Source organism: Streptomyces sp. TSRI0281, from assembly GCF_001905125.1.
Lineage (GTDB): Bacteria > Actinomycetota > Actinomycetes > Streptomycetales > Streptomycetaceae > Streptomyces.
Map to the genome: position 1 here is coordinate 1 of NZ_LWLE01000017.1, position 57,671 is coordinate 57,671.

Annotated in this window: 40 protein-coding genes and 2 rRNA genes (1 of these 42 running past the window's edge); 16 read left to right on the plus strand and 26 right to left on the minus strand. The window is 70.6% G+C overall.

The window, feature by feature from the left end; all coding sequences use genetic code 11:
• Positions 1-22: 22 nt before the first annotated feature.
• Both A6A29_RS23045 and A6A29_RS23050 read right to left on the minus strand, forming a co-directional pair.
• Positions 23-3,147: ribosomal RNA gene (locus tag A6A29_RS23045) — 23S ribosomal RNA — on the minus strand.
• 305 nt (positions 3,148-3,452) lie between these two features.
• A 16S ribosomal RNA gene (locus tag A6A29_RS23050) occupies positions 3,453-4,978 on the minus strand.
• The 16S and 23S rRNA genes sit together here, the layout of an rRNA operon.
• A 690-nt stretch (positions 4,979-5,668) precedes the next feature.
• On the opposite strand from A6A29_RS23050, the gene A6A29_RS23060 reads away from it, so the two are divergent.
• Positions 5,669-6,118, plus strand: a complete 450-nt coding sequence (locus tag A6A29_RS23060; RefSeq protein WP_073722483.1) for a PTS sugar transporter subunit IIA — start codon at positions 5,669-5,671, stop codon at positions 6,116-6,118.
• A gap of 75 nt (positions 6,119-6,193) precedes the next feature.
• Positions 6,194-7,864, plus strand: coding sequence for a phosphoenolpyruvate--protein phosphotransferase (ptsP, locus tag A6A29_RS23065; protein WP_073722485.1), 1,671 nt, complete (start codon positions 6,194-6,196; stop codon positions 7,862-7,864).
• A 108-nt stretch (positions 7,865-7,972) separates the two neighbouring features.
• Here the strand turns inward: ptsP and A6A29_RS23070 are convergent, their stop codons facing one another.
• Together A6A29_RS23070 and A6A29_RS23075 are read right to left on the minus strand one after the other, a co-directional pair.
• Positions 7,973-8,875 carry a hypothetical protein gene (locus A6A29_RS23070; RefSeq protein WP_073722487.1) on the minus strand — a complete coding sequence of 301 codons (903 nt, stop codon included), beginning with the start codon at positions 8,873-8,875 and terminating at the stop codon, positions 7,973-7,975.
• A 64-nt stretch (positions 8,876-8,939) separates the two neighbouring features.
• The gene (locus A6A29_RS23075) at positions 8,940-10,916 is read right to left on the minus strand and encodes an acetoacetate--CoA ligase (RefSeq protein WP_073722489.1); all 1,977 of its coding nucleotides are present in this window, start codon (positions 10,914-10,916) and stop codon (positions 8,940-8,942) included.
• Positions 10,917-11,161: 245 nt separating this feature from the next.
• Here A6A29_RS23075 and A6A29_RS23080 point away from each other — a divergent pair, with 245 nt between their 5' ends.
• Positions 11,162-13,531, plus strand: a complete 2,370-nt coding sequence (locus A6A29_RS23080) for a glycoside hydrolase family 31 protein (RefSeq protein ID WP_073722558.1) — start codon at positions 11,162-11,164, stop codon at positions 13,529-13,531.
• Here A6A29_RS23080 and A6A29_RS23085 read toward each other — a convergent pair.
• On the minus strand, positions 13,522-14,082 hold the full coding sequence (locus A6A29_RS23085; protein WP_073722491.1) for an NUDIX domain-containing protein: 561 nt from the start codon (positions 14,080-14,082) through the stop codon (positions 13,522-13,524). The genes A6A29_RS23080 and A6A29_RS23085 overlap by 10 nt on opposite strands.
• Before the next feature lie 60 nt (positions 14,083-14,142).
• On the opposite strand from A6A29_RS23085, the gene A6A29_RS23090 reads away from it, so the two are divergent.
• Together A6A29_RS23090 and A6A29_RS23095 are read left to right on the plus strand one after the other, a co-directional pair.
• Positions 14,143-14,946, plus strand: a complete 804-nt coding sequence (locus A6A29_RS23090) for a M15 family metallopeptidase (RefSeq protein WP_073722493.1) — start codon at positions 14,143-14,145, stop codon at positions 14,944-14,946.
• Between the two features lie 128 nt (positions 14,947-15,074).
• Positions 15,075-15,422, plus strand: a complete 348-nt coding sequence (locus tag A6A29_RS23095; RefSeq protein WP_073722495.1) for a DUF962 domain-containing protein — start codon at positions 15,075-15,077, stop codon at positions 15,420-15,422.
• Between the two features lie 133 nt (positions 15,423-15,555).
• Here A6A29_RS23095 and A6A29_RS23100 read toward each other — a convergent pair whose 3' ends face one another.
• From A6A29_RS23100 to A6A29_RS23115, 4 genes are read right to left on the minus strand one after another with little or no spacing between them, the layout of a single operon-like run.
• Positions 15,556-16,161: a GTP-binding protein gene (locus A6A29_RS23100; protein ID WP_073722497.1), complete on the minus strand. Its 606-nt coding sequence runs from the start codon at positions 16,159-16,161 to the stop codon at positions 15,556-15,558.
• Positions 16,142-16,579, minus strand: coding sequence for a DUF742 domain-containing protein (locus A6A29_RS23105; protein ID WP_073722559.1), 438 nt, complete (start codon positions 16,577-16,579; stop codon positions 16,142-16,144). Before A6A29_RS23105 ends, A6A29_RS23100 begins: the two co-directional genes overlap by 20 nt.
• A 9-nt stretch (positions 16,580-16,588) precedes the next feature.
• On the minus strand, positions 16,589-17,032 hold the full coding sequence (locus tag A6A29_RS23110; protein WP_073722499.1) for a roadblock/LC7 domain-containing protein: 444 nt from the start codon (positions 17,030-17,032) through the stop codon (positions 16,589-16,591).
• On the minus strand, positions 17,029-19,872 hold the full coding sequence (locus A6A29_RS23115; RefSeq protein ID WP_073722501.1) for a sensor histidine kinase: 2,844 nt from the start codon (positions 19,870-19,872) through the stop codon (positions 17,029-17,031). Before A6A29_RS23115 ends, A6A29_RS23110 begins: the two co-directional genes overlap by 4 nt.
• 622 nt (positions 19,873-20,494) lie before the next feature.
• Here A6A29_RS23115 and A6A29_RS23120 point away from each other — a divergent pair.
• The gene (locus tag A6A29_RS23120) at positions 20,495-20,845 is read left to right on the plus strand and encodes a hypothetical protein (protein WP_338012892.1); all 351 of its coding nucleotides are present in this window, start codon (positions 20,495-20,497) and stop codon (positions 20,843-20,845) included.
• 106 nt (positions 20,846-20,951) lie between these two features.
• Here the strand turns inward: A6A29_RS23120 and A6A29_RS23125 are convergent, their stop codons facing one another.
• The 7 genes from A6A29_RS23125 to A6A29_RS23160 form a co-directional block, all read right to left on the minus strand.
• The gene (locus A6A29_RS23125; protein WP_073722505.1) at positions 20,952-25,760 is read right to left on the minus strand and encodes a hypothetical protein; all 4,809 of its coding nucleotides are present in this window, start codon (positions 25,758-25,760) and stop codon (positions 20,952-20,954) included.
• Between the two features lie 114 nt (positions 25,761-25,874).
• A complete protein-coding gene (locus tag A6A29_RS23130) occupies positions 25,875-26,804 on the minus strand; it encodes a hypothetical protein (RefSeq protein ID WP_073722507.1) in 930 nt (309 codons plus the stop codon).
• Between the two features lie 79 nt (positions 26,805-26,883).
• Entirely contained in the window at positions 26,884-28,410 is a 1,527-nt protein-coding gene (locus A6A29_RS23135) for a hypothetical protein (RefSeq protein WP_073722508.1), read from the minus strand.
• A gap of 203 nt (positions 28,411-28,613) precedes the next feature.
• Positions 28,614-32,321 (minus strand): hydantoinase B/oxoprolinase family protein, encoded by a 3,708-nt coding sequence (locus A6A29_RS23140; RefSeq protein ID WP_073722509.1) that lies wholly within the window; start codon positions 32,319-32,321, stop codon positions 28,614-28,616.
• Positions 32,322-32,471: 150 nt separating this feature from the next.
• A complete protein-coding gene (locus A6A29_RS23145) occupies positions 32,472-33,041 on the minus strand; it encodes a DUF4240 domain-containing protein (RefSeq protein ID WP_073722510.1) in 570 nt (189 codons plus the stop codon).
• Positions 33,042-33,176: 135 nt separating this feature from the next.
• Positions 33,177-34,595 carry a hypothetical protein gene (locus A6A29_RS23150; protein WP_073722511.1) on the minus strand — a complete coding sequence of 473 codons (1,419 nt, stop codon included), beginning with the start codon at positions 34,593-34,595 and terminating at the stop codon, positions 33,177-33,179.
• Positions 34,596-34,859: 264 nt separating this feature from the next.
• A complete protein-coding gene (locus A6A29_RS23160; protein WP_073722513.1) occupies positions 34,860-35,252 on the minus strand; it encodes an ankyrin repeat domain-containing protein in 393 nt (130 codons plus the stop codon).
• Between the two features lie 312 nt (positions 35,253-35,564).
• Between A6A29_RS23160 and A6A29_RS23165 the strand changes: the two genes are divergently transcribed.
• Together A6A29_RS23165 and A6A29_RS23170 are read left to right on the plus strand one after the other, a co-directional pair.
• Positions 35,565-35,759 (plus strand): hypothetical protein, encoded by a 195-nt coding sequence (locus A6A29_RS23165; protein ID WP_073722514.1) that lies wholly within the window; start codon positions 35,565-35,567, stop codon positions 35,757-35,759.
• 35 nt (positions 35,760-35,794) lie between these two features.
• A complete protein-coding gene (locus A6A29_RS23170; RefSeq protein WP_073722515.1) occupies positions 35,795-37,564 on the plus strand; it encodes a hypothetical protein in 1,770 nt (589 codons plus the stop codon).
• Between the two features lie 109 nt (positions 37,565-37,673).
• Here A6A29_RS23170 and A6A29_RS23175 read toward each other — a convergent pair whose 3' ends face one another.
• Positions 37,674-39,173: an SCO1417 family MocR-like transcription factor gene (locus tag A6A29_RS23175; protein ID WP_073722516.1), complete on the minus strand. Its 1,500-nt coding sequence runs from the start codon at positions 39,171-39,173 to the stop codon at positions 37,674-37,676.
• A 102-nt stretch (positions 39,174-39,275) separates the two neighbouring features.
• Between A6A29_RS23175 and yczE the strand changes: the two genes are divergently transcribed.
• From yczE to A6A29_RS23195, 4 genes are all read left to right on the plus strand, one after another.
• Positions 39,276-39,944 (plus strand): membrane protein YczE, encoded by a 669-nt coding sequence (gene yczE, locus A6A29_RS23180; protein WP_073722517.1) that lies wholly within the window; start codon positions 39,276-39,278, stop codon positions 39,942-39,944.
• Complete coding sequence (locus tag A6A29_RS23185; protein WP_073722518.1) at positions 39,941-40,705, plus strand: glycerophosphodiester phosphodiesterase family protein; 765 nt, start codon at positions 39,941-39,943, stop codon at positions 40,703-40,705. Before yczE ends, A6A29_RS23185 begins: the two co-directional genes overlap by 4 nt.
• 46 nt (positions 40,706-40,751) lie before the next feature.
• A complete protein-coding gene (locus A6A29_RS23190; RefSeq protein ID WP_073722519.1) occupies positions 40,752-42,125 on the plus strand; it encodes an MFS transporter in 1,374 nt (457 codons plus the stop codon).
• Positions 42,126-42,389: 264 nt separating this feature from the next.
• The gene (locus tag A6A29_RS23195; RefSeq protein ID WP_003959706.1) at positions 42,390-42,764 is read left to right on the plus strand and encodes an RNA polymerase-binding protein RbpA; all 375 of its coding nucleotides are present in this window, start codon (positions 42,390-42,392) and stop codon (positions 42,762-42,764) included.
• A 224-nt stretch (positions 42,765-42,988) separates the two neighbouring features.
• Here the strand turns inward: A6A29_RS23195 and fxsA are convergent, their stop codons facing one another.
• From fxsA to A6A29_RS23215, 4 genes are all read right to left on the minus strand, one after another.
• On the minus strand, positions 42,989-43,588 hold the full coding sequence (gene fxsA, locus A6A29_RS23200) for an FxsA family membrane protein (protein ID WP_073722520.1): 600 nt from the start codon (positions 43,586-43,588) through the stop codon (positions 42,989-42,991).
• A gap of 123 nt (positions 43,589-43,711) precedes the next feature.
• Complete coding sequence (locus A6A29_RS23205; RefSeq protein ID WP_073722521.1) at positions 43,712-44,479, minus strand: polyprenol monophosphomannose synthase; 768 nt, start codon at positions 44,477-44,479, stop codon at positions 43,712-43,714.
• 553 nt (positions 44,480-45,032) lie between these two features.
• Entirely contained in the window at positions 45,033-46,679 is a 1,647-nt protein-coding gene (locus tag A6A29_RS23210; RefSeq protein ID WP_073722522.1) for an amidohydrolase, read from the minus strand.
• 92 nt (positions 46,680-46,771) lie between these two features.
• A complete protein-coding gene (locus A6A29_RS23215) occupies positions 46,772-47,212 on the minus strand; it encodes an Lrp/AsnC family transcriptional regulator (protein ID WP_073722523.1) in 441 nt (146 codons plus the stop codon).
• Between the two features lie 202 nt (positions 47,213-47,414).
• Here A6A29_RS23215 and A6A29_RS23220 point away from each other — a divergent pair, with 202 nt between their 5' ends.
• Complete coding sequence (locus A6A29_RS23220; RefSeq protein ID WP_073722524.1) at positions 47,415-47,813, plus strand: hypothetical protein; 399 nt, start codon at positions 47,415-47,417, stop codon at positions 47,811-47,813.
• Between the two features lie 579 nt (positions 47,814-48,392).
• Here A6A29_RS23220 and A6A29_RS23230 read toward each other — a convergent pair.
• A complete protein-coding gene (locus A6A29_RS23230; RefSeq protein WP_073722526.1) occupies positions 48,393-49,565 on the minus strand; it encodes an acyl-CoA dehydrogenase family protein in 1,173 nt (390 codons plus the stop codon).
• A 406-nt stretch (positions 49,566-49,971) separates the two neighbouring features.
• On the opposite strand from A6A29_RS23230, the gene A6A29_RS23235 reads away from it, so the two are divergent.
• Complete coding sequence (locus A6A29_RS23235; protein WP_073722527.1) at positions 49,972-51,249, plus strand: glycoside hydrolase family 18 protein; 1,278 nt, start codon at positions 49,972-49,974, stop codon at positions 51,247-51,249.
• Between the two features lie 95 nt (positions 51,250-51,344).
• Here A6A29_RS23235 and A6A29_RS44205 read toward each other — a convergent pair whose 3' ends face one another.
• Complete coding sequence (locus tag A6A29_RS44205; protein ID WP_107468295.1) at positions 51,345-51,497, minus strand: SCO1431 family membrane protein; 153 nt, start codon at positions 51,495-51,497, stop codon at positions 51,345-51,347.
• A gap of 235 nt (positions 51,498-51,732) precedes the next feature.
• Entirely contained in the window at positions 51,733-53,112 is a 1,380-nt protein-coding gene (locus tag A6A29_RS23240) for a peptidase C39 family protein (RefSeq protein ID WP_073722528.1), read from the minus strand.
• A 186-nt stretch (positions 53,113-53,298) separates the two neighbouring features.
• Between A6A29_RS23240 and A6A29_RS23245 the strand changes: the two genes are divergently transcribed.
• Together A6A29_RS23245 and A6A29_RS23250 are read left to right on the plus strand one after the other, a co-directional pair.
• Complete coding sequence (locus tag A6A29_RS23245) at positions 53,299-53,910, plus strand: uridine kinase family protein (protein ID WP_073722529.1); 612 nt, start codon at positions 53,299-53,301, stop codon at positions 53,908-53,910.
• Between the two features lie 378 nt (positions 53,911-54,288).
• Entirely contained in the window at positions 54,289-56,178 is a 1,890-nt protein-coding gene (locus tag A6A29_RS23250) for an AAA family ATPase (RefSeq protein WP_241838618.1), read from the plus strand.
• Positions 56,179-56,254: 76 nt separating this feature from the next.
• Here A6A29_RS23250 and A6A29_RS23255 read toward each other — a convergent pair whose 3' ends face one another.
• A complete protein-coding gene (locus A6A29_RS23255; RefSeq protein ID WP_073722530.1) occupies positions 56,255-57,358 on the minus strand; it encodes a hemolysin family protein in 1,104 nt (367 codons plus the stop codon).
• Positions 57,355-57,671 carry the 3' portion of a hemolysin family protein gene (locus A6A29_RS23260; protein WP_073722531.1) on the minus strand. The gene runs 1,057 nt beyond the window's last position, so the window shows 317 of its 1,374 coding nt (coding positions 1,058-1,374); its start codon lies off the right edge, out of view — the gene reads right to left on this strand; the stop codon is at positions 57,355-57,357. The genes A6A29_RS23255 and A6A29_RS23260 overlap by 4 nt, the downstream gene beginning before the upstream one ends.

A 57,671-nucleotide genomic window follows, 5' to 3' on the forward strand; every position in this document is an offset into this window, starting at 1 on the left:
AACACAGTGGACGCGAGCAACTGAGGACAAGCCCTCGGCCTATTAGTACCAGTCAGCTCCACCCGTTACCAGGCTTCCACATCTGGCCTATCAACCCAGTCGTCTACTGGGAGCCTTAACCCTTCAAGAGGGTGGGAATACTCATCTCGAAGCAGGCTTCCCGCTTAGATGCTTTCAGCGGTTATCCTTTCCGAACGTAGCCAACCAGCCATGCCCTTGGCAGGACAACTGGCACACCAGAGGTTCGTCCGTCCCGGTCCTCTCGTACTAGGGACAGCCCTTCTCAATATTCCTGCGCGCGCAGCGGATAGGGACCGAACTGTCTCACGACGTTCTAAACCCAGCTCGCGTACCGCTTTAATGGGCGAACAGCCCAACCCTTGGGACCGACTCCAGCCCCAGGATGCGACGAGCCGACATCGAGGTGCCAAACCATCCCGTCGATATGGACTCTTGGGGAAGATCAGCCTGTTATCCCCGGGGTACCTTTTATCCGTTGAGCGACAGCGCTTCCACAAGCCACTGCCGGATCACTAGTCCCGACTTTCGTCCCTGCTCGACCCGTCGGTCTCACAGTCAAGCTCCCTTGTGCACTTACACTCAACACCTGATTGCCAACCAGGCTGAGGGAACCTTTGGGCGCCTCCGTTACTCTTTAGGAGGCAACCGCCCCAGTTAAACTACCCATCAGACACTGTCCCTGATCCGGATCACGGACCCAGGTTAGACATCCAGCACGACCAGAGTGGTATTTCAACGACGACTCCACAACCACTGGCGTGGCCGCTTCAAAGTCTCCCACCTATCCTACACAAGCCGAACCGAACACCAATATCAAACTATAGTAAAGGTCCCGGGGTCTTTCCGTCCTGCTGCGCGAAACGAGCATCTTTACTCGTAGTGCAATTTCACCGGGCCTATGGTTGAGACAGTCGAGAAGTCGTTACGCCATTCGTGCAGGTCGGAACTTACCCGACAAGGAATTTCGCTACCTTAGGATGGTTATAGTTACCACCGCCGTTTACTGGCGCTTAAGTTCTCAGCTTCGCACACCCGAAAGTGCACTAACCGGTCCCCTTAACGTTCCAGCACCGGGCAGGCGTCAGTCCGTATACATCGCCTTACGGCTTCGCACGGACCTGTGTTTTTAGTAAACAGTCGCTTCTCGCTGGTCTCTGCGGCCACCCCCAGCTCACCGAGTAAATCGGATCACCAGTGATGGCCCCCCTTCTCCCGAAGTTACGGGGGCATTTTGCCGAGTTCCTTAACCATAGTTCACCCGAACGCCTCGGTATTCTCTACCTGACTACCTGAGTCGGTTTAGGGTACGGGCCGCCATGAAACTCGCTAGAGGCTTTTCTCGACAGCATAGGATCATCCACTTCACCACAATCGGCTCGGCATCAGGTCTCACCCTTGATGTGTGACGGATTTACCTACCACACGGGCTACACCCTTACCCCGGGACTACCACCGCCCGGGCTGGACTACCTTCCTGCGTCACCCCATCGCTTACCTACTACAAGTCTGGTTCATCGGCTCCACCACTACCCTCAACTCCGAAGAGATCAGGCCGGCTTCACGGACTTAGCATCGCCTGATTCAGTACTGGGCGTTTCAAAGCGGGTACCGGAATATCAACCGGTTGTCCATCGACTACGCCTGTCGGCCTCGCCTTAGGTCCCGACTTACCCTGGGCAGATCAGCTTGACCCAGGAACCCTTAGTCAATCGGCGCACACGTTTCTCACGTGTGTATCGCTACTCATGCCTGCATTCTCACTCGTGAACCGTCCACAACTCGCTTCCGCGGCTGCTTCACCCGGCACACGACGCTCCCCTACCCATCCGTACTCCCGTTGGGGATATGTGTACGAATGACACGACTTCGGCGGTACGCTTGAGCCCCGCTACATTGTCGGCGCGGAATCACTTGACCAGTGAGCTATTACGCACTCTTTCAAGGGTGGCTGCTTCTAAGCCAACCTCCTGGTTGTCTCTGCGACTCCACATCCTTTCCCACTTAGCGTACGCTTAGGGGCCTTAGTCGATGCTCTGGGCTGTTTCCCTCTCGACCATGGAGCTTATCCCCCACAGTCTCACTGCCGTGCTCTCACTTACCGGCATTCGGAGTTTGGCTAAGGTCAGTAACCCGGTAGGGCCCATCGCCTATCCAGTGCTCTACCTCCGGCAAGAAACACACGACGCTGCACCTAAATGCATTTCGGGGAGAACCAGCTATCACGGAGTTTGATTGGCCTTTCACCCCTAACCACAGGTCATCCCCCAGGTTTTCAACCCTGGTGGGTTCGGTCCTCCACGAAGTCTTACCTCCGCTTCAACCTGCCCATGGCTAGATCACTCCGCTTCGGGTCTTGAGCGCGCTACTAAACCGCCCTATTCGGACTCGCTTTCGCTACGGCTTCCCCACACGGGTTAACCTCGCAACACACCGCAAACTCGCAGGCTCATTCTTCAAAAGGCACGCAGTCACGACTGCATGTGCAAGCACATACAGCGACGCTCCCACGGCTTGTAGGCACACGGTTTCAGGTACTATTTCACTCCGCTCCCGCGGTACTTTTCACCATTCCCTCACGGTACTATCCGCTATCGGTCACCAGGGAATATTTAGGCTTAGCGGGTGGTCCCGCCAGATTCACACGGGATTTCTCGGGCCCCGTGCTACTTGGGTGTCTCTTAAACGAGCCGTTGATGTTTCAGCTACGGGGGTCTTACCCTCTACGCCGGACCTTTCGCATGTCCTTCGCCTACATCAACGGTTTCTGACTCGTCTCACAGCCGGCAGACCATGAAAAAGAGATCCCACAACCCCGTATGCGCAACCCCTGCCGGGTATCACACGCATACGGTTTGGCCTCATCCAGTTTCGCTCGCCACTACTCCCGGAATCACGGTTGTTTTCTCTTCCTGAGGGTACTGAGATGTTTCACTTCCCCTCGTTCCCTCCACACTGCCTATGTGTTCAGCAGCGGGTGACAGCCCATGACGGCTGCCGGGTTTCCCCATTCGGAAACCCCCGGATCAAAGCTTGGTTGACAGCTCCCCGGGGACTATCGTGGCCTCCCACGTCCTTCATCGGTTCCTGGTGCCAAGGCATCCACCGTGCGCCCTTAAAAACTTGGCCACAGATGCTCGCGTCCACTGTGCAGTTCTCAAACAACGACCAGCCACCCATCACCCCACCCTTACAGGTGAGTTCACTGGGGCCGGCAACCGAAGGACAGACTCAAACGAGTCCGTACCCTCAGATACCCAACAGCGTGCCCGACCCGACCGATCACCCCTCACGTTCCACGCCGAAGCAGTACTAGTGAAAAACAACCTGTCGTGCCGAGTAGTCAACGTTCCACCCATGAGCAACCAGCACCGAACATTCGCCGGTGTACTGGCCTCTGACCAAACCGAAGCCTGGTAAGAAGTGCTCCTTAGAAAGGAGGTGATCCAGCCGCACCTTCCGGTACGGCTACCTTGTTACGACTTCGTCCCAATCGCCAGTCCCACCTTCGACAGCTCCCTCCCACAAGGGGTTGGGCCACCGGCTTCGGGTGTTACCGACTTTCGTGACGTGACGGGCGGTGTGTACAAGGCCCGGGAACGTATTCACCGCAGCAATGCTGATCTGCGATTACTAGCAACTCCGACTTCATGGGGTCGAGTTGCAGACCCCAATCCGAACTGAGACCGGCTTTTTGAGATTCGCTCCGCCTCGCGGCATCGCAGCTCATTGTACCGGCCATTGTAGCACGTGTGCAGCCCAAGACATAAGGGGCATGATGACTTGACGTCGTCCCCACCTTCCTCCGAGTTGACCCCGGCAGTCTCCTGTGAGTCCCCATCACCCCGAAGGGCATGCTGGCAACACAGAACAAGGGTTGCGCTCGTTGCGGGACTTAACCCAACATCTCACGACACGAGCTGACGACAGCCATGCACCACCTGTATACCGACCACAAGGGGGGCACCATCTCTGATGCTTTCCGGTATATGTCAAGCCTTGGTAAGGTTCTTCGCGTTGCGTCGAATTAAGCCACATGCTCCGCTGCTTGTGCGGGCCCCCGTCAATTCCTTTGAGTTTTAGCCTTGCGGCCGTACTCCCCAGGCGGGGAACTTAATGCGTTAGCTGCGGCACCGACGACGTGGAATGTCGCCAACACCTAGTTCCCAACGTTTACGGCGTGGACTACCAGGGTATCTAATCCTGTTCGCTCCCCACGCTTTCGCTCCTCAGCGTCAGTAATGGCCCAGAGATCCGCCTTCGCCACCGGTGTTCCTCCTGATATCTGCGCATTTCACCGCTACACCAGGAATTCCGATCTCCCCTACCACACTCTAGCTAGCCCGTATCGAATGCAGACCCGGGGTTAAGCCCCGGGCTTTCACATCCGACGTGACAAGCCGCCTACGAGCTCTTTACGCCCAATAATTCCGGACAACGCTTGCGCCCTACGTATTACCGCGGCTGCTGGCACGTAGTTAGCCGGCGCTTCTTCTGCAGGTACCGTCACTCTCGCTTCTTCCCTGCTGAAAGAGGTTTACAACCCGAAGGCCGTCATCCCTCACGCGGCGTCGCTGCATCAGGCTTTCGCCCATTGTGCAATATTCCCCACTGCTGCCTCCCGTAGGAGTCTGGGCCGTGTCTCAGTCCCAGTGTGGCCGGTCGCCCTCTCAGGCCGGCTACCCGTCGTCGCCTTGGTAGGCCATTACCCCACCAACAAGCTGATAGGCCGCGGGCTCATCCTTCACCGCCGGAGCTTTTAACCCCCGCCCATGCAGGCAGGAGTGTTATCCGGTATTAGACCCCGTTTCCAGGGCTTGTCCCAGAGTGAAGGGCAGATTGCCCACGTGTTACTCACCCGTTCGCCACTAATCCACCCCGAAAGGCTTCATCGTTCGACTTGCATGTGTTAAGCACGCCGCCAGCGTTCGTCCTGAGCCAGGATCAAACTCTCCGTGAATGTTTTCCCGTAATCGGGACACACATCACGAGAGCGGAACGACCGGTCGGAATAAGACCAGTCGTTCACAGCGTCCTCGCTGTGTAATTGCCCACCGGAACCGTGAGGCGCCGGTAGGACTTTCAAAGGAACCACCAACCTGCCGAAGCAGGCCGGGGTATCAACATATCTGGCGTTGACTTTTGGCACGCTGTTGAGTTCTCAAGGAACGGACGCTTCCTTCGGTCCCGTTTCACCGGGGCCCTCCGGGCGCTTCCCTTCGTGTTCTTGCGTTTCCGACTCTATCAGACTCTTTCGTGTCCGATTCCCGGTCGAAGCGGGTCAAGCAGTTTTCGCTTTCCAGTTCTTCGCTTTCGCGTTTCCCTTTCCGGCGAGTCCGACTCTATCAGCCCTTTTCCGTTCCCCTGACCAACCTCCTGCAGACATGCAGGAGCGCCAACCGGGTTAGAGTCTGGGCTTAATAGTCGCCGCCGACCCCCGACTCAAAGTCGCGTTGGGGTCAGGCAGAAGTACGACAGTACAGGCCACCGGGAGTCGAGGCAAATCGCTTCTGGTGCACCCCTAGGTCCGTCAACCGGTAGGTCTCGGGCGGAACCGGGACTTCATATGACTTACGCTGCTGAGCAGTACGCCGTCCCCCATCAGCCGCGGCGGCGACACCATGAATCTCCACCCCCTGGGAGGCTCCCCATGACCAACGTGACGTCCCCTCTTGCCGGACGCGCCATCGGACTCACCGCGGTTCCCGACCCGGTCTTCTCCGGCGCGATGGTGGGTCCCGGAACCGCCATCGACCCCGTGCGCGAGCCGTCCGAGGCGGTGTCGCCGGTCGACGGCATCGTTGTCTCCCTCCATCCCCATGCGTTCGTCGTCGTGGACGAGCAGGGACACGGTGTACTGACGCACCTCGGGATCGACACCGTCCAGCTCAATGGCGAGGGCTTCGAACTCCTCGTGAACAAGGGCGACACCGTGACGCGTGGCCAGAGCATCGTGCGCTGGGACCCGTCCGGCGTCGAAGCAGCCGGCAAGTCACCCATTTGTCCGATCGTGGCACTTGAGGCCACGCCCGACTCCCTCTCCGACGTCCGCGAGGACGGCGACGTGAAGGTCGGCGACACGCTGTTCGGCTGGCAGTGACACCTGCGTCGCGGTAACAGCCAGTTGGACATCCACCGCGGTGGCACGACTACCGCACAATCGGAGACGGGTGAAATGGAGACAACGCTGCGAGGCGTCGGCGTGAGCCACGGTGTGGCGATCGGCGAGGTTCGGCATATGGGTACGGCGGTGCTGGAGCCGCCCGCCAAACAGATTCCCGCCGAGGAGGCCGAGCGCGAACAGGGGCGCGCCCGGCAGGCTGTGGAAGCGGTGGCGGCCGACCTGATTGCCCGTGGCAATCTGGCCGGTGGCGAGGCTCAGCACGTTCTAGAGGCCCAGGCCATGATGGCGCAGGACCCCGAGCTGATGGCTGATGTCGAACGGCGTATCGCCGTCGGCAGCACCGCGGAGCGCGCGGTGTACGACGCGTTCGCCGCGTACCGGGCGCTGCTCGCCAATGCCGGCGAGTACCTGGCGAGGCGGGTGGCCGACCTCGACGACGTGCGGAACCGGATCGTGGCCCGACTGCTCGGTGTGCCGATGCCCGGTGTGCCGGACAGTGATGAGCCGTACGTGCTGATCGCTCGCGACCTGGCTCCCGCCGACACCGCTCTGCTGGACCCGACCCTGGTGCTCGGCTTCGTCACCGAGGAGGGTGGACCCACCAGCCACAGTGCGATTCTGGCGCGGGCGCTCGGCGTTCCGGCCGTGGTGGCCCTGCCCGGTGCCGGTGAGCTGGCCGAGGGCACGGTGATCGCGGTGGACGGCAGCACCGGCGAGATCTTCGTCGACCCGACCGATGAGAAGCGGGCCGAGATGGAGAGCGCCGCCGCCGCACGCAAGGCGGCTCTGGCCGCTTCGAGCGGTCCCGGTGCCACCTCCGACGGGCACAAGGTGCCGCTGCTCGCCAATATCGGCGGTCCCGCCGATGTACCGGCCGCCCTGGAGGCCGGGGCGGAGGGCGTCGGTCTGTTCCGCACGGAGTTCCTCTTCCTGGACGACAGCAAGCACGCGCCGTCCGAGGAGAAGCAGGTGGCCGCCTACCGTGCGGTCCTGGAGGCGTTCCCCGAGGGGCGCGTGGTCGTGCGGGTGCTGGACGCCGGCGCGGACAAGCCGCTGGACTTCCTCACCCCCGCCGATGAGCCGAACCCGGCGCTCGGTGTCCGCGGGCTGCGCAGCCTGCTGGACCACCCCGACGTACTGCGTACTCAGCTGTCCGCGCTGGCGAAGGCGGCCGAGGGGCTGCCGGTGTACCTGGAAGTCATGGCTCCGATGGTCGCCGACCGTATCGACGCCAAGGCGTTCGCGGACGCGTGCCGTGAGGCGGGACTGCGGGCGAAGTTCGGCGCGATGGTGGAGATTCCGTCCGCCGCTCTGCGGGCGCGCTCGATCCTGCAGGAGGTGGAGTTCCTGTCGCTGGGCACCAACGACCTGGCGCAGTACACCTTCGCCGCCGACCGTCAGGTGGGCGCGGTGTCCCGGCTCCAGGACCCGTGGCAGCCCGCGCTGCTGGATCTTGTCGCGTTGTCCGCCGATGCCGCGCGGGCCGAGGGCAAGAGCTGCGGTGTCTGTGGTGAGGCTGCCGCCGATCCGCTGCTCGCGTGTGTGCTGACCGGTCTGGGTGTCACCTCCCTCTCGATGGGTGCGGCGTCCATTCCTTATGTGCGCGCCACGCTGGCGAAGTACTCGCTCGCCCAGTGCGAGCGTGCGGCTTCCGCGGCGCGTGCGGCGGACTCCGCCGAAGAGGCGCGGGTCGCCGCTCAGGCGGTGCTGTCGGGCGAGTAGGTCCGAGCGGTCCGGTGGGACCGTGCGGTGGAGGGGCTTTCCGTCGGGTCGGCGGGAAGCCCCTCTTTGCGTTCACCTCTTTCCGTTCCGCTCTGTCCGTCGGCTCTGTCAGTGGTGCGGTTCCGGTTCGTCGGCGCCGATGTCGAAGCCCGCGCAGTAGTCCACATCGGGTTCCGGGGAGACCGGCTCACCGGTGTCCGCGTCAGTGCAGTAGGCGGTGAAGACCTCGCCCGCGCTGAGCGGGACGAGGCTGCCGCGGGTCAGCCGCCAGCCGTGGACCCGGTCCGGGGCGCCGGGCGTGCTCGTACGCAGCACTACTCCCCCACGGGATTCCAGGGCGACGGCCACCGCGAGCACAGTGGCGAACTCCGCTCCCTCCTGGGTTGCGAGTCGGGCCGGGTCCTGGAGGTCCCGTTCCGTGTGGAGGACGGCGAGCAGTTGCTCGCTTTCCGTGGGGGTGCTGCAGACGAGGTGGTGTGTGCCCGGCCCTGCGGTGTCCAGCAGCCGCATCAGCAGGTGCGAGGCCCGGTCGAAGGCGGCGCGGCCGATGTCCTGGCCGCAGTCGGCGCATTCGCCGAGGTCGGCCAGGACGAGCGTGGCGTACTCCCAGGTGGCCCGGCGGACCGCCCGGGAGACCAGGAGGGGGATGAGGTCGTCGATGGGCTGTCCGCTGTAGCGCACGGTGGCGCCCGCCGCCGCGACCTCGGCGGTGAAGCGGCTGCGGCTGGTCCGGGCATCGGGGTCGAGGCCGGACTCCGCACAGAATTCCGTGTAGTCCTCGGGGTCGAAGAGGGCCACGGTGGTGTGCATCCCCTGTGCGACGAAGGTCTTGAGCAGGCCCTCCACCTGCTTGAGGTAGACCGAGTGGTCGTCGAAGGCGAAGGTGCGGTAGCGCCGCATGGCCGCGAAGTCCTGCTCGTCGACCAGGAGGCCGACGATGCTGGGTGCTTCGCGGCGCAGCGTGCGTCGCATGGATGTGCCGTTGGATGTGCCGTACTTCGTGTGCGCCATGTGTCCCCCTGTGCGCTGTGCATCGTTGCTCACTCAGCGTAACCACTGGGTCTGACAATGGCCGTCAGCGGCGGGTGCGGGCCAGGTCCGCGTAGAACTGGAGGAGTTCGAGGTCGTCCACGGAGCCCGGGTTGACCGCCTTGGCCAGGTCCGTCCCCTGCAGCAGGCGCTTGACCGGGACTTCGATGCGCTTGCCGGTGAGGGTGTGCGGGATGCCGGGGACCTCGATGACCTCGTCCGGTACGTGGCGCGGGGAGAGGTTCTCGCGGATCGTCCGTTTGATGCTGTCGCGCAGGTCGTCGTCGAGGGTGGCGCCGGCGGCGAGGTGGACGAAGAGCGGCATCCAGTAGCCGCCGTCGGGCTCTTCGAGGCCGATGACGAGGGACTCGCGGATCTCGGGGAGCCGCTCGACGGCCTCGTAGATGTCGGCCGATCCCATCCGTACGCCCTGGCGGTTGAGGGTGGAGTCGGAGCGGCCGTGGATGATCACCGAGCCTCGGTCGGTGAGGGTGATCCAGTCCCCGTGTCGCCAGACGCCGGGGTACATGTCGAAGTAACTGTCGTGGTACCGGCTGCCGTCGGGGTCGTTCCAGAAGTGGACCGGCATGGAGGGCATGGGCTTGGCGACGACGAGTTCGCCGACCTCGCCGATGAGCGGCTTGCCCGCCGGGTCCCATGCCTGGAGGTCGGTGCCCAGACAGGGTGCCTGGAGCTCACCGATGTGTACGGGGAGGGTGGGGACCGCTCCGGCGAAGCAGCTGCAGACGTCGGTGCCACCGCTGACCGAGGCGATCCACAGGTCGTCGGCCACTTCGTCGTGCAGCCAGCGGAATCCGTCGGGCGGGAGCGGGGAGCCGGTGGTGGCCACGCACTGGACGCGCGAGAGGTCGTAGTCCCGGCCTGGGTGGATGCCGGCCTTGCGGCAGGCCATGACGTAGGCGGCGGAGGTCCCGAAGAGGGTGGCTCCGGTCTGTTCGGCGACGCGCCACTGCGCGCTGACGTCGGGATAGCCGGGGCTGCCGTCGTACAGCACGACGGTGGTGCCGGTGAGCAGGCCGGAGACGAGGAAGTTCCACATCATCCAGCCGGTGGAGGTGTACCAGAAGAAGCGGTCCTCGGGTCCGAGGTCGCAGTGCAGGCCGATCTGCTTGAAGTGTTCGAGCAGGATGCCGCCCTGGGACTGGACGATGGCCTTGGGCAGGCCGGTGGTGCCGGAGGAGTAGAGGACCCACAGCGGGTGGTCGAAGGGGACCTGCTCGAAGACCGGTGCGGTGTCCGCGGCGGTGAGGGCGGACCATTCGAGGGCGCCTTCGGGCGCGGCGGTGCCGAGCAGCGGGATGTGGACGACGGCGCGCAGGGTGGGGAGTTCGGCGCGCAGTTCGGCGACGGTCCCGGTCCGGTCGTGTTCCTTGCCGCCGTAGCGGTAGCCGTCGACGGTGAACAGGACGACGGGTTCGACCTGCTGGAAGCGGTCGAGGACGCTGCGGGCGCCGAAGTCGGGGGCGCAGGACGTCCAGACCCCGCCGACGGCCGCGGTGGCGAGGAAGGCGACGACCGCCTGGGGGATGTTGGGGAGGTAGCCGCTGACCCGGTCGCCCGGGGTGACGCCCAGGGCGCGGAGTTCGGCGGCGAGCGAGCCGACCTGGCGGCGGATCTCGGACCAGCTGACCGGGATCTGGGTGTGGGTCTCGTCCACGTGCAGGAGCGCCGGGGCGTCGGCGCGGGAGGCGTCCTCGGCGGTGCGCAGCGCGTGCTCGGCGTAGTTGAGGGTGGCGCCGGGGAACCAGGTGGCACCGGGCATGGCGCGGTCGCCGATGACGCTGTCGTACGGGGTGGAGAAGCGTACGTCGAACCAGTCGGCGACGGCCTTCCAGAAGGTGTCGAGTTCATCGACCGACCAGCGGTGCAGTGCCGCGTAGCCGCCCTCGGCCGGGGCTCCGTAGCGTTCGGCGGCCCAGCTCTGGAAGCGGGTGACGGCGGCGGCCGCGATGCGGTCGGGGCCTGGCTGCCAGAGGGGGGCTTCGTTCGCGGCTGAGGTCATGGGTCGGCTCCCTGGCTGTACGGGTACGCGGGGTGGGCGTCTCGGCGCGCACGTGCTGGGGTGTGCGCGTGAGCGGCTGCTACGGACGATGCCATGTGATCGTCCCGCGCACCAGGGTTGCCCGCCCATGGTCGCTTGTCCGGCTATGTGCTCCGGCCATGCGCTCGGGCGGGTGCGCTCCGGCCATGGTGAACGGAAGTTGAACGGAGCGTGCTTCGGGGTGACCGGGTGGCAGGGTGATCCGCATGGACGGTCGTGACCTGGTGCGCTCGGTGAAATTGCTCGGTTCGGTGCGGGGGCTGCGCACGGTGCGCTCGGCCTGGCGGCGTCGGCGTTCGGATGCGCGGACGCTGCCGCCGCGGGGTGCGGAGCGGGCCAGGGTGCCGGGGCCGGTCGTGGGGGCGGACCCGGAGCCGGGCGGGGGCGTGGTGCGGTTTGCCCGTTCGGAGCTGCGCATCCGGGTGGCGGTGGGCGGTGCGGTGTTCTGGGCCTGGGACGGTGCCGAGCCGCTGCCGTCGTACGCCCTGCCGGGTCCGGCGCCCGAGCCGGACCCGCGGGCGGAGCTGGAGCCGGACAAGGACGGTGGCTGGCAGGTCGTCTCCGAGCGGCTGACGGTGGCGGTGTCGCGCAACGGGGCGGTGGAGCTGCGGACACCGGGCGGTGTGGTGCTGCGGCGGGAGTTGCCGCCGCGTTGGTGGGAGCCGGTGGGCGGGGGGCCGGCGCGGTGGGTGCAGCGGTCGGAGGTTCCGGCGGACGCGCGGTTCTTCGGGCTCGGCGGGCGGTCGTCGGGGCCGCGGCTGCGCGACGGCGTGTACGGACTGTGGAACACCGACCCCGGCGGGCACTTCGGCCCCGGTGACGATCCGTTGTATCTGACGATGCCGGTGCAGGTGGTGGTCTCGGACGCGGGGACTCATCTGGCCTTCCACGACAATTCCTGGGCCGGGCGGGTGACGCTCCAGGAGGGGGAGGTGGGGGCGGGTTCCGGGCATGACCGGCCGGGGACCTGTGAGCTGCGGATGGACGGGGGGCCGCTGCGCTGCTGGGTGGTCGCCGGTACTCCGGCCCGGGTGCTGCAAGGCTGGACGGCTCTGACGGGTGCGCCGGCGCTGCCGCCGTCGTGGGCGCTGGGGCCGCAGCACGCCCGCTGGGGGTTCGGCAGCGAGCGGGAGGTGCGGCGGGTCGTGGCCGGGTACCGGGAGCGGGGGCTCCCCCTGTCCGTACTCCATCTGGACATCGATCACTACGACGCGCACCAGGTGTTCACGGTCGACCGTCGGCGGTTTCCCGATCTGCCCGGTCTGGCCGAGGAGTTGCGTGCGGACGGGGTCCGGCTGGTGTCGATCGTGGATCCCGCTGTGAAGGCGGAGCCCGGCGTGCCGGTGTTCGACAGTGGTGCGGCGGTCGGGGAGGACGGGGCGTTCGTCCGGGATGCCGAGGGGCGGGTGGTGATCGGGGAAGTGTGGCCGGGGGCCTGCGGATATCCGGACTTCACTGATCCACTTGTGCGGGATTGGTGGGGGTCTCTGTACGAGGAACGGCTGGCCCAGGGGTTCTCCGGCGTGTGGCACGACATGAACGAGCCGGTGTCCTTCGCGGCCTTCGGGGACCCGACGCTGCCGCGCTCGGCCAGGCACTGTCTGGAGGGCCGTGGCGGCGATCACCGCGAGGCCCACAACGTGTACGGGCTCGCGATGGCGCGTGCCGGGTACGAGGGGCTGCTCCGGCTGCGGCCGGACGAGCGGCCGTTCCTGTTCTCGCGGTCCGGGTGGGCCGGGATGCAGCGGTACGGAGGCACCTGGTCCGGTGACGTGGCGACGGGGTGGCCGGGGCTGCGGGTGTCGCTCGCTCTCGTGCTGGGTCTCGGGCTGTGCGGGGTGCCGTACTCCGGGCCGGATGTGGGCGGGTTCGACGGGTCTCCCTCGCCCGAGCTGTATCTGCGGTGGTTCCAGCTGGGCGCCTATCTGCCGTTGTTCCGTACACATGCGGCGATCGACGCGGGGCGCAGGGAGCCGTGGGAGTTCGGGCCCGAGGTGCTGGAGCACGCGAGGGCGGCGCTGACGGAACGGGAGCGGCTGCATCCGTATTTCGTGACGCTGTCGCGGCTGGCCCGGCTCACGGGGGCCCCGTATGTGCGCCCGTTGTGGTGGGGCGCGCCCGGGGACCGGGCGCTGCGGGAGTGCGAGGACGCGTTCCTGCTGGGTGACGCGTTGCTGGTGGCGCCGGTCCTGGAGCGGGGGGCGGAGCGGCGGGCGGTGCGGCTGCCGCGCGGGCGGTGGTACGACACGGCGACCGGGATGGCGTACGAGGGGCCGGGACAGATCCTGGTGGACGCGCCGCTCTCCCGTACTCCGGTACTGGCGCGGGCCGGTGCGGTGATTCCGGTGCGGGGAGCGGACGGCGGGACGGAACTGGAGGTGTGGGCTCCGCCGCCGGGGCTCAGTGGGGGTGGCCTGGTCGTGCGGGACGCGGGCGACGGGTGGGAGCCGGCGGAGGTCGAGCGGTACACGTCGCGGCTGGTGGGCGGGCGTGTGGTGGTCGAGCGGGACGGCCAGGAGAGCGGGGTGACCTGTCCTGTGCGGGTACGGGGAATCCGGCCCCCGGGTCAGGTGTAGCGGCCCGCGAACCAGGCGCGTACCGCCTCGGTGTGCAGGGGGAAGGCCAGCTTCCGCGGGCCGTGCAGGATGTCGTAACCGGATGTCTCGTCGGTGGGCACGGACGGCGGCAGCTCTGCGCCGGGGCGTCGCGGGAGCAGTCCGAAGACCAGGAGGTGGCCTTCCGGGTCGCTGAGGGCGTCGGCGAGGCGGACGTCTTCTTCGGCGGCCTCGATGCCGGTCTCCTCTCGGAGTTCCCGTACGACCGCGTGGCGCCAGTCCTCGGCGTGGTCGATGAAGCCGCCGGGGAGCGCGACGCCGCCCCGCTGCGGTTCGATGGTGCGGGTGATGACGACGAGTCCGGTGCCGTGCCGGTCGGAGACGGGGAGCAGGGCCACGGCGACGGGCAACGGGTTGCGGTAGGCCGTGGTGCCGCACCGGGTGCAGGTCCGGGGCCACGCATCGGCCGACCGCAGGGCGGAGTACGGGGCTCCGCAACTGCCGCAGTGGGAGTTCTTGCGGGGCGGGACGGGCTCTACGGCCTCGACCGGCCTGTTCCTGGGCGCAGACACGGGCGGACTGTATCCGATCGCTCTTTCGTGCGGGCCCCGGAGCTGATAAACGATGTGCCCATGACAGGAATGCGAACCGTTCTCCGTGCCCTGGCGGCTGCCGCCGCCCTGCTCGCCGTGACCGCCGCCGCCCCGGCGGCCCACGCCGAACCCGAACCGAAGGCCCCCGGGGAGTTCGTCGCGTTGCGTTCCGTGGATCCGACGATCATCCAGGAGATGCGCTACCCGACCGCACACACCTTCATGGGCGAGTCCGTGGCCGGATACCGGCAGCCGGTCTGCATCCTGACCCGGCCGGCCGCGCAGGCGCTGCACGCGGCCCAGCGGCGGTTGCTGCGCCAGGGGTATTCGCTGAAGGTGTACGACTGCTACCGGCCGCAGCGGGCGGTGGATCACTTCGTGCGCTGGGCGAAGGACCTCGACGACCAGGCCATGAAGGCCGAGTTCTACCCGCGCGTCGACAAGTCCCGGCTGTTCGAGGACGGTTACATCGCGGAGAAGTCCGGCCACAGCCGGGGCAGTACGGTCGACCTGACCGTGGTCGGGCTGCCGGCCCTGCCGGCCAGGCCGTACCGGCCGGGCGAGACGCTCGCTCCCTGCTACGCGCCGAAGGGTGAACGCTTCCCCGACAATTCGGTGGACATGGGGACGGGTTACGACTGTTTCGACACGTTGTCGCACACCGATGACCCGCGGATCCAGGGGGTGCGGCGTGCCAACCGGCAGTTCCTCAAGAAGACGCTCGCGGGCCTCGGCTTCGTGAATCTGGCCGAGGAGTGGTGGCACTACACCTACCGGCCGGAGCTGTTCCCGGACACGTACTTCGACTTCCCGGTGACCCGGCGGGCCGTCGCGGGGCACTGATCGCGGCCCGCCGGCGGGCGAGCGGAACGGGCGACCGGGACCACCCCCGTGGGCTCCGGCCGCCCGTTCTTCTTCTCGGACGCGGAACTGCCGTATCCGGTTGCCGCCCCAGCCATTACGGTGCCCGTATGTCACAGCAGACGTTCGATTCGTACGAGGAGTTCTGGCCCTACTACGTGGCGATGCACTCCCGGGCCGCGACCCGCTGGGTGCATCTGACCGGCACGCTGACCGGTCTCACGATCGCCGCCTACGGGCTGGCCCGGGGCCGGAAGCGGTATGCGGCGGCTCTGCCCCTGATCGGGTACGGCACGGCCTGGCCGGCGCACTTCTTCATCGAGAGGAACAACCCGGCCACGTTCGGGCACCCGGGGTGGTCGCTGCGCGGCGATGCGCAGATGATCCGCATGATGCTGGCGGGCCGTGACCACGAGCTGGCGGAGACCGCGCAGAAGTGGCTCGCCGACAACCGCTGAGCGGCGGCGGGCTCACGGGGAGGACCGCGCGGCCTCCCGCCGGTACCGGCCGCCCGGTTCCTCCGGACCGACGGCACACGGCCCGTACCCCCTGCCGATCGGACGGGGGTACGGGCCGTGTGCCGTCCGGGGGTCAGGTGGTGGCGGGTTCCCTGGGCCGGTCGGCGCGGGCCAGGGCGTTCTCGACCACCGTGACGAGCACATCGCGTACGGAGGACCGGTCGCGTGCGTCGCACACGAGGACCGGCACCCCGGGGTCGAGGTCGAGCGCCGCCTGTACGGTCTCGGCGGGGAACCGGTCCGCTCCCTCGAACACGTTGACCGCCACGGTGAACGGGATCGCCCGGCGCTCGAAGTAGTCGACCGCCGCGAAGCAGTCCTCCAGTCTCCGGGTGTCCGCGAGGACGACCGCGCCCAGGGAGCCCTGGGCCAGTTCGTCCCAGAGGAACCAGAACCGGTCCTGGCCCGGCGTACCGAAGAGGTACAGCACCAGGTCCTCGCGGAGCGTGATCCGCCCGAAGTCCATGGCCACCGTGGTGGTGGTCTTGCTCTCGACCCCCTCCAGGTCGTCCACGGGGCGGCCCGCCTCGCTGAGTCTCTCCTCCGTACGCAGCGGTCTGATCTCGCTGACCGCACCCACCAACGTCGTCTTGCCCACTCCGAAGCCGCCCGCCACCAGGATTTTCAGGGTAACGGGCTCAACGGGCCGCCTTTTGCGGCTAGAGCGCCCGAAGGCCATTGATCACCTCGCGAAGAATGTTCACGTCCGGCAGCTCGGCCGGCGGAACGGGACGGGTTACGTGCACCAGCTCGTCCTCGACGAGATCGCCCACCAGCACCCGTACCACCCCTACCGGGAGGTCCAGGCCGGCGGAGAGCTCGGCGATCGACTGGGGCATGTCGCTGCACAGTTCGACGATCTCCACGTGTTCCGGGGAGAGCGTCTGATCCCGGCCGGGGTCGTCGGCCGCGGGTTCGGGGACGACGACCGCGATCAGGTCGAGTCGGTGGCGGGACGCGCTGCTGGTACGCCCCCGGGTCATCGCGTACGGACGGACCACCGGTCCCGCGTCCGCGTCGTACCAACGTGAGGACGGGGGGCCACCGGGGGCATCCGGAGTGCCGGGGACGGTGCCGCGGGAGGAGTCAGCGCTCATGCCATCCACTCACCCTCCGGCGGACAGACCGCTCGTCCGTGGGGCGTTGGCCAGATGGGCCCCCACGCGTTTGACCATCAGCGTCATCTCGTACGCCACCTGGCCCACGTCGGAGTCGGCATCGGCGAGGACGGCGAGACAGCTGCCGTCACCGGCGGCGGTGACGAAGAGGAACGCCTCGTCGAGTTCGACGACGGTCTGGCGTACCCGGCCGGCGTCGAAGTGCCGCCCCACGCCCTTGGCGAGGCTGTGGAAACCGGAGGCGACCGCGGCCAGATGCTCGCTGTCCTCCCTGGTCAGGTCCTGCGAGGTGCCGGTGGCGAGACCGTCACTGGAGAGCACGAGTGCTTTGCGGATACTGGCGACACGCTGCACGAGTTCGTCGAGCAGCCAGTTGAGTTCGCCGGACCCCTGGCGTTCGGAGTTGTGTGCTGCGGCGTTCGGTGCGGTCATCGACCGTCCCCTCCCGGAGTGGTTCCTGGTGCTGTATCGCCGGGGCCGGTCACGTCCTCGGCGTTCTGCCGACGGCCGCGCTGCCAGCCTCGTTGGAGCGAAGCCATACGGTCGCGTACTTCGTCCGCGTCGCGCTCGATGTCGTCGGCGCTGTCCACGGGGTCCTGGTGGGGAGACCGGTCGCCGGAATCACCACGGAGCTGGGGGGCGAGACTCGCCTGCCGGACCCGTTTCGGCAGACCGCCCACGGTGTCCGGGGCCGGCGGTTCCCCGGGGATCCGGAGCTCGTGGGGAGCCTCCGCCGCCTTGGGGGCGTACGGGCCCTCCGGTGCGCGGGAGGTGCCGGTGTGCGCGACCGGGCCCGTCGTCGTGCGGGACCGTCCACGGGACGGTGTCCCGGACTCCTCGCCCATGGGCCGGGCGCGGTCCGCGTCGTCCACCCGGCGCCCCCGGTCGGTGACGAGCGTCGGCGGCTTGCGGCGGGGCAGCGGCACCGGGCCGGCCGGCCGCATGGGACGGACGTCCGCCGTCGCGCCGCCGTGGTCGTGGGCCTGCTGATGCTCGCGGTCGCCGTCACGGCGCAGATCCCTGGCCCGGAAGATGCCGCCGCGTTCGCTCTCGGTGTCCTCCAGGTCGAGGACGCCGTCGAGGACGGGACCGAGCGCCGGGTCGAGGGACCGGTCGAGCGGGCCGTTCGCGAAGTCCAGTGGTCCGACGGGGCCTTCGAGCTCGATGGGGCCGTCGAGGACGGCCGGGTCGGTGAGACCGGTGGGGACCGGCGACAGGGACGGGGCTCTGCCGGTGCCGCCCGCCGTGCGGTCCTCGTTCTCCGGCATGCCGTCCCTCCTGGCCTTGTCGCTGCCCGGCGCGCCGTCCGCCGGGCGGCCGCCGATGATCGCCCGCTCGGCCCGGCGGTCGAGGCGGAATCCGGTGCCGTGGGTGTCGGGGGCGTCGGTCAGCAGGGCCGCCGGGATGAACACGACCGCGGTCGTGCCTCCGTACGGCGACTTCTGGAGGGAGACCCGGACGTTCTGGCGCTGGGCGAGGCGGCTGACCACGAAGAGGCCGAGCCGGTCGGTGTCGGAGAGTTCGAAGTCGGGGGTCTCGGCGAGCCTGAGATTGGCGTCCAGCAGCACGTCCGGGGCCATGCCGAGGCCGCGGTCGTGGATTTCGAGGGTGAAGCCGTTGGAGACGCGTTCGCCGTGCACCTGGACCGCGGTGTGCGGCGGGGAGAACACGGTGGCGTTCTCCAGGAGTTCGGCGATCAGGTGGGTGAGGTCGGCGACGGCCGGGCCGCCGACGCCGATCCGCGGCAGCCGCCGGACCTCGATGCGCTCGTAGTCCTCCACCTCGGCGACCGCGGCCCGGACCACGTCCATCAGCTGGATCGGCTTGCGCCACTGCCGGGACGGGGCGGCCCCGGAGAGGATCACGAGACCTTCGGCGTGACGCCGCATGCGGGTGGTGAGGTGGTCGAGGCGGAACAGGTCGGCCAGCTCGTCGCTGTTCTCGGTGCGGCGTTCCATGGCATCGAGGAGCGTCAGCTGACGGTGCAGGAGCACCTGGTTGCGGCGGGCGAGGTTGACGAACACCTCGGAGACACCGCGGCGCATGTCCGCCTGTTTGACGGCGGCCTCGACGGCGGCCCGCTGGAGGGTGTTGAGGGCCTGGCCGACCTGGCCGATCTCGTCCCGCTCGTACTGGAGGTGAGGTGCCTCGGTCTCGACGTCGACCTGTTCCCCGGCCGCGAGCCGGCGCATCACGCTCGGCAGCCGCACCCCGGACACCTCGTGGGCGTCCTTGCGGAGCCGGGACAGGTCGCGAATCAGCTCACGGCCGACGCGGACGGAGACGAAGATCGAGACCAGCAGGGCGAGGAAGCCGAGGACGCCCGCGACACCGGCCTGGATGAGGACCCGGTAGCCGGCCGGTTCGGCGCGGTCCTGGAAGCGGTTGGTCATCTCGGTGGAGTCGTTGGCCAGCCGGTCCAGTACGGGCGGGGCCACCTCCTGCCACCGTTCGGCGTCGACGGTGCCCGGCTCCTTCGCCGGACCGGCGTCGATCAGCGTGCTCTCCGCCGTGCGCAGCGGTTCGGTGTCGGGGCTGCCCCAGTACTGCTCGACGCGTCGGCGTTCCGACTCGGGCAGGAGCTCCAGGTTGATCTCGTACAGCAGCTTCCGGTTGGCGACGAGGTCGGATATCGCGCGCAGGTCCGGGGCGGTGAGGCGGCCCGCGATCAGTCCGGAGCCGATCAGCGCGTCCTCGCGGGACAGCATTTCACGGGCCCGGGAGATGCCGACCAGGGCGCGGACCTGCTTGTCCATCGACACGTTCTCCATGGTGTGGAGACCGTTCAGGAAGCGGTAGCACGGATCGACGAGGCCGTTGTAGAAGTCCATGGCCTGAGTGCGGCTGATGGTGCGTCTTTCGACCGAGTCGCGAAGGGCGTCGAGGCCGTCGACGGCGCTCAGGATCGAGTCGAGCTGGGTCTCGGCGGCGGGGCGCAGTGCGTCGCGGATGTCCGTCTGCTGTGCGCTGTCCCTGACCTCCGCCACGACCCGGTCGGTGGCGGCGCGCTGGCGGCGCAGCAGGGGCAGGGCGTCGGAGGCGCGGGGGTCGGCGAGGAAGGCGAGGGTCTGGCGGCGTTCTCCCTGCACCGCGCGGACGGTTTCCTCCAGGGGGTGGCCGACCTTCTCCACGATGGCGCTCGCGTTCATCAGGTCGTTGGCCTGGCGGCCGGTGAGGAAGGTGGCGAAGACCCAGAGGCCCGTGAGGGATACGAGCGGCACCAGGAGCAACGCCACGATCTTCCTGCGGATGGACTTCCCGCGAAAGCGCATGGCCTCCCCCAGATAGACCCCGCACCGCGGGGGTGGTGTTCCGTCGGTCCTGCTTCGACGTCCGCCGCTCGTGCGCCGACGTCCGTCGGTCGGCCTTGCGTCGACGACCGTCGGTCCTGCGTCAATAAACGGCGCGAGCCTACTACTGACACACAGGCAACTCGAAGGCACGTCCGGATGATTTTTCAGCCGCCCCCGGGCGAGTTGATCGTGAGTTGTCCTGGTATTCCCTGAGATGAAATTCGCGAAAGCGACAGAGGATGCGTGACAGAGCGCCGTATACCCGCACGTGGCAGTTGGCTGGAATTCTTCGCTCCGTGACGATCCGGCCTCCTTGGGGGCTTTCCGCGGGAATCTTCGGGGCTGTTCGTTCGTCCTTCTGTACGGGGGTAGATGGCACTGCGGGGCCTGCGCGGCACAACGGACTCGATCCGTCCGCGTAGAACGGGCGCAAGCCGGGCAGCCACCCTGAAGTCGGACAGTGGTGGGGAGTTGAAGGTCCTTGAACACGGACGAGCGCCGGAAGACCGGGAGACCGGCTGTCGCCGCGACGGCCGAGGCCTCACGAGGGGCTCGGATTCCTCGGCAGTTGTGGGTGGAGGAGCCGGCGTCGAAGAGACGGATGCCTGACGCGGTAAGGACATCGGCCGTGCGGGCCGTGCTGATCATGTCGCTCACGCTCATCCAGGCCATGGTGGCCTTTCTCTGCACCCTGACGGGTTCCTGGCTCGCCTTCCCGATGGTGCTCGGCGGAGTCGCCGGCACGGTGGTCGCGACCTGGTCCGTGCTGGATGTGTGGGTGACGCGTCAGGTGTGGAATCAGCGCAACGGTGTGGTGTCCGTGCCCAGCAGCACGGCGCGGCGGATGCGCCGCGAGCGCCGCCGGGCACGACGGGCGGCACGAGCCGCGGAGCGGGACGGCACAGGGATACGACAACGCCGGGAGAAGTCCGGCGACCTGTCCCGGGCCTGAGGGCCCGTGGCCCACGAGTCCGTGGGCCACGAGTCCGTGGGCCACGAGTCCGAGACCGGCCCCACGTCTCTGTCCGGATCGTGGGGCCGCCGCCGGGCGGTGCGGTTCAGCGGGTGGTCGGCTCCGGGCGCTGGACATCCGCCGCTGCCGGGGCCGACGTGCTCCGCTTGAACATGCGGGTCGCCGTGATCTCGCCGTGGACCGCCTCGCCGTCCGGGTGCTGCTGAGGCAGTCCGGGCCGCAGGTGCTCCTCCACGCTGATGTACTTCAGGCCCGCCCTCAGGTCCGCGTCGTTGCGCAACCTGATGACCAGCGGGAATTCGGCGAGCGCCGTAGTGTCGAACAGCCCGGTCGTGTAGAGCAGCTGGACACCGAGCGCGTCCGACACCGCACGCTGGAGCTCCAGCAGATAGGTCGCGTTGGCGCGGCCGATGGGGTTGTCGAGGAAGAGCGTCCCGGCGTGCCGGTGCTGGTGGCGGTCGCGTCCGCGGTCGTTGCTGCGCAGTGCCGCCATCGTGCAGTAGAGGGCGATGGCGGCGGTGAGCAGCTGGCCGCCGGAGAAGACGTCACCCATCTGTCCCACCGGGACCCGCTCGGCGCGGAGCACCGCGTCCGGCTTGAGGATCTCCACCGCGATGCCCTTGGGCTGGAGCGCCGCCTGAACGCCGCGCAGCAGCAGGGACATGCCGTCGCGGCGCAGGTCGGAGTTCTTCTTGAGCGCGGCGCGCGTGGCCTCGTCGACGACTTCCCCGAGGCGTTCGGTGAGCGTGGCCTGGTCGGGCTCCTCGAAGCGGATCCGGAGGAACTCCTGGCCCGACCACTCCCCCAGTCCTTCGGGGAGCTGGGAGAGCCGCTGCGCCGAGCGGAGGGTGGTGAGGGCGGACTCCACGAGGCCACGGAGCCGGTCGACGATGGAGTCGCGGTTGCGCTCCAGTTGCACCAGTTCGTCGGTGAGGACGCGCAGCCGGGGGGCGAACGCGGCGGCCCACTTCTCCGCGTGGTCGGGCAGCGCGGCGGCCGGGAGCTCACGGATCTGCTGCCGCGCGGGGGTGCGCACCTGTTCGTAGCGGGTGGAGTTGGCGTGCCGTACGAGGATGTCGCTCGCTTCCCGTACGGCGCTCTCGGCCGCCGAGAGGTCGCCGGCACAGCCGCGCAGGGAGCGGCGGGCCTCGGTGGCGGACTGCCGGGCCTCGTCGAGGCTGCCGGGATACGTGTCGGGGCTCTCCGCGTCGTCGTCAGCGCTGTGGTCCCTGAGCAGGTCGCGCAGGAGCGCGGCGGTCTCGTCGAAGCCGCCCGCCGAGTCCTCGGCGGAGCGGTGGGCGTGCAGCAGTTCGGCGTGGAAGGCGCGGGCGGTGTCCAGGGCGGCGGTGGCGGAGGCCCGTTCGGCCGTGGCCGTACGCAGGAGGCTCTGGGCCTGCTCGGCGTCGGCCGGGACCAACTCCTCGGGCAGCTCGGTGTGGCGTGCTTCGTCGTCCTGCGGTGCGAGCCTTTCCGCTTCGCCGCGCAACCGGCCCAGGTGTTCGCTGGCGGTGGAGGCGCGGGTCTCCAGGAGCTGGACGAGGGACTCGGCCCGGGACGCGGCCGCCTGCCGGGAGGGGCCGTCGGCGCCGTCGGTTCCTTCGAGGAGCTGGGCGGCACGGGTGCGGACCTTGTTGGTGAGGCGGTCCAGCTCGGCGAGCGCGGCGCTCTCGTCGCTCTCCGCACGGGCCTGTTCGGCGCGCAGGTCGGCGCCGACGCCCACCTTCTCGTAGAGCTGGGACGCGGCCCGGTACGCCTCGCGCAGGGTGGGCAGGGCGGTGCGGACGCGGTCCGCGTCGGGCTCCGGAAGCACTTCCGGGGCACCGGCGATCTCGGCGCGTTCGGCGCGCAGGGCACGGGCGGTACGGCGGGCGTCGTCCCCGGCGCGCTGGGCGGCCCGGCGGTCCTCGTCGGCGGCGCGGGCCCGGTCCAGACAGACGGTGGCGCGGGCTTCGGACTCGGCGGCCTCGTCGACCAGTTCGCGCAGGCGCGCCTGCCATCCGGCGCGCTCGCGGAGGCGGAAGGCGAGTCCGGCGAGGGCGTCGGCGGCGCGGCGGGCGCGCTGGGCGGCCTCCTGGCGTTCGTCGCGGACGCGGGCGGTGTCGGCGGCCGCCTCGTCGGCCTCGGCGCGGACCGTGCGGGCCTCGGCGAGTGCGGCCTCGGCCGCTTCGGCGGCGGTACGGGCGGTGGCGGCGGCGGTTGCCAGCTCGGCGAGCATGCCGGGCGGGCAGTCGGCGCGCCAGGAGCCGATACGGGCGGCGAGCGAGCGGTCGCCGGCGAGGCGGGCCGCGAGGGTCCGGATGTCCTCGTCGCGGGCGGCGGCCCGGCTCCTGAGCGCCTGCCGCTCCTCGTCCGCGGCGTGCTCGTCGTGCATGGCCGGGTTCGGCGGGACCAGGAAGACGCCGTCCGTGTGCGCGTCCGGCCCGGTGCCGGGGGCCGGGACGGGGGCGAGGAGCGCCGCGGTGGTACCGACGGCGACGGCCGAGCGGGGCAGCAGGGCCGCGGCGCCGAGGACCTCGCGGGCGCGGGCGTGCGAGTCGGGGTCGGTGATCACGACGCCGTCGACGAGCTCGGGGCGGGCCGCGAGCACGGCGGCGTGGTCGGCCGGGTCGACGGCCTGGGCGAGGTAGCGCCAGCCGGGCAGGGCGGGGATGCCGTGCTCACCGAGGTATTCGACGGTGGCGAGGACGTCGGGTCCCGGCGGCAGCAGACCGCCGTCGCCGAGTGCGCCGAGGATCCGCGCGTCGTCGGCGGCCGCGGTGCGCAGGTCGAAGAGCCTGCGCTCGGCGGCGGCGACGCCCTGGTCGAGGAGGTCCCGCAGTTCGTCGGCGCTGCGGTCGAACTCCTCGGCGCTCAGGGGCTGCTGTGCGGTCGCGGACTGGTCGGCGCCGGCGACCAGTCCCTGGCGGTCGGGGCCGGTCGCGGACCGGCCGTCGTCCTGACGGGTCCCGGTGGTGTCCCGGTGCGCGGTGCCGTGCGGGTCGCCCGTGGCCGGGTCCGGATCGGCCCCCGGGGTGTGGGCGCCGCGGCGGGGGTGCGGTACCCCGGAGGCGGAGGGCAGGCCCAGCAGGTCCGCGAGGCGGTGGTCGGCGGCGATCGATTCGGCGGCCCCGAGCTCGTCCTCGTACGACTGTTCCGCGGCGTTCGCGGCGTCGGCGGCGCGGGCCGCGGCGAGGTCGGTGCGGCTCTCCTCGGCCGCCGCCTCCCTGGCGTGGTCGGCGGCCGCTCTCGCGGCGTCCCGGGCGGTGTCCCAGGACGCGACGGCCGCCTGCTCGGCGTCGCTCGCGGCCAGGGCCGCGCGGGCCGGGTCGGCATCGGGCGCGGTGTCGTCGAGCCAGCCCGCGCGGACCGCTTCGGTGGTCTCCTGCTCGACCTCGGCCAGGCGCTGGCGCAGGTGGCCGGCCTCGCTGCGGGCGCGCTGGGCCTCGGTGGCCGCGATCGTGGCGTCGCGGTGGGCCCGCTCGCCGGTGGCCTGGAGGGTGTCGGAGCGCTCCTCCTCCTCGTTGGCCACGCGTTCGCCGTTCTCGGCGGCGGTGTGCAGGGCGCGTACGAGGTCGGCGGCGGCGGTGGCACGGGCGGCGAGCGCGGGGGCGGCGTCGCGTTCGGCCTCGCGGATGGCGACGGCGACCCTGGCCGAGCGGTCGGCGGCGGCACGGTGGCGCAGCACGGCTTCGGCGGCCTGCCAGGCGGAGTGCAGGGTCCTGGCCTCGCCGAGTTCGCGGCGCTGGGCCGCGGCGCTCTTCTCGGCCACGGTCAGGGCCAGCGACGCGTGCCGGTAGGCCAGTTCGGCCGCGATCAGGGCGCGGCGGCTGCGGGTCGCCTCGGCTTCGGTGACGGTGTGGGCGGCGGCGGTGACCTGCTGGGCCAGCTCGGCGGTGCGGCCGCGCTCCTCGGCGGCGCGGGCGGCGAGGCGGCGGGCGAGCGTACGGGTGCGGCGTTCGGCGCCCGCGTGGATGTCGCGGGCGCGGGAGCGGGTCGCGGTGGCGTCGACGATCCTGCCCAGCAGATCGACGGAGCCCGCGGTGAAGTCGCGTTCGGCGGTGAGTTCGGCGCGGCGGCCCAGCTTGTTGCCGAAGCCGCTGACGAGGTCGGCGAGGCCGTCGGTGTCGCGGGTGTCGGTGACGGCGCGGAGCAGCAGGTCGGTGAAGTCGGAGTCCTTCTTGACGGCGAAGAGACCGGCGGCCTCGCCCTCGTCGGCGTTCATCTCGCGCTGGTAGCGGAAGAGTTCGGGGTCGAGCCCGAGGTCGCCCAGGTGTTCGTTCCAGCGGTCGTGGATCTCTTCCCAGTGCACGTCGAGGTGCTGGTAGAACTTGCCCGCGTCCATCAGCGCGTCGCGGAAGCCCTTCATGGTGCGGCGCCTGCCCTGCGCGCCGGAGGCTCCTTCGACGGGGCGGCCCACGGAGGTGGCCTCGGCGACCGGGAGGTTGTCCAGGCTGAGTCCGGGGCCGGGGCGGAAGGAGTACCAGGCCTCGGCGAACCTGCGCGGGTCGTTGGAGACCTGGTGGCCGCGCCATTCGCTGACCTTGCCGACGACGACGCATTCGCCGGTGAGGGTGTGCTGCCACTCCAGGGCGACATGGCCGCAGTCGTCGGCGAGCAGGAACTTGCGCAGGACGCCGGAGCTGGCGCCGCCCAGGGTGTTGCGGTGACCGGGCAGCATCACCGAGAAGATCAGCTTGAGCAGGACGGACTTGCCGCCGCCGTTCTCCAGGAAGAGCACACCCGCGGGGGCCGGGCGGCGCGGCGGGCCGACCGGCTCGTCCTCGAAGAACTCGGCCTGGGCCGGCGCGGGGTTGGGTACCGGCTCACCGACACCGCGCAGGTCGAGGACGGTGTCGGCGTAGCGCGCACCGGCAGGCCCGATGGAGTAGAGGCGGACCCGGGACAACTCGTACATGGCGGCGGACTCTCGTCGTTCGGAAAGCGGGTGCGGAGCGGCAGGTGTGGGGCGGAGCGGCGGATGCGGGGCGGGAAGCCGTCGGTGGGCGGGAGGCGGCGGGTGGTGGCTGCGTCAGGCGTGGAAGGGCAGGCCCGCGTCGGCGGCCAGCTCCAGGTCGTCGGTGTCGGGCGGCGGCAGCAGGGTGGCGGTGCCGTCCGTGACGGGCACGACTCCGAGCTCCAGCAGCTCGGCCATGGCCGCGCCGCCCGCCATGTCGCGTACCTGGAGCTGGTAGCGGGCGGTGGTGCGGTAGGCGCCGCCCGCGTCGTCCCCGGTGCGCTGGAGGAAGCCGGAGTCGGTGAGGAAGGCGACGGCCTTGCCGATGATGCCGGTGGTGGAGCCGGCCAGTCGCCGGGCGTCCTTGGTCGCGCCGGTGGCGCTGCGGCGGGCGTAGATCCGCCAGCCGGCTTCCAGCCCCGGGGTGTCGGTGGCCGGGTCGCTGTTGTCGCCCTGTTCCTCGGCGCGTTCCTCCAGGCGGTGACAGGCCTGGCGGACGAAGGCGTCGACGCCGTTGACCGTGATCCGGCCGATGTACGCGTCGTCGGCGAGGTCCTCGGGGCGGGGGAAGGCCATGGCCGCGACCGCCAGGTGGGCGAGGCCGTGCAGGAAGCGGTCGGCGGCGTCGGAGGAGGCGCGGCGGGCGTAGTCACCCATGCGTACGGCGAAGACCGAGTCCTCGCCCGCGGTCACCGCCATGCCTGCCCGGGCCGACACCTCCAGGACGATGAGCCCGAGCCCGGTGGCGACGGCGTCGGCGAGCCGGGCGAAGGCGGGCTCCTCCCGGTAGCGGCGGAGCAGTTCGGCGTACTCGGCGTCCCGGGCGGGCAGCAGCTTGGGCTGCAGTCCGAAGGAGACCAGCCGTGCGGCGTCGGCGGCGTCGGCCGGGGTGACGGGGGTCGCGGTGACCGCTTCGTCGGGCGCCGTGGTGTCGGTGCCGTACGTGGGGTGCGTGCCGGACGGCTCGCCCCACGCGTCGGTGTGCTCGGCGTGGTGGTCGCTCACGGCCGTGGCTCCTTGCTGCGGAGGATCTTCGGTACGGGGTGGGGCCCGGAACCCGGCGGCGACGGGCGGTCGGCGGCGGTCATGACGCCTCCTTGCGGTCGGCGGCCATTCCGGCCGCGTCCAGCAGGGCCGTGCCCACTATGAGGTCGGCGCCGCCGAACTCCGGGTCGTCCAGCTGCGTACCGTCGTCGACCGCGAACAGCAGGCGCCGCTCGCCCTGCCGGTAGGCGGTGCCGACGGGCGGGCTCGCCGCGTGGACGGCGAGCAGGGCGACCAGATACGGCAGTTCGGGATCGCTGAGGCGGGCCTCGGCGAGCAGGCCGGAGAGCCGTCGCGGCGCGTCGTGTTCCAGTTCGAGCAGGGTCATGGCGCTCGCGAGCTGTTCCTCGCTGAACCGGCTGTCGTCCGGGGTGGCGATCAGATCGGGCTCGGGCATCTCCGCGCCGAGGTGCTCGCGCTCCAGGGGCGGGGTGAGGAGCATGTCGACCAGGTCGCCCAGCCGTACGGACGTGGGTGTGCGCAGTCCGGTGCCGTGCGCGAAGAAGGCGTCGGTGGCGCGGATCGACTGTTCGACGGGGAGCGGGAGCAGCGGGGCGACGAGCTGCCCGTACAGGTCGAGGCCGACCCGCGCGGTGGGGGCGGCGAACGCCTGCCGGTCCTGTTCCGCGCGGAACAGCGGTCCCGCCTCCAGCAGGCGTGACTGGAGCTGGGTGTGGCGGCGGATGCAGTCCTTGACGATGTCGACGAGCTCGGCGGCGCGCCGTTTGTGCTCGGGCTCCTCGGCCTCGTCGCGCGCCTTGCGGATGTTGGTGAGGATCGCGTTCTCGTGGCGGTAGCGGTCGGCCACGTGGTCCAGGGCTTCGTCGATCATGTCCGGGACGGCGTTGAGCCAGTCGACCGCGCGCACGTTGCGCCGGGTCGCCTCCAGGGTCCTGCGGAGCGTCTCGGCGTACTGCACGGTGCGGTAACGGGCCTGTTCGGCGGCGAGCTGGGCGTCGGCGAGGCGGCCCCGGCTGATCAGGACCTCCAGCTTCACCTCGGCCGCGATCTGGGCGCTGGTGACGTCGGTGTCCAGGGCGCCGACCAGGACGTTGACCGCCTCGTCGGTGGTGCGGAGGTAGACGCTGCCGCCGTAGCCCGGGACCTCTTCGATGAGCTTGAAGTCGTAGTCCCGGCGGACATACGCGCCGTCCGGCCCGAAGGTGCCGTACACCGCGCGGAATCCGCGGTCGACGCTGCCGACGTTGATCAGGTTCTCCAGGACCCAGCGGGCGACCCGCTCGTGCTCGGCGACGGGGCGCCGCGGGGCCTGCGCACCGACCCGGGGCAGGAGTCTGGCCACTATCTGGTCGTGGTCGGCGCCCGTGTCGAAGTCCATGTTGAGCGTGACCAGGTCGATCGCGGCGAGGGCGACCTCCGCCATCGCGTAGACCGTGTACTCACCGGCCAGGTTCGCCTTGCGCACGTCGAGGTCGTGCAGCGGCGCCGTGCAGGCGAGCGCGCGCAGCCGCCGCGAGAGCCCCTCGTCGGCGGCGGGGCCCGGGGCGGGCCGCGGCCCCGCGCTGAGCTGGGGCGCAGCGTTGTCCGTGTAGGCAGGCGAAGTCACGTGGGACAGATTAGGTCCTCGTACCGACAACGGTCGAAACGGCGCAGAAGCGACCGCCCCGGCCCGGGTGTTACGGAAGCCGGGAGCGGCTCCGTTCGCCCGGTGCGAACCGTACCGGGCGCGGCGCCCTCACCGGCCCCCGGGACCGTACCGGAGGCTTCCGCTCCCACCGGTCCCGGTACTCCGCGGTGGCAACCGCCGCGTCACTCGTCGCGGGGTCCGTATCCGCCGCCTCCCGGTGTACGGACGACCAGGATGTCACCGGCGTCCAGGTCCGCGGTGTCACAGCCCTTCAGTTCCGTGACGGTGACACCGTCGGCGCGCTCGATGTGCTGGCTTCCCAGGGCTCCGGGTCCGCCGCCCGCCATGCCGTACGGGGGGACTCGGCGGTGGCTGGAGAGCAGGGCCACCGTGACCGGTTCGAGGAAGCGGATCCTGCGCTCCACGCCCCGGCCGCCGTGCCACCGGCCCGCCCCTCCGCTGCCTTCGCGCACGCGGAAGCTCTCCAGCAGGACGGGCAGGCGCCACTCCAGAATCTCGGGGTCGGTGAGCCGGGAGTTCGTCATATGGGTCTGTACGGCGTCGGTGCCGTCGAAGCCGTCCCCCGCTCCGGACCCGCTGGCGACCGTCTCGTAGTACTGGACACGGTCGTTGCCGAAGGAGAGGTTGTTCATCGTGCCGGACCCCTCGGCCTGGCCTCCCAGGGCCGCGTAGAGGGCTCCGGTGACGGCCTGGGACGTCTCCACGTTGCCCGCGACGGTCGCCGCCGGGTGGACGGGTGACAGCATCGAGCCGTCCGGAATCCTTACGTCCAGGGGTTTGAGGCAGCCGCTGTTGAGCGGGATGTCCTCGGAGACCAGGGTCCGGAAGACGTACAGGACGGCGGCCATGACGACGGATCTGGGGGCGTTGAAGTTGCCCGGTTGCTGGGCGGAGGTGCCGGTGAAGTCGATCACGGCGCCGCGGGTGGCCCGGTCCACGGTCAGCGTCACGTCGATCACGGCACCGTTGTCGGTCTCGTAGCGGCAGGCGCCGTCGTCCAGTCCCGCGATGATGCGGCGTACGGATTCCTCGGCGTTGTCCTGGACATGGCCCATGTAGGCGTCGACGACCTCCGGCCCGAACTGGTCCACCATGCGGCGCAGTTCGGCGATGCCCTTCTCGTTGGCGGCGATCTGGGCGCGCAGGTCGGCGAGGTTGGTGTCCGGGTCGCGGGAGGGGTACGCGGCGGAGGTGAGGAGGTCCCGGGTCTCGGTCTCGCGCAGCCGGCCGTCGCGCACCAGGAGCCAGTTGTCGAACAGCACGCCCTCCTCGTGGATCGTGCGGCTGAAGGCGGGCATGGAGCCGGGGGTGATGCCGCCGATCTCGGCGTGGTGTCCGCGCGAGGCCACCAGGAAGCGCAGGGTGCCCGTCGCTCCCCCGGCCTCTTCGCCGCCCCGTCCGTCCCTTTCCTCTCCCCCGTCCCCTCCGCCCCCTCCGTCCCTTTCCTCTCCTCCGTGCGCTCCGCTGCTTCCGTCGAGGTCGAACACAGGCGTCACGACCGTCACATCGGGCAGATGTGTGCCTCCGTGGTACGGGTCGTTGATGGCGTACACGTCGCCGGGGCGCAGGGTGCCCTCGTTGCGCCGCAGCACTTCCCTGATGGACTCCCCCATCGATCCGAGGTGCACCGGAATGTGCGGCGCGTTGGCGATGAGGTTGCCGTCCGCGTCGAAGAGGGCGCAGGAGAAGTCCAGCCGTTCCTTGATGTTGACGGAGTGGGCGGTGTTCTCCAGGCGTACGCCCATCTGCTCGGCGATCGACATGAAGAGGTTGTTGAACACCTCCAGCATCACCGGGTCCACCCTGGTACCGACGGCGGTGCGTTCGGGGCGGGGGCGGGCCCGCGTCAGCACCAGATGCCCGGTCGGGCCGGCCTCGGCCTGCCAGCCGGGATCGACGACCGTGGTGGCGTCGTCCTCGGCGACGACGGCGGGGCCGGTCACGGTGTCCCCGGGGCGCAGGTCCTCCCGACGGTGGAGCGGGGTCCGCCGCCATCGGCCGTCGGCGAACATCCTTACGGTGTCCCTCGGTCGCAGCGCGCCCTCGCGTGCGGTGGCGTCGGGCCGGTGCGGGGTGTGCGGCCCGGCCGTGCCGGTCGCCTCCACCGAGACCGCCTCGACGACGAGCGGTTTGTCCATCGTGAACCCGAAGCGGGCCCGGTGGACGGAGGTGAACTCCTCGGTCATGGCGGAGACGGTGTCCAGGGCGACCGGCAGCGCCGCGTCCGTACCCGCGTACCGCAACAGCGCTCGGGCCCCGGTGCCGATGGCGGAGTCGGGCACCCCGTCGCCCCGGAGGTCGGCACGGGCACGGCCTGCCAGTTCGGCACAGAGCCGGGCCACCCGTTCCCGGACCGCCTCGTCCAGTTCGGCCTCGACGGACTGTTCACGCATCGAGGTGGCGTCGGCGAGGCCGATCCCGTACGCGGAGAGCACCCCGGCGAGCGGTGGTACGAGGACGGTGTCGATACCGAGGGCGTCGGCGACCGCGCAGACGTGCTGGCCGCCCGCCCCGCCGAAGCCGGTGAGGGCGTAACGAGTGATGTCGTGGCCGCGCTGTACGGAGATCTTCTTGACGGCGGTCGCCATATTGAGCACGGCGATCTCCAGGAAGCCCTCGGCGACCTCCGCGGCGGTGGGCCGGTTCCCGGTGGCCGTGGCCACCTCGGCGGCCAGGTCCTCGAAGCGCTCACGTACCAGGGCCGCGTCGAGGGGCAGGTCCCCGTCCGGGCCGAACACGGCCGGAAAGTACGCGGGCTGGACCCGGCCGAGCATCACATTGGCGTCCGTGACGGTGAGCGGTCCGCCGCGCCGGTAGCAGGCCGGGCCGGGCACGGCGCCCGCCGAGTCGGGCCCGACGCGGTAGCGGCGGCCGTCGAAGTGCAGGAGGGAACCGCCGCCCGCCGCGACCGTGTGGATGCGCATCATGGGCGCGCGCATCCGTACCCCGGCCACCTGGGTCCCGAGTTCCCGCTCGAACTCGCCCGCGTAGTGCGACACATCGGTGGACGTGCCGCCCATGTCGAAGCCGATGACCCGGTCGTATCCGGCCTGCTGCGACGTACGGGCCATGCCCACGACGCCGCCTGCCGGGCCGGAGAGCACGGCGTCCTTGCCGCGGAAGTGGGCGGCCGCCCGCAGGCCGCCGTTGGACTGCATGAACATCAGCCGGATGCCGCCCAGTTCGGCGGCGACCTCGTCGACGTACCGGCGCAGGATCGGCGAGAGGTAGGCGTCCACGACCGTGGTGTCGCCGCGCGGTACGAGACGGATCAGCGGGCTGACCTCGTGGGAACTGCTGACCTGGGTGAAGCCCGCTGCGCGTGCGGCGGCGGCGACGGCCTGTTCGTGGGCGGGGTACCGGTAGCCGTGCATGAGGACGACGGCCGCGCTGCGGATGCCGTCGTCGTACGCGGCTCTCAGCTGTTCGGCCACCGGGGCGGGATCGAGGGGTTTCACGGTCCGGCCGTGGGCGTCGATCCGCTCCGGGACCTCGATCACCCGGTCGTGGACGGCCTCGGGAAGGACGATGTGCCGGTCGAAGAGGTGGGGGCGGTTCTGGTACGCGATCCTCAGCGCGTCCCGGAAGCCCCGGGTGATGAGGAGGACGGTGGGTTCGCCGCGCCGTTCCAGCAGGGCGTTGGTCGCCACGGTGGTACCCATCTTCACGGCCGCGATCCGGTCGGCGGGCACCGGGTCCGCGGGGCCGAGGCCGAGGAGCAGCCGGATCCCGGCGACGGCGGCGTCGCGGTAGCGCCCGGGGTCGTGCGAGAGGAGCTTGCGGGTGATCAGGTGGCCGTCGGGGTGGCGGCCCACCACGTCGGTGAAGGTGCCGCCCCGGTCGATCCAGAACTCCCAGCGTCCGGTCATCTCGCCATTGTGGCTCCGGGCGCCGGAGCGCGCGGGGACGGGACTGCGCGGGGCGTGGCGCAGCCCGCCCTCCGGCGCACCACCCGTCGCGCGCCCGCCCGTGTCCGTCCCCGCGCTCAGGCGCCACCGGTCCGGGCAGGCGCACTCGGCTCAGCTCAGGAAGAGTGCCGCGAGCCGGGGGAGGCGGCGCCGCATCTCGTCGTCGTCCTCGGCGTCCCAGTCGTCTCCGGACGGCTGTACGGGGTCCGTCCTTCCCGCGAGGGCCGCCTCCACCGCCGTGTCGAGGGACTCGGTCTCGCCCGTGATCCCGCGGTACGCCTCCGCTGTCGGCCCGCTCAGCGACTCGTAGCCGATCCAGCCGCTCCCGCCGCTCATCCGGACCACCACGGGCAGCTCGGCCAGGGAGTCGGGATCGGCCACGGCGCGGGTGAACGTCTCCCGTCCGAGCAGGATCAGCCCGTCGCGGAAATCCCTGAACCCGTCGTCCCCGCAGCCGCCCTCGATCAGATAGGCCGCTTTCCACAGCGGCCACCGGTACGCGGCGGCGGCGACCTCGATCGCCTTCACGGAGAAGTCGACGATCTCCGTCGGCCGCCGTGCGGCGAGCACCTCGGTCAGGCGGTCGGGCAGCGGGTCGTCGGGCGGGTCGCGGTCGTCCGCCCGGTCACCGGCCGCCCCGCGCGCCCGCTCGACGATGTCCCACCAGTCTTCGGTATCCATGAACCGAGAGCGTAGATCGGGGGTACGACAACGGCCGGGGCGCTTGCGGCGCGCGGATCCCGACACGTGCCGAAACCCGCCGATGTACCGGCCCAGGTCCCCGGCCCCGGGTACGCCCGGCCCCGGGTCCGCGCGTCAGACGGCCGGTGCGTCGGGACCGATCCGGCTGCGTACGGCGGTCTGCACCTCGGCCTCCTCGGCAGGGTCCGCGGCCAGCCGGCGCAGGCGTTCGGCGACCCGGATGTCCCCGGTCTCCGCATGGAGCGCGGCGACCTCGCGCGTGGTCTCCTCGCAGTCCCACAGGCACTCCACCGCGAATCCGGTGGCGAAGGACGGGTCGGTGGCGGCCAGCGCCCGTGCCGCCCGGCCCCGCAGGTGCGAGGAGGACGTCTCGCGGTAGACGTGGCGCAGTACGGGGGCGGCGCAGGCGATGCCCAGGCGGCCGGTGCCGTCGACGAGGGTCCACAGCCGCCGGGCGTCGGGCCCGTCGCCGCGTACGGCTTCGCGCAGGGCGCCGAGCACGAGAGGGGCGTCCTGGGCCGTTCCCCGGCAGGCGAGGAGTCCGGCGGCGGAGGCGCCGAGCGCGTCGGGCCGGTGCGCCCAGCGCCGGGCCCGGTCCACGGCGGCTTCGCCGGGCATCCGCTCGAAGGCGGCGACGGCCGCTTCGGCGACGGTGCGCGAGGGGTCGGCGGCGGCGGCCTCGACCAGGTCGAGCACGGCCGGGTCCCGGGCCTCCACGAGGTAGTGCAGTGCGGCGCAGCGGGCGCCTTCGGGGCCGCTGCGGGCGGCCTCGACGATCATCGGCCGGTCGTCGGGACCGGCGACCGCGGCGAGGCAGCGGGCGGCGGGGACGTGGAGTTCGCTGCCGCGTTCCAGTGCCTGCTGGGCCCAGTCGAAGACGGCCTGGACGCTCCAGCCGGGGCGGGGGCCGCCGGCGCGCATCTGACGCTGCCACCGGTCGAACGAGCCCTGTTCGGTGGCGGCTCTGACCCGGGCGCCGACCGCTTCGCGCGCATCGTCGGCCCACAGCCGCCAGGGGCGCGGTTCGTAGGCGTCCCGTACGGCGACGGCCAGTTCGGCGGCGCCCTCCGGGGTGGCCGGGAAGCGGCCGAGCACGGGCACGGCGAGGGAGCGCAGTCCGGCGTCGTCGTCGCGCAGGGCCAGCTCGTCCAGTGCCCAGGCCCAGTTGGCGCCGGTGGCCGCGTACCGCCGCAGCAGGGCGAGCGCGTCGTCGCGCCCGTACGAGGCGAGGTGTCCGAGGACCGCGAGGGCCAGGCCCGTGCGTGAGTCGTCGGTGTCGACGTGGTCGTCGGGATCGCGCAGGTGCTGCTCGATCTCTTCGATGCCGCCGTCGAGATCGAGGTACAGGCGCGCGTAGTAGAGGGAGCGGTTCTCGACCTGCCAGTCGTGCCGCGGGTCGCTCAGAACGCAGTGGTTGAGAGCCGCGAGGGCCTCGGGGCGCGGCGCGGCGAGCGCGTGGAGGGTGCCGTCGCCGCGGCCCCTCTGCAACAGGCCGAGCAGGGTACCGCTCGGCGCTATGAACGGATCGAACATGGAAAATGCCTCACATCAAGCTGTCGACGCAACCGGGACTGTGCCGTTCCACGTGCCCGTGGGCACTATGCCGCGCAGCAACATGATCGGCCGACCGCCGTCTTCTGCCTGGTGTAGACCATCTTCCTCTGCCTCTCGTCGGTGGTCCTGAGCGGACCCGCGACGTCATGATGACCCAGCCATTTCGCCACCGCGACCACATTTACGACGGACCGGTCAGCGGACATACCGGCGGGCATGCCGCACACCGTGCCCGCGGGCGCCTCAGCGGGCACCGAAGCGTTCCAGCAGGTCGGTCTTGCCGAACATGTGCGCCGTGTCCAGCGCGGACGGCGTTCCGGCGGCGGGGTCGGCGCCCGCGGCGAGGAGTGCGTCGATCACGCTGTTCTCGCCCTTGAAGACGGCTCCGGCCAGTGGGGTCTGGCCCCGGTCGTTGGCCCGGTCCGGGTCGGCGCCGCGGGCGACGAGGGCGGTGACCGCCGGGGCGTGCCCGTGGTAGGCGGCGAGCATCAGGAGCGAGTCGCCCCGGTCGTTGGTGAGATTCGCGGGTACGCCGGCGTCGACGTACGCGGCGAGCGCGTCCGCCTCACCGCGGCGGGCCAGGTCGAAGACCTTGGTCGCCAGCTCGACCACCTCGGGATCGGGGGTTTCGCTCATCGGACGGACCGCCTTTCATCACCGTTACTGCTGCCGCTGACCTGGTGGGGAGTACGGCACGGGGCCGTACGAGTGAATCGACAGGGTACTGCTCCGGGGCCGACATGACCCGGCCCGGATGCGGCAACGGATCACCGCGAGTGACTCCTGCCCGGCGGGGACGCCGAAATGCTCCGGCCGAACACCCGACTTCCTTCGACCAGTCAGGTGAAAATGCATCTTTTTCACCTGAATGACCCCTTTATCGTATAGATACTTCCTGTGAGCCTGGAAGGACTCATGGTGACTGTCCCCTCAACCAGGAGAACACTCATGATCCTTTCCATCTCGGGCGTCGTCCTGCTCGGCATCATCGTCTTCCTGTTCTTCAAGAAGGACGGGCTCAAGGCGTCGCACGCCCTCATCTGCGCCCTGTTCGGCTTCTATCTGGCCGGCACCGCCATCGCACCGAGCATCACTGCGGGCGGGGCGAGCCTCGCCGGCCTGCTGGGCGGGATCAAGTTCTGACGCTCCGCAACCGCTTCCACCTTCAGGAGACAGACGTGGCCCGGCGACCACTCCCCCGCATTCTGAGCAGCGGCAGCGCTTCGATCACTCGCAGTCGGGAGATCGCGCGTACGGCCGCCGACAGCGCCACCGACGTACTCCATCCGCTGATCACGGTCACTCGTGGTCTGCGGCTGCTGGCCGTGGCAGGACGGCAGAAATGGATCGCGACACCCAAGGAGCGGCGCGGTCCCAAGCTTTTCCTCGCCGCGGCCTGCGTGCTCGTGGTGGCGCTCATCCCGCACGGGCCCGTGCTGGCCCTGGTCTCGGTGATGGGCGCTGCCGCCTGGAAGGGACGGGAACGCACGCCCGTGAAGACCGGCCCCGACGACGCCGAGACCGGGCGGCTGCGGTCCCTCTACGAGGCGCTCGTGCCGTACTTCTCCGTGGCCGACGACCCCAGTCCGCTGTTCTCCCACGGCGGCGACTGGGAGAAGGTCTTCGGCGGTTTCGCGTTCGACGACGACGGCCGTCCCACCCGTCTCCAGGTGTCCTACCCGGCGTACTTCACCGACGGCGAGGCCGCCTCCCGGACCCGGATCGAGCAGCTGCTGCACGCCAAGTCGGGCCGCGGCCGCGAGTACCACTTCGCCTGGGACGAGGAGGCCAACCAGCTCGTGATGACGGTGCTCGACCCGCTGCCCACCTCGATCGCGGCCCAGCGCTTCGTCACCGCCCCGGGCGAGACCGTCCTCGGCTTCACCGACGCGGGCGCGGTCCCGCGCACCGTTCCCGTGCGGGACGGCGACGAGACCCGCGACGCCTCCCCCGTCGTCTGGCGGACCGGCGCCCGTTGCACGGAACCCCATCTGCTGGTCGTCGGGCAGCCCGGCAGCGGCACCACGACCCTGCTCCGCTCCATCGCCCTCCAGGCCCTCCAGCACGGCGACATCCTCGTCGTCGAGGGCAGCGGAGCCGGAGAGTACGGCGCTCTGACCGGCCGGGCCGGAGTCCTCGCCGTGGAGTGCGGGCTGACCGGAGCGCTGGCGGCCCTGGAGTGGGCCGCGCACGAGACGGAACGCCGCCTGATCGCCGCCAACCGCGCACGGCAGGCCGGGCACCCCGCTCCCGACGACATCACGCGCCCGCTCTGGGTCCTGCTGGACCGGCCGAGCGCCCTCGGACACCTCGCGGCGGCCGACGGCAGGCCCGATCCGCAGGAGCTGCTCCAGGTTCCGCTGCGGCACGGCCGGGCGGCAGGGGTCACCGTGGTGATGACCGACCAGTTCGACAGCCTGGACACCCTCAGCGAGACCGTACGGACCCACACCCGGGCCCGTGCCGTCCTCGGCCCGGCCTCGCGCGAGCAGATCGAGTCCGTCCTCGGTACCCAGCCGCACACCACCCCGACCGCGGAGGTCCCGGCCGGCCGGGGGTACGCCCGGCTCGGCGCGGGACCGGTGCTGCGGCTCCAGGTCCCGGCCACACCCGACCCGTACGACGACGCCACGAGCGCCACGCACCGGCAGGCGGTGCTCGATCTGCTGCCGGCCCGGCACCCCCAGGACCCCCAGGACCCCCTGGGCCCCCTGGACACGGACGTTCCCGGCCGGGAGACGGACGGGGAGCATGTCGCGGAACCCCTGCCGGTGTCTCCGCCGATGTCCCTGTCGATGCCGCGGTCGATGCCGGAGGAAACGGTCACGGCCGAAGTGATCCGGGCGGAGGCCGAACCCATGGCGACGGTGCCGATCGAGGCCGTACCGATGGACGCCAGGCCCTCGGAGCCGCAGGGCAAGCCCCAGCCGGCGGTGGCCGAGGGGTGAGTCCCTCCGCGCACACGACGGCGGGCGGACGGACCGCGCACACGACGGCGGGCGGGCGGCGGGTCCGGTGACCTGCCGTCCGCCCGCCGTCCCGCGAGGTACGCGGCTCTCAGGCCACGAAGCTCCGCGGCGCCTCGACCCCGGCGCCCGCCCCCGACCGCACCAGCTCCGCGGCGGCCGCGAGCCGGACGGCCGCCTCGTCCGCCACCGGGCCCCCCACGGTGAACGGCAGCCGTACGTAACCCTCGAACGCCCCGTCGACGCCGAACCGGGGACCGGACGGCACCCGCACGCCCACCCGCTCGCCCGCCACGGCCAGCCGGGAGCCGGAGAGGCCGCCCGTCCGCACCCACAGGGTCAGCCCGCCGCCCGGCACCTCGAACTCCCAGTCGGGCAGCTCCCGGCGCAGCGCCGTGACCAGGGCGTCCCGGTTCTCCCGTGCCTGGCCGCGCCGGACCTCCACCGCCTGCTCCCAGCCTCCGGTACGCATCAGCCAGTTGATGGCGAGCTGCTCCAGAACGGGTGTGCCCATGTCGGCGTAGGCGCGGGCGGCCACCAGGCTGCGGATCACATCCGGGGCGGCCCGCACCCAGCCGATCCGCATGCCGGCCCAGAACGCCTTGCTGGCCGAACCGACGGTCAGGACCGTGCTGCCCGCGGGATCGAACGCGCAGACCCGGCGCGGCATGGCGACATCGGCGTCCAGGCGCAGCTCGCTCATGGTCTCGTCGACGACCAGGACCGTTCCGGCGGAGCGGGCCGCGTCGACCAGGGCCCTGCGCTGCTGTTCGTCGGCCAGGGCACCGGTGGGGTTGTGGAAGTCGGCGACGACATAGGCGAGCCGGGGTGCGGAGTCGCGCAGCACCTGCCGCCAGCGGTTCATGTCCCAGCCGCGGAGCCCCTCCTCCATCGCGACCGGTACCAGCCGGGCGCCCGCCTCCCGCATCAGCTGGAGGATGTTGGCGTAACTGGGCGACTCCACGGCGATGCGCTCACCGCGTGGGGCGAAGAGATGGCAGATCGCGTCGATGGCGCCCATCGCGCCGGTGGTGACCATGATCTGTTCCGGCATCGTCGGGATGCCGCGTTCGGTGTAGCGGTCGGCGATCAGCTGCCGCAGCGCGGGCAGACCGGCCGGGTAGTCGCCGTGCGTGTGCGCGTACGGCGGCAGTTCCTCCAGCGCCCCCTGAACGGCCCGGGTCAGCCATGGTTCGGGGGCGGGCAGCGAGGCGCAGCCCAGGTCGATCATCGAGCCGAGCGACTCCGGGGGCAGCGGTTCGAGCCCGCGGGCGGGCAGCGGGTTGCCCGCCGGGACCGCCGTCCAGCTGCCCGCGCCGCGCCGGGACTCCAGGAATCCTTCGGCCCGCAGCGCCTCGTAGGCGGCGGCGACGGTCGTCCGGCTGACGGCCAGGGCCAGCGCCAGCTCCCGTTCGGCGGGGAGCCGGGCGGCGACCGGGACCCGGCCTTCGAGGACGAGCAGCCGCACCCCGTCGGCGAGGGCGCGGTAGGCGGGCGGCTTGCGGCTGCCCGGTCCGGCGGGCCGGGGCTGCTGGGCCTGGAGCTGCCGGGCGAGCTGCGCCGCACCGACCGTCGAAGTCCACTGCACCATCGAAATCAGTCCACCTTCCTCGGATTGGCCATAGTTGGCAGCCAATCCCCTGCCACAGAGTGACACGCAGCAGTCCACTACCACCACAGCAGGGGGCACCACGTGTTCAGGACAACCGCCCGGAGCGGCACCCATCTCACCCGGCGGCTGGTCCAGCTGTACGTCGGCCTGGCGCTGTACGGCGCGAGTGCGGCGGCCCTCGTACGGGCCGGACTCGGCCTGGAGCCGTGGGGCGTGCTGCACCAGGGCCTCACCGAACTGACCGGCATCTCCATCGGCGTCGTCTCGATCATCGTCGGCGCAGTCGTGCTGCTGCTGTGGATCCCGCTCCGGCAGCGCCCCGGGCTCGGCACCGTGTCCAACGTCTTCGTGGTCGGCCTGGCCATGGACGGCACCCTCGCCCTGCTGCCGGAGGCGCACGGGCTCGGGGCGCGTGTCCCGCTGATGCTCGCCGGTGTCCTGTTCAACGGGGTGGCGACGGGGCTCTACATCACGGCCCGGTTCGGCCCCGGCCCGCGCGACGGACTGATGACCGGCCTGAACCGGGTCACCGGACGGTCCATCCGGCTGGTCCGCACGGCGATCGAGGTGGCCGTCGTGGTCACCGGCTTCCTGCTCGGCGGCTCGCTCGGCGTCGGCACGGTCCTGTACGCGCTGGCGATCGGCCCGCTCGCCCAGGTCTTCCTTCGCGTCTTCGCCGTCCCGTCGCCCGCCGAGGACCCCGGGGCCGTTGCCGCCCCGACACCGGAGCGGGCCATACTGCCGCAGTGAACTCTGGACGCCACCCCTATCTGGACCACCCCACGACGATTCCGTTCGCCCATCGCGGCGGGGCGGCGGACGGGGTGGAGAACACCGCGGCCGCGTTCCGCCGGGCGGCCGCGGCGGGCTACCGCTACTTCGAGACCGATGTGCACACCACGGCCGACGGCCGGCTGGTCGCCTTCCACGACGCCACGCTGGACCGGGTGACGGACGGCCGGGGACGGATATCCGAACTGCCGTGGAGTCAGGTGCGGCGGGCCAGGGTGGCGGGCAGTGAACCGCTGGCGCTCTTCGAGGAGCTGCTGGAGGAGTTCCCCGGGGCCCGCTGGAACGTCGACCTGAAGACGGAGTCCGCGCTCGCGCCGCTCCTCGCCCTGATCCGCCGCGCCGATGCCTGGGACCGGGTGTGCGTCGGCTCGTTCTCGGAGGCGAGGGTGGCCAGGGCGCAGCGCGCGGCCGGTGGGCGCCTGGCCACGTCGTACGGGGTGCGCGGCGTCCTGGGCCTGCGGCTTCGCTCGTACGGCATTCCGGCGGCGCTGCGCGCGGGTGCCGTGTGCGCGCAGGTCCCCGAGAGCCAGAACGGCATCCGGGTCGTCGACCGGAGTTTCGTCCGTACGGCGCATGCGCGCGGACTCCAGGTCCATGTCTGGACGGTGAACGAACCGGAACGGATGACAGCGCTCCTGGACCTCGGAGTGGATGGCATCATGACCGATCACATCGAGACGCTGCGAACGGTGCTGAGTGAGCGGGGGGCCTGGGCATGACGCCGGTCCGTCCACGTAGGCACGGGGACGACCGAGGGGGCGCGGGTTGAGCACGGGAACCACAGGGACGGCCGGTCCGGCGGAGCTGCCGCCGGACACCGGAGCGGCGGCCGCCCGCCTGCGGGAGCAACGCGGCTGGTACTTCTACGACTTCGCCTGCTCCGTCTACTCCACCAGCGTGCTCACCGTCTTCCTCGGCCCCTATCTGACGTCGATAGCCAAGGCCGCGGCCGACCCGGACGGGTTCGTCCACCCGCTGGGCATACCCGTGCGGGCCGGATCGCTGTTCGCGTACGCCGTCTCGGCGTCCGTCGTGGTGGCCGTGGTGCTGATGCCGATCGTGGGCGCCGCCGCGGACCGTTCGGGCCGCAAGAAGCCGCTGCTCGCGGCGGCCGCCTATGTCGGCGCGGCGGCGACGACCGGAATGTTCTTCCTGGACGGCCACCGCTATCTGCTGGGCGCCTTCCTGCTGATCGTCGCCAACGCGTCGATCTCCGTGTCGATGGTGCTCTACAACTCCTATCTCCCGCAGATCGCCGAGCCGGAGGAGCGGGACGCGGTCTCCTCCCGCGGCTGGGCCTTCGGGTACACCTCGGGCGCGCTGGTCCTGATGCTGAATCTGGTCCTCTACACGGGCCACGACTCGTTCGGGCTCTCGGAGTCCGACGCGGTGCGCGTCTGTCTCGCCTCGGCGGGTGTGTGGTGGGGCGCCTTCACCCTCATACCGCTGCGCCGGCTGCGCGACCGCCGGGTGGCACCGGACGGCGAGGGGGCGGTCGGCTCGGGCTGGCGCCAGCTGATGGCCACCCTGCGCGACATGCGCCGCCACCCCCTCACGCTGTCCTTCCTGCTCGCGTACCTCGTCTACAACGACGGGGTGCAGACGGTGATCTCACAGGCATCGGTGTACGGCTCCGAGGAGCTGGGCCTCGATCAGACGACGCTGATCACGGCGGTGCTGCTGGTGCAGGTGCTCGCGGTGGCGGGTGCCCTGGGGATGGGGCGGCTCGCCCGGGTGTACGGCGCGAAGCACACGATTTTGGCCTCACTGGTGATCTGGACGCTGATCCTGGTCGCCGCCTACTTCCTGCCCGCCGACGCGCCCGCCTTCTTCTACGCCCTGGCGGCGGCGATCGGGCTGGTGCTGGGCGGAAGTCAGGCACTGTCCCGTTCGCTCTTCTCGCACCTGGTGCCGCGCGGGAAGGAGGCCGAGTACTTCTCCGCGTACGAGATGAGCGACCGCGGCCTGAGCTGGCTGGGGCCGCTGGTCTTCGGTGTGGCGTACCAGCTGACCGGCAGTTACCGGGAGGCGATCATCTCGCTGGTCCTCTTCTTCGTACTCGGTTCCGTACTGCTCGCGAGGGTCCCGGTACGGCAGGCCGTGGCGGCCGCGGGCAACCCGGTTCCGGACCGGATTTAGACGTTGCAGTGAAAGGCCGGTAGTGTACGCCTTTGGCCTGCCCGGAGGACCGTTACTGCGAGTGGAAGCAACAGAACCGTTGGGTGACACCTTCCACCAGATGTGACAAACCGGGCATTGGTGGGTACTCAACCCTGAAAAAGCAGCGGCACGACGGGCGACGCATGACCGGCAACGGGAATCTTTACCGCCGACCGGACGTTGACCGGATGACGACGACAGCGACTTCTGTCCTGTGGGCGACAAGCCCGGGAGGCACGATTCATGAGTGAGCGAGCTCTCCGCGGCACGCGACTCGTGGTTACCAGCTACGAGACGGACCGCGGCATCGATCTGGCCCCGCGCCAGGCGGTGGAGTACGCATGCCAGAACGGACATCGATTTGAGATGCCGTTCTCGGTAGAGGCGGAAATTCCGCCGGAGTGGGAGTGCAAGGCGTGCGGCGCCCAGGCACTCCTGGTGGACGGGGATGGCCCCGAGGAGAAGAAGGGCAAGCCTGCGCGTACGCACTGGGACATGCTCATGGAGCGGCGCACCCGCGAGGAGCTGGAGGAGGTGCTGGCCGAGAGGCTGGCGGTTCTGCGCTCCGGAGCCATGAACATTGCCGTGCACCCGCGGGACAGCAGGAAATCTGCCTGACCGCGTAACACCGCATAGAAGAGCCGCGGGCCCGTGACACAGAATTCTGTGTCACGGGCCCGCGGCTCTTCGCTGTGCGCGCCCGCGGCTCCCTGCTGTGCGCTCCTCCCGGACCCGCGGCTTCCCGGTCGCGGTCGCGGTGCACGCTCCGACCTGCGGCTCGGGCGGCGGAGCGCCCCGTCGGGCGGGGCCCGGACGGGGCGCTCCCGGCCCGGTTGCGGCCGTCAGGGGTTCAGGGGCGGGCGCGGGCCCCGGGCGTCGTCATCGGGGCGTGAGGGCGCCTGTGTGCCGTCCTCGCGGATGACCTCGCCCTGGACGACCTTTCCGTCCGGCCGGTGCATACGGGCCTGCTGGAAGGCGCCCGAGAGGCTGTCGGGCGACGCGGCCCGGATCCGGCGCTCCAGGGAACGCTCCGCGTACCGGCCGATCATCGTGCGGACCGGCGGCACCAGCAGGAGCAGCCCCGCCACGTCCGAGATCATGCCGGGGATCATCAGCAGCAGGCCGCCCAGCATCAGGAAGCCGTTGCCCTTGGTGCCCGCAGGAGCGGTGGGCGGGGTGGCGGGGGCGCCGGGCTGCCCCGGCATCTGCTGAAGAGTCTCGGTGAGATTACGGAAGGCGCGCCGCCCGGCCCGTTTGATGACCACGGCTCCGAGGACGCCGCCGGCCACCAGGAGCAGCAGGACGGTGAGCCCGCCCGCCGCGCCGGCCACCACGGTCAGCAGCCAGATCTCCAGCACCAGCCAGGCGGCGATGCCGAGCGGCAGGAAGGTGCGGGCGCGTGAGCGCTTCGGACGGGTCGGGGGCGGTGTGCCGGTCGTCATGCCCCCAGTGTGCCCGTAAGGGCGTGCAAGTGGCGTAAGGGGGTGATCATGACGCGACGGCGGCGGACCCTCGGGCGGCCGGGGCCCCCGAGGCAGCTGAGACCCCCGAGGCAGCCGGGAGCCTCAGGAGTGCTTGCGGCCCAGGACCTTGTTGGTCCGGGTCGTGATGCCCCAGCCGGTGACCCGCCACAGCGCCTCGACGAGGATGTCCCGGCTCATCTTCGAGTCGCCGACCTCGCGGTCCACGAAAGTGATCGGCACCTCGACCACGTGGTAGCCCGCTTCGACGGCGCGGCGGGCGAGGTCCACCTGGAAGCAGTAGCCCTGCGAGGCGACCTCGTCGAGACCGAGGCCCTTGAGGGTCTCGGTGCGGAAGGCGCGGTAGCCGCCGGTGACGTCCCGGACCGAGAGGCCGAGGGCGAGGCGGGAGTACAGGCTGCCGCCCCGGGAGATCATTTCGCGGCTCTTGGGCCAGTTGACCACCCGGCCGCCCGGAACCCAGCGGGAGCCGAGGACCAGGTCCGCGCCCTTGAGCGCGGTGAGCAGCCTGGGCAGTTCCTCGGGCTGGTGGGAGCCGTCCGCGTCCATCTCGACCAGAACGCCGTAGCCGTGCTCGGAGCCCCAGTCGAAGCCCGCCAGATAGGCCGCGCCGAGTCCTTCCTTGCCCTTGCGGTGCAGGACATGGACCTTGTCGTCCTGGGCCGCGATCTCATCGGCGGCCTTGCCCGTGCCGTCGGGGCTGTTGTCGTCGGCGACCAGGATGTCGGCCTCCGGCACGGCGGCGCGCACGCGGTCGACGATCGGCTTGATGTTCTCGACCTCGTTGTAGGTCGGAATGATCACCAAGACCTTGCCGAGCGGGCCGTACTGCCTCTGACCGCCGTCGTTCACTGCTGCCCCTTAAAGTCCGTACGCAGACGCACACCATATCGAGCGCATCGCGGCCGGACTCCGACGCGGTCGCACAGCCGCACCACGCAGGTCGGGGCAGACCCGTGGAACCAGGGACAGAACTGACGGCCGGAGCCGCGGACATCACTGCGGATCGGGGCCCGGCGCCCTTCGGGCCGACCTGGGGCCCGCTGGCTGCGGGTCGACCGAAAGCCGTTGTCTACTGAACGTCCGGGCCCCACCCGGGTCACACCCTCCGTCCGGCTGAAACCTTCCCTCGCCCCCGAGGCGCGGACGCTGAACCTGGCTGTCAGTGGTGGTGCGCCGGTGCGGCACACCACCCCATGACCCAGCGGCGTTCGACGACTGCGTGGAGGTTTAACCGGTCGGACGTCCTGTGGTGGACTCGGCCGAACCTACCGGCCCGTGGGCGCGTTCTGTCAACAGTCGCTCGACCTGCGGCTTTTGCCCAAATTGCCTGGTCAGTGCCGGAGATCCGCAGGTCGCGGCAGAATGCGTACGCCTTCGATCGGCGGTACGAAATGTCCGCACGTCACTCGTTCGGCCGTACGTAGACAGTTTGTCCGAACACCACCGTGCGCAGGCAGACGGGGAGTTCGGCTCCGGGGGTGAGATCGGGCAGGCCGGGGGTGCCGGACCGGGGGTCGGTCGACCAGCGGGCGACCCGGTCGTCGGGCGCCTGGACCAGCAGTTCCTCGGTCCGCCAGATCGCGTAGTCGGCCGGGGCGCCGGGCACCAGGAGCCCCGCGTCGTCGCGGCCGACGGCCCGCCAGCCGCCACGGGTGTGGGCGGTGAAACCGGCCCGTACGGAGATCCGGTGCTCGGGTGTCCGGTGGAAGGCGGCGGCCCGCACCGTCCCCCACGGGTCCAGCGGGGTGACCGGGCTGTCCGAGCCGAAGGCGAGCGGCACACCGGCGCGCAGCAGGGCCGCGTACGGGTTGAGGGTCGCCGCCCGCTCGGCACCGAGGCGCTGGGCGTACATGCCGTCCGCGCCGCCCCAGGCCGCGTCGAAGGCGGGCTGGACGGAGGCGGTGAGGCCCAGTTCGGCGAAGGCGGCGACGGTCTCGGGGGTGAGCATCTCGGCGTGTTCGACACGGTGGCGGGCCGCGCGGATCCGGGCGAGCCCGAGGGTCCCGGCAGCGGCCCGCACACCGTCGACGACGGCGGAGACGGCGGCGTCGCCGATGGCGTGGAAGCCCGCCTGGAGCCCCGCCTCGGTGCACGCGGTGACATGGGCGGCGATCCGCGCGGCGTCCAGGTGCGCGGTACCGGTGTGCGGGGCATCCGCGTAGGGCTCGTGCAGGCAGGCGGTGTGCGAGCCGAGGGAACCGTCGACGAAGAGGTCCCCTGCCGCGCCGATCGCGCCGAGCTCCCGGACGCGGCGCGCGCCCTTCTCGTCGGCGACCGGCTCGGCCCAGAGCCCGAAGACCCGCGGCCCGGGATGCTCGGCGGCGAGCTTCAGGAGGCCGGTGAAGTCCTCCTCGTCGGAGATGTCGGGTCCCGCGCACTCGTGGACGGCGCCGATGCCGAGCGAGGCGGCGTGACTCAGCGCGGCACGCTGGGCGTCCGCGCGCTGCCGCGCCGAGAGCGCGCCGTGCGCGGCGGACCGCACGGCATGGTGGGCGGCGCCGGTCAACGGCTCGTCGGGGTGATATCCGGTCATCGCCGTGACGCCCGGAACGAGGTCCAGCAGGGCGGTCGTGACGACCGCGGAGTGCACATCGATCCGGGGCAGATAGACGGCCCGGCCGTCTGCCGCCGCGTCGAGTTCACCGCGCGTCGGGTGGCGCCGCTCGGGCCAGCGGGCCGCGTCCCAGCCGTGTCCGAGCAGCACCCGGTCGACGGGGCGACTCTTTGCGAACGCACGTACGAGATCAAGGGCTTCGGCGAGCGTGCGGGCACCGGAGAGGTCGAGCCCGGTCAGAGCCAGACCGGTCGCCGTGGTGTGCACATGAGCGTCCGTGAAGGCCGGGGTGACAAGGGCTCCTTCGAGGTCGACCACATCGTCGACGCCGCTCGCGAAGGCATCGGCGGCCCCTTCGGAACCCACCCAGGCGACATGCCCGCGTTCGACGACCATCGCAGTGGCGAATGGATCGGCCGGGCTGTGGACGTCTCCACCGCGCAGCAGCACGGTGCGGTGTTCGGGGGCGCTCTGGGAGGCGGTGCTGTCGGTCATGGGACCAGTCTCGCGCCTGCACGGAGCCCTCCGCTCCGCACCCCCCTCGTCGACGGGACAGCCCTCCGGCCGCCCGCACGGCCTCCGGGACCTCAGATGTGCGGCGGCCGCGCCTCGTACGGGGTGGACAGCACGACGGTCGTACGCGTGGACACACCGGCCAGCGTGCGGATCCGGGTGAGCAGGTGCTCCAGTGCCAGCGGGGTCGCCACACGCACCTTGAGGATGTAGTTCTCGTCCCCTGCGACGCTGTGGCACGCCTCCAGCTCCGGCACCCCGGCAAGCCGCTCCGCGATGTCGTCCGGCGCGCTCGGGTCGAACGGCTTCACCGAGATGAACGCGGTGAGGGGCAGGCCGACGGCCTCGGGGTCGACGACCGCGGCGTAACCGCGGATCACCCCGCGCTGCTCCAGCCGGCGGACGCGCTGATGAACGGCCGAGGTGGACAGGCCCGTGGCCTTGCCCAGGTCGGTGTAGCTCATCCGCCCGTCCTTGACGAGCAACTCCACAATCTGACGGTCCAGCTCCTCCATGCGGATCAACCTATGGCCCCAGGTCCCTCGCGGCACACCCGTGGGGGCCCAGGAAGGGCACCTACGGGCGGCATGTGATGAATGCCACAGGTTTACGGGTGGGTAGGCAACGGCCTCGCGGTTACGGCCCGCGCGCGACGGGAAGTGCTTGCTGTGGCCGAGGGCGTGGCGCCTTGCCGGCCCACCCGAGGGGGGAATTCCCATGCAGAGCCTGAAGCTCACCGGACGTACCGAACCCGAACCCGCTGATCCGGACGAGGACGGCGCGCCCGACGCGTACGACACGTTCGAGATGTTCCGAGTGATCTGCCCGGACTGCACGCAGCCGATCGCGCTCCTGGCCGACGAGGACGTCCTCCCGGAGCACGCGCTGTGCCCTACCCCGTGGAACCCGTTCGTCCTCACGGTGTGCGCCGGAACCGGGCGCGGCGCCTCGGACGCGCGGGCCGCCGACGAGTCGCTGGAGGTCCAGGAGCAGGAGACGGCACTGCTGTTGACGCTCCCTCAGGGCCTCGACTGGCGGATGCAGCCCTTCTCCCACGCCGGTGGGCCCGGCTCGCGCCCGTTGCAGGCGTCGCCGATGCGGCGACACGCGGCCTGACGGCTCCTCACTCCTGCGCCGCACCACGACGGACCGGCCGACGTGGTGCCCGCAGCAAGCGAATCCGCCGCTCCCAGGTGAGCCCGGGACAGCCCTCGGCGTCCGTCATGCGTGCGCGTCATCCGTGCGCGTCGCGCGGCCCGGGCAGGGGCGAACTGGCGCCCGAATCGGCCGGACAGTGACCCGTCGGCGCCGGTCGGCGTTGGCCCGTCATGACGATGCTGCAGGCAACAGCCGGCCCCGGTCGCCGCCGTCTCGTACCCCCGGCTTCCGAAGAATCGGTTCCGCAGCCGGTGCCGCAACCGGGCCCGCCATCCGCGTCGCAGCCCGGTGTCCCCACCGCACCCGTGGCCCAGCCGTCACCACCCCGCCCCGCCGCCCGGTCACTGCCGCGTTCCGTCCCGCAGCCCACGCCCCGGGCGACCGGGCGGTCCTCCATGACACCCGCTGCCGAACCGCCCATCTACCTGGCCGTGCTGCGGCATTGGGAGAGCGCCGGGCGGACTCTGCCGGGCCGCCATGACCAGGAGTGGAACCGGATCATGGCCACACCCGTGTGGTCGGAGGGGCCCTTCCGGGTCAGCGCGTCTCGGGACCCGCGAGGTGGCGGGCGATGACCATGCGCTGGATCTGATTGGTCCCTTCGACGATCTGCAGCACCTTGGCCTCGCGCATCAGCCGCTCGACCGGGAAGTCGAGGGTGTAGCCGTAGCCGCCGAGCACCTGCACCGCGTCGATGGTCACCCGCATCGCCGCGTCCGTGCAGAACAGCTTCGCCATGGCGGCCTGCCGCGAGAAGGGCTGCCCCGCGTCACGCAGCCGGGCCGCCTCCAGATAGAGCGCGCGGCCCGCCTCGATCTGGGTGGCCATGTCGGCGATCATGAAGCGCAGCCCCTGGAAGTCCGCGATGGGGCGGCCGAACTGGTGGCGTCCGGTGGCGTATCCGACCGCTTCGTCCAGGGCCGCCTGCGCGACACCGATGGCACAGGCGGCGATCCCCAGCCGCCCGGAGTCGAGCGCGGACAGCGCGATGGCGAAGCCCTGCCCCTCCTCGCCGATGCGGCGGTCGTCGCCGATCCGTACGCCGTCGAAGTGGAGTTGGGCGGTGGGCGAGCCCTTCATGCCCATCTTCTTCTCGGGAACGGCCGCGTTCAGACCCTCGGCATCGCCGGGGACGAGGAAGGCGGTGATGCCGCGCGGGCCCTCGGCGCCGGTGCGGGCCAGCACGGTGTAGAAGTCGGCGATACCGCCGTGCGTGATCCAGGCCTTGGTGCCGGTGATGATCCAGTCGTCACCGTCCCGTACCGCCTTCGTGCGCAGCGAGGCGGCGTCGGAGCCCGAGGAGGGTTCGGAGAGGCAGTAGGCGCCCAGCAGACCGCCCGAGAGCATGGCGGGGAGGTGCGAGGCCCGCTGCTCCTCGGTGCCGTATCCGGCGAGCGCGTGGCAGGCCAGCGAGTGGACGCTGACGCCGAGGCCGACCGTGAGCCTGGCCGCGGCCAGTTCCTCCAGCACCTGGAGATAGACCTCGTAGGGCTGATCGCCACCGCCGTGCGCGGAGTCGTAGGGCAGTCCGAGCAGCCCGGACTCGGAGAGCAGGGTGAAGACCTCGCGCGGGAACGTGCCCGCTTCCTCCTCCTCGGCGGCCCGGGGAGCGATCTCCTTCGACACGATGTCGCGCACGAGCGCGACGAGCTGCCGGGACTCCTCGGTGGGCAGACGGCGTTCCACCAGCTGCGGGGCACGGTCGGACATGACGGCGCTCTCCTCCCTGTCGGGCGTTGCGGCGGTCGCGCGCGCGGGGTGTGCGCGGCGCCGCCGGGTGATCTCCCGGGCCGCGCCCGGGAAAAGCGGTACTCCGCAACCGATCCTGCCTTCTCGGATCACGAGAGGCGCTGGCCAGCGGCTGTGGCGGTTGAGTATGCCCGATGGGAGCGCTTGCGTCACGAGGTGCCCGCAGGACCGACGGTCATGGAAATTGGTACGAACCATTGACCCAACTGGTCTAGTCCTTCTACGGTTCCACCGAACGCCTTACCGCGTTCATGCCAACTCGCACGGAGCTCGGCGGCGCACCGGAACCCACCTGTGCGCGGGTCCTCCCGTGCGGCGCCCGACCTTGCACCCCCCACGCTCAAGCCCTCCCCCACGAGGAGCCACGATGTTCACATCGCACCGTCCCCGCGCCCGGTTCCGGGCGCTCGCCGCGGCCGCTTGTACGGCCGCCCTCGGCGCCACTCTGCTCGGCGTCGCGGGTACGTCATCAGCCGGCGCGGCCCCCGCCCCCCACCAACAGGCGGCAGCTCCCGCCGCCTCCGAGGCCGCCCCCACCGCGGCCGGTGACAAGGTGGTTGGATACTTCACCAACTGGGGTGTCTACGACCGCAATTACCACGTCAAGAACATCGAGACGTCGGGTTCCGCGAACAAGCTCACGCACATCAACTACGCCTTCGGCAACGTCACCGGAGGCAAGTGCTCCATCGGCGACTCCTACGCCGACTACGAGAAGGCGTACACCGCCGACCAGTCGGTCGACGGGGTGGCCGACACCTGGGACCAGGAGCTGCGCGGCAACTTCAACCAGCTGCGCAAGCTGAAGAAGCTGCACCCGGACCTCAAGATCCTCTGGTCCTTCGGCGGCTGGACCTGGTCGGGCGGATTCGGAGAGGCGGCCAAGAACCCGGCCGCGTTCGCCGAGTCCTGCTACAACCTGGTCGAGGATCCCCGCTGGGCCGATGTCTTCGACGGCATCGACATCGACTGGGAGTACCCCAACGCCTGTGGCCTGACCTGCGACACCAGCGGCCGCGACGCCTACGGCAATCTGCTGTCCGCGCTGCGCACCAAGTTCGGCACCGGCAACCTGGTCACCTCGGCGATCACCGCCGACGGCTCGGACGGCGGCAAGATCGACGCCGTGGACTACGCGGGAGCGGCGAAGTACCTCGACTGGTACAACCCGATGACGTACGACTTCTTCGGCGCCTGGGACGCGAAGGGCCCGACGGCTCCGCACTCCCCGCTGACCTCCTACACCGGCATTCCGCAGGAGGGCTTCAACACCGACGCCGCGATCTCCAAGCTCAAGGGGCTCGGCATCCCGTCCGAGAAGCTGCTGCTCGGCATCGGCTTCTACGGCCGCGGCTGGACCGGGGTCACCCAGTCCGAGCCGGGCGGTACGGCGACGGGTGCGGCAGCGGGCACGTACGAGGCGGGCATCGAGGACTACAAGGTCCTCAAGAGCAGCTGCCCGGCGACGGGCACCGTCGCCGGAACGGCCTACGCCCACTGCGGCACCAACTGGTGGAGCTACGACACCCCGGCCACCATCGGCTCGAAGATGCAGTACAAGAACCAGCAGGGCCTGGGAGGCACCTTCTTCTGGGAGCTGAGCGGTGACACCACCGACGGCGAACTGATCAAGGCGATCAACTAACACCGACGGATCGCACATGAGGGGCGGGGAGCCGGGCGGGCTCCCCGCCCCTCCCGCGTGCGCGGATCACACGTGCGCGAACACACGTGCGCGGATCACATCAGTCCGGCCTGGGTGACGAACATGGCGAGCACGACCACGAGCGTCCAGCCCAGAATGTTCTCCAGCAGCTTGGACCGGTCCCCGGGGCCCCCGGTACGGGCGCGGCGGGCATGGTTCGCGTTCTCGGCGGCGGCTGTCTCGGTCATGGCATCCCACTCGTTCGTGCGGTTGTGGACGTCCCCCCGGTGACCCGACCACAGTGCCGCAGAAGCGGTCCCGGGAGAAGGAGATCCCCGTCACTGCGGAGCACGACGGGAGGGAGGGCGGGGGCGGGGCAGGCCGCTGCCGCACGGGATACGGGGCGCCGAGGCCCGTCGGGCACGGACCCGCTGTGCCCGACGCCACACCCCGACCACGCGCCCCCGTCATCGTCGAGTGCCCTCAGCCGATGCCCAGCCCGCGCAGCACCCAGGTCTGCGCCGCCGTCGGCCGCGCCGGCCAGTAGACGTAGCAGACCCCGCCCGTACCGCTCCTGACCTTGCCGTTCGCGTCGTAGCGCTTGGTGCGGAGCCAGATGTTCTCCCATTCGCGCCGCCGGTAGACCCGGCGCACGGCCGGGTTGTCGGGTGACGCGGGGTCGTTGGCGATGATGTCGCCCTGGGCGGTGAAGCCGATGACCGTCATCAGATGGCCGGAGGTCCCGTAGCCCGCCCCGGTCAGCTCCTCCTTGAGGAAGGACTGGGACGTGATCACGGGGATGCCGACCCGGACCAGTTTCTCCACGTCGGTGAGGGAGCCGAGCCGGGTGACGACGGCGCTCATGTCGTGGTACGTGGCCGCGTAGGCGGCGTTGAAGGGCCAGTTGCCGCACCCCTCGTACTGATAGTCGAAGGTGTACCGGGCCGCGTGGCAGATCTGCGGGTCGGCGAGGCCCGGTTTCACCCAGGCGAGGTCCTCCGCCGTGGGCCTGCGCCCCCAGTACTCGATGATCATCTGCGAGGAGGTGGGGCTGCACCAGGCCTCGCCGCCGTTGTCGTACTCGGGGTACTCCCCCACATGGACGTTCTGCGAGTAGCGCGGCACCCGCAGTTCCCGGGTGAGCCCGGGGGTGCTGGCCGGGACCGTGAAACGGTCGGGGACGTCCGAGGCCATCGCGCCGAGCCGCCGGACCGTCGGGGTGAGCCCGCTGCCGGGGGCGCGGTACAGGGTCACCCGCAGCCGGTACGAGGCCAGCCGCAGCCCGCTCGCCGGGTCGTCCACGGCGAAGGTGTCGGTCCAGACGGAACTCCTGCCGTCGCTCTGGTCGTCCACAGAGGTACGCCGGATGTCGCCGTCGCCCGCCGCCCAGCGCCCCATCACGAACCACGGCGTCGCGGTCCCGTCCGAGTATTCGCCGCTCAGCTCGATCCGGATCCAGGTACCCGCCGGGGTGTCGGCGTTCCAGGAGGCGATCACTTCGGTCGCCGGCACCGTGGAGCGGTGGACCGGCGAGGTCCAGGTCGCGTACTCCCAGGTGGCGGACTTCCCGGTGTGCGGGTCGGTGTAGTCGGTGGTCCCGGCGGGGGTGGCGATCACCAGGCCCGGCCTGCGGCCCGCCGTGGCACGGGTTCCGTCGCCGGAACCGCAGCGCCAGTCGGTGTACGTACTCCAGAAACGGTTGTCCACGTCGCAGGCCGCCGCCCAGGGCGCCGGGGTCCGGCGGGAGGAGCCGGAGGAGGGAGCCGCCGCCGCCGCGGGACCGGCGGACACCACCGGGCCGGCCGCCGCCGCTGCCGCGAGTGCGGCGGTCAGTACGGTTCTGCGTGAAGTCGGTCTGGTCATGGGCGAGACCCCCGGTCGTGAGCGGTGGTGGGGCTGCGGGTACCGATCGGTGCGCCAACTATCGCGGGTCCCGGCCGGGTTCTGCCAGTGATTCGTCCTGTGCCGCACCATCAATATTGGTCTGATCCACTGGCGTGACCTGCGGTTGCCCCGGGCCGCTCGAAGACCGGCCCGTACGCTGGACGCATGAACGACCTGGCCGGCCGTGCGGCTGCCCTGCGCACCCTGCACCCTTCCTGCGGGCCGGTGCGGCTGGTCGCGATCGACGGGCACGCGGGCTCGGGCAAGAGCACCTTCGCGGCCCGGCTCGCGGCGGCCCTCGGTGACGCGCCCGTACTGCACCTGGACGATCTCGCCACCCACGATCAGCTCTTCGACTGGACGGACCGGCTGCGCGAGCAGGTGCTCCTGCCGCTCTCACGCGGGGAGTGCGCCCGCTATACCCCGTACGACTGGACGGCCCGGCGCTTCGGTCCGCCCAGGACGCTGGAGCCCGCACCCGTGGTGCTGGTCGAGGGCGTCGGTTCCGGCCGCCGGATACTGCGTCCCCGGCTGGCCGCGCTGTGCTGGATGGAGTGGGACCGGGGCCTGTCCTGGGAGCGCGGGCGCCGTCGCGACGGGCCGGGGCTCTCGGAGTTCTGGGACGGCTGGACCGCAGCCGAGGAGCGGCATTTCGCCGCCGATCCCTCCCGCCCGTTCGCCGATGTCCTGGTACGCCAGTTGCCTGAGGGATACGAGTGGCTGGAGGGACCTCGTGCGGCAGCAGGAATGACTCGTTCCCTCACCCAGGGTGAGTAGCGGAGCCACCCCTGCCGAGCGGCCGGGATTCGCCCCGGAAGTCCTCCAACTCGGCTTGACCGAGGGGCCGTACAGGTCTTACGTTCTCATTGTGAGGCTTTTCAGAGCCCCTAAGGACGCGAAGCCCCCGATTGTTCCCCCGTGATCGGGGGCTTCGTTCTGCTCCCGCACCGTTTCCTTCGCGACCACGCAGGGCGATACGCTCACCCTCGGTCACGTTCCCCGGTGCGCCGAAGGCCCCTTAGCCGCTCACCCTCTGTGCAGGTACGATGCACTTCGGTGCGGTCAATTCCCCTCCTCAGCACAGTGATTCGGCGCGCTCCGGTGGGCATGCTGAGCGGGCGGGACATCCTGGGGGCACGGTTTGTGGGGGACCTGATGGACATCGGCACGCAGGGCGCACAGGCCCCCGCCGACCTCGCCTGGCTGCGCGGCGTGGACGCCTACACCATGGGCGCGTATCCGCAGGCCGAGGAGGAGTTCAGAGCCGCGGTGCGGTTCGATCCCGGCATGGCGGACGGCTGGCTCGGCCTCCACGCGCTGCGCGTCGACACCACCACGGCGCTGCTGCGCATGTACCGCCACCGTGAACGCTTCGGCGAGCAGCGCTCCCGCCACCGCCGTACGCTCAACTCGTGGTACTGGCTGGGCTGGTGGGTACAACCGGTGCTGGAGAGCCCGCGCGACCTGCTGCTCGCGCACGCCTCGCACTGGCTGGACGGCCGCCATGTCCCGGAACTGGACCGGGCGCTGGCCGGGCTGCCGCCGGTGGACACCGACTCCCAGGTGCGGTTCCTGCACGCCTGCCGTTCCTACCTGGTCAAGGACTGGGACCAGCTCGTCCGCTACACCGAACAGCTCGTCGACGATCCGATGCTCGGCATCGAGGCGGGGCTCTTCGGCGGCATGGCGCGGGTGCGCCTGGAGATGTACGGGCAGGCCGAACCGCTGCTCTCGGCCGCCCTGATGCGCTGCCGCAGCGAGCAGCCGCAGCGCAAGGAGCTGCGCTACTGGCTGGCCAGGGCCCACGAGGGGACGGGACGCAGCGCGGCGGCCCTGCCCCTCTACCGTGCGGTGCACCGCGTCGACCCGGCCTTCATGGACACCTCGGCCCGGCTCGCCGCGATCTCCGAGGGCGACGGGTACGACGACTCCGCCGATATGGCCGCCGTGTCGCTGACCGGATACGGCGTGGACGGTACGGGTGCGGAGACCCAGCCGGAGAGCGAATCGCCGCTCGGCACAGATCTCGTGGAGAGCCGGGAACCGTGGCCGGTCCCGGTCCCCGATCCGGGCCCGGCCGTGCCTCCGCCGGTCGAGGGCGTACGCCACAGGGCGGCGCCGAAGCGGCCCACCTTCCCCGCCGGGCCCAGCGATCCCGCCCTGCTCGCCGAAGCGCTGGCGGAGCTGGAGCGGATGGTCGGCCTCGAACCGGTCAAGCGCCAGGTCAAGGCCCTGTCCGCGCAGTTGAACATGGCCCGGCTGCGGGCCGAGCAGGGACTGCCCGTCCAGCCGCCGAAGCGCCACTTCGTCTTCTCCGGCCCCTCCGGCACCGGCAAGACGACCGTCGCCCGCATTCTGGGCCGGGTCTTCTACGCCCTCGGACTGCTCGGCGGCGACCACCTGGTGGAGGCGCAACGGGCCGATCTGGTTGGGGAGTTCCTCGGCCAGACGGCGGTCAAGGCCAATGAGCTCATCGACTCGGCGCTCGGCGGGGTGCTCTTCGTCGACGAGGCCTACAGCCTGTCCAACTCGGGCTACAGCAAGGGCGATGCGTACGGCGACGAGGCGCTTCAGGTCCTCCTCAAGCGGGCCGAGGACAACCGGGACCATCTCGTCGTCATCCTCGCGGGCTACCCGGAGGGCATGGACCGGCTGCTCGCCACCAATCCCGGGCTCTCCTCCCGCTTCACCAGCCGGGTGGACTTCCCGAGCTACCGCCCCCTGGAACTCACCGCGATCGGTGGGGTGCTGGCCGCCGAGAACGGTGATGTGTGGGACGAGGAGTCCTTGGACGAGCTGCGCAGCATCAGCGGGCATGTCGTCGACCAGGGCTGGATCGACGAACTGGGCAACGGGCGGTTCCTGCGGACGCTGTACGAGAAGAGCTGCGCCTACCGGGATCTGCGGCTGTCCGGGTACGCGGCCGTGCCGACGCGCGACGATCTGGCGACGCTGCGGCTGCCGGATCTGATGCAGGCGTACGGGGAGGTGCTGTCCGGGCGGGGGCCGGTGAACCGCGGGCCCCAGGAGCCGGGGACGGCGTGAGGGCGCGCGGTGACGGGGCGCGGCGGCCGAGGGGTCCGGTGCCGGCCGCGCCGGGCGGCACCGGACCCCCGGTCCGTCAGGCCCGGCCCGCCAGGGCCTTCTGTTCCTGAGGGGCCGTCGGTACGTCCACCGTGCGGCGGGGTACCGAGACACGGTGGGCCGGGTCGCGGACCTCTCCCACCAGCATTTCCAGGACGTCCTCCATGGCGACCAGGCCCAGCACCCGTCCCGACGCGTCGGCCACCTGGGCCAGATGCGTCGCGGCGCGGCGCATCACGGTGAGGGCGTCGTCGAGGGGGAGTTCCGCGCGTACCGTCGCCATCGGGCGCCAGATCTGCTGCGGGACGGCGCGTTCGCCGTCCTCCAGGTCCAGGACGTCCTTGACGTGCAGGTAGCCCATGAAGGGGCCGCCGCCCTCAGCGCAGACGGGGAAGCGCGAGTAGCCGGTCCGTACGGTCAGCTCCTCGATCCTGCGCGGGGTGACGGAGGGGTCCACCGTCACCAGCGACGCCCGCTCCAGGAGTACGTCGGTGACCGGCCGGCTGCCCAGTTCGAGCGCGTCCTCCAGGCGCTCCTGGGCCTCCGGCTCCAGCAGTCCGGCCTGTCCGGAGTCCTCCACGAGCCGGTTGAGCTGCTCGCTGGTGAACACGGCCTCGACCTCGTCCTTGGGCTCGACCCGGAAGAGCCTCAGCACGATCCGGGCGCAGGCGCCCAGGCCCGTGGTGACCGGGCGGCAGAGCCGGGCGAAACCGACCAGTCCCGGGCTGAGCCACAGAGCGGTCCTCTCGGGGGCGGCCATCGCGAGATTCTTCGGGACCATCTCGCCGATGACGAGGTGGAGGACGACCACGAAGACGAGAGCCAGCGCATAGCCGAGCGGGTGGATGAGCCCCTCGGGAACATGCGCCGCGTGGAAGACCGGTTCGAGGAGGTGGGCCACGGTCGGCTCGGCGACGGCACCCAGGGTGAGTGAGCAGATGGTGATGCCGAACTGGGCGGCGGCCATCATCTGCGGCAGATTCTCCAGTCCGTACAGGACCTGGCGGGCCCGGCTCGATCCGCTCGCGGCGAGCGGTTCGACCTGGCTGCGGCGTACGGAGACGAGAGCGAACTCGGCGCCGACGAAGAAGCCGTTCGCCAGCACCAGGAGCCCGGCGAACAGCAACTGGACCAGGCTCATCGCACGGCCTCCAGCAGCACTCGCGCGGAGGGGTCCGCGGCCGTGACGTTCTCCGGCAGGTCCGCCGTGCGGGTGAAACGGACCTGTTCGGCACGGTAGTGGCCGACCTGGCGGACGGAGATCCGCCAGCCGGGGAGTTCCGCGCGGTCCCCGGGGGCGGGGATGCGGCCCAGCAGATCGGCGACCAGTCCGGCCACGGTCTCGTACGGCCCGTCCGGTACGTCGAGGCCTATCCGGCACAGAGTGAGGACCCGGCAGCTGCCTTCGGCGTCCCAGACGGTACGGCCGTCCTCACCGACGGCGGTGGCCAGCT

What these genes read in the sequence shown, in the direction of transcription:
- A6A29_RS23165 (WP_073722514.1), top strand. Translation starts at nt 35,565, where the DNA reads ATGATCCTTTCCATCTCGGGCGTCGTCCTGCTCGGCATCATCGTCTTC.
- A6A29_RS23145 (WP_073722510.1), bottom strand. Translation starts at nt 33,041, where the DNA reads ATGGATACCGAAGACTGGTGGGACATCGTCGAGCGGGCGCGCGGGGCG.
- A6A29_RS44205 (WP_107468295.1), bottom strand. Translation starts at nt 51,497, where the DNA reads ATGACCGAGACAGCCGCCGCCGAGAACGCGAACCATGCCCGCCGCGCC.
- fxsA (WP_073722520.1), bottom strand. Translation starts at nt 43,588, where the DNA reads ATGACGACCGGCACACCGCCCCCGACCCGTCCGAAGCGCTCACGCGCC.
- A6A29_RS23110 (WP_073722499.1), bottom strand. Translation starts at nt 17,032, where the DNA reads ATGACCGCACCGAACGCCGCAGCACACAACTCCGAACGCCAGGGGTCC.
- A6A29_RS23235 (WP_073722527.1), top strand. Translation starts at nt 49,972, where the DNA reads ATGTTCACATCGCACCGTCCCCGCGCCCGGTTCCGGGCGCTCGCCGCG.
- A6A29_RS23215 (WP_073722523.1), bottom strand. Translation starts at nt 47,212, where the DNA reads ATGGAGGAGCTGGACCGTCAGATTGTGGAGTTGCTCGTCAAGGACGGG.
- A6A29_RS23250 (WP_241838618.1), top strand. Translation starts at nt 54,289, where the DNA reads ATGGACATCGGCACGCAGGGCGCACAGGCCCCCGCCGACCTCGCCTGG.
- A6A29_RS23095 (WP_073722495.1), top strand. Translation starts at nt 15,075, where the DNA reads ATGTCACAGCAGACGTTCGATTCGTACGAGGAGTTCTGGCCCTACTAC.
- A6A29_RS23220 (WP_073722524.1), top strand. Translation starts at nt 47,415, where the DNA reads ATGCAGAGCCTGAAGCTCACCGGACGTACCGAACCCGAACCCGCTGAT.
- A6A29_RS23230 (WP_073722526.1), bottom strand. Translation starts at nt 49,565, where the DNA reads ATGTCCGACCGTGCCCCGCAGCTGGTGGAACGCCGTCTGCCCACCGAG.
- A6A29_RS23080 (WP_073722558.1), top strand. Translation starts at nt 11,162, where the DNA reads ATGGACGGTCGTGACCTGGTGCGCTCGGTGAAATTGCTCGGTTCGGTG.
- A6A29_RS23210 (WP_073722522.1), bottom strand. Translation starts at nt 46,679, where the DNA reads ATGACCGACAGCACCGCCTCCCAGAGCGCCCCCGAACACCGCACCGTG.
- A6A29_RS23245 (WP_073722529.1), top strand. Translation starts at nt 53,299, where the DNA reads ATGAACGACCTGGCCGGCCGTGCGGCTGCCCTGCGCACCCTGCACCCT.
- A6A29_RS23105 (WP_073722559.1), bottom strand. Translation starts at nt 16,579, where the DNA reads ATGAGCGCTGACTCCTCCCGCGGCACCGTCCCCGGCACTCCGGATGCC.
- A6A29_RS23115 (WP_073722501.1), bottom strand. Translation starts at nt 19,872, where the DNA reads ATGCGCTTTCGCGGGAAGTCCATCCGCAGGAAGATCGTGGCGTTGCTC.
- ptsP (WP_073722485.1), top strand. Translation starts at nt 6,194, where the DNA reads ATGGAGACAACGCTGCGAGGCGTCGGCGTGAGCCACGGTGTGGCGATC.
- A6A29_RS23175 (WP_073722516.1), bottom strand. Translation starts at nt 39,173, where the DNA reads ATGGTGCAGTGGACTTCGACGGTCGGTGCGGCGCAGCTCGCCCGGCAG.
- A6A29_RS23160 (WP_073722513.1), bottom strand. Translation starts at nt 35,252, where the DNA reads ATGAGCGAAACCCCCGATCCCGAGGTGGTCGAGCTGGCGACCAAGGTC.
- A6A29_RS23140 (WP_073722509.1), bottom strand. Translation starts at nt 32,321, where the DNA reads ATGACCGGACGCTGGGAGTTCTGGATCGACCGGGGCGGCACCTTCACC.
- A6A29_RS23120 (WP_338012892.1), top strand. Translation starts at nt 20,495, where the DNA reads ATGCCTGACGCGGTAAGGACATCGGCCGTGCGGGCCGTGCTGATCATG.
- A6A29_RS23150 (WP_073722511.1), bottom strand. Translation starts at nt 34,595, where the DNA reads ATGTTCGATCCGTTCATAGCGCCGAGCGGTACCCTGCTCGGCCTGTTG.
- A6A29_RS23255 (WP_073722530.1), bottom strand. Translation starts at nt 57,358, where the DNA reads ATGAGCCTGGTCCAGTTGCTGTTCGCCGGGCTCCTGGTGCTGGCGAAC.
- A6A29_RS23195 (WP_003959706.1), top strand. Translation starts at nt 42,390, where the DNA reads ATGAGTGAGCGAGCTCTCCGCGGCACGCGACTCGTGGTTACCAGCTAC.
- A6A29_RS23075 (WP_073722489.1), bottom strand. Translation starts at nt 10,916, where the DNA reads ATGACCTCAGCCGCGAACGAAGCCCCCCTCTGGCAGCCAGGCCCCGAC.
- A6A29_RS23060 (WP_073722483.1), top strand. Translation starts at nt 5,669, where the DNA reads ATGACCAACGTGACGTCCCCTCTTGCCGGACGCGCCATCGGACTCACC.
- A6A29_RS23100 (WP_073722497.1), bottom strand. Translation starts at nt 16,161, where the DNA reads ATGGCCTTCGGGCGCTCTAGCCGCAAAAGGCGGCCCGTTGAGCCCGTT.
- A6A29_RS23070 (WP_073722487.1), bottom strand. Translation starts at nt 8,875, where the DNA reads ATGGCGCACACGAAGTACGGCACATCCAACGGCACATCCATGCGACGC.
- A6A29_RS23125 (WP_073722505.1), bottom strand. Translation starts at nt 25,760, where the DNA reads ATGTACGAGTTGTCCCGGGTCCGCCTCTACTCCATCGGGCCTGCCGGT.
- A6A29_RS23090 (WP_073722493.1), top strand. Translation starts at nt 14,143, where the DNA reads ATGACAGGAATGCGAACCGTTCTCCGTGCCCTGGCGGCTGCCGCCGCC.
- A6A29_RS23240 (WP_073722528.1), bottom strand. Translation starts at nt 53,112, where the DNA reads ATGACCAGACCGACTTCACGCAGAACCGTACTGACCGCCGCACTCGCG.